The sequence below is a fragment of the Rodentibacter trehalosifermentans genome (assembly GCF_002000545.1).
In the GTDB taxonomy this organism is placed as follows: domain Bacteria; phylum Pseudomonadota; class Gammaproteobacteria; order Enterobacterales; family Pasteurellaceae; genus Rodentibacter; species Rodentibacter trehalosifermentans.
In genome coordinates this window covers 57,672-115,342 of record NZ_MLHL01000015.1, presented here as the reverse complement: position 1 = coordinate 115,342, position 57,671 = coordinate 57,672, and the positions used below count along the sequence as shown (strand labels likewise).

Below are 57,671 nucleotides of genomic sequence, written 5' to 3'. Positions count from 1 at the left end.
GATACCATCCAACAATACTGTGCCTTCATTGGCATATTCAAAAAAACCGATGGTTTCACTTTCCCCCACTTTTCGCCCAAACATTTCACTTTCGGCATCTTCATCAGGCAAACCTGCACAGTTGACCGCAATAAATTTTTTATCTCGGCGTAAACTTTGAAAATGGCAGGCTTTTGCCAATAAATCTTTTCCCGTTCCTGTTTCACCTTGGATCAATAAAGGCACATCAAACATGGCAAAACGTTTGGCATTTTCTACCGCACTTTTCATGGTTTCACTGCGGGTAATAAAACAACAGAAGGGGTGTTGGGGATCAAATGTAAAAGTCATTTTGAAGATTCAAAGAGAATTGAAATGTTCCCTATCATAAAAGGTTTACAAAATGCTGTAAAGATTATTTTACAGGTGAATAAACGCCCCAAGAAAAGGGGCGAGAGGAAAGGGGCGTAGAAACAATTAGAGGAAAGGGGGAAAATTTATTTCCGCACGGCATTATTCAATTCTTGCGAAATGATTTCCATAGATTCTAAACCGCCAAAGGCAAGATACCAATTCGCTGCATCCAAATAGACAATATTCCCGTCTTTATAGGCTTTGGTTTGTTTGATGATGTCGTTATCCAACACCTTTTGTGCATTATTGGCTTTTTCTGTGATTGCTGCAGTGCGATCCACCACCAGTAAGAAATCCGGATTCTTCTCTAAAATATACTCAAATCCGACACTTTGACCATGAGTGGAAGATTTAATATTGGGATCAATCGGTTGAAACCCATATTTTTGATATACCATACCATAACGCGAACCGTCACCAAAGGCACTCATTTTACTTTCATTTACCAGCACCAATAACGCCGTTTTATGCTGAGCCTCTTTTGCCACTTGGCTCACCACATTGTCTAGGGCAGCGAGTTTTTCTTTCGCCAACTCTTCTTTATCAAAAATCTTGCCTAGTGCGGTTACATTTTGCTGAAAACTGCCATAGTAGTTTTTATAGTCATTATCAATGAAAAAAACCGGAGCGATTTCTTTGAATTTATCCAACATTTTTTCCTGACGTTTTGAGGCAATAATCAAATCCGGTGCAATCTCATTAATTTGCTCAAGGGATTGCTCTTTCAAATCCCCCACATTTCTAAATTTTTTATCGGCAAATTCGGAAAGATAGTGCGGAATTTTACCACTTTGTGGAAACCCTATAATTTTATCCGTTGCCCCTAAAGCACGAATGGTATCTGCCGCACCAAAATCAAGTACAACAACCTTTTGTGGATTTTGCGGCACTGTTTGCTTGCCGGCAAAATTTTCCACCTGAATATCGGCGGCCTTGGCTGCACCGCCCAGCAAGGTTAAAAAAGAGAAAGTTAAAGCAAAAAATGTTTTTTTCATAGAGAACTCCTAGTTATGTCTAAAATAAACGGCAATTTTACGTTGATTAATTTCTTGAATCGGAATCGTCATATTATAAATTTCCTGTAAAACGGAAGATTGCATAATATGGTTTACATCGCCTTGTTGAACCAAACGTCCGTTTTTCATCGCGATAATATAGTCCGAATAGCAGGAGGCAAAATTAATATCGTGAATCACGATCACGATAGTTTTATTCAATTCATCCGCTAATTTACGCAGCACCTGCATAATTTGCACGGAATGTTTCATATCCAGATTATTCAGCGGTTCATCAAGCAAAATACAATCCGTATCCTGTGCCAACACCATCGCGATATACGCACGCTGGCGTTGTCCACCGCTTAAGCTGTCGATATATTGGTGGCGAATCGCCTCTAAATCCATATAGGCAATGGCATTGTCAATAAAAGTGCGGTCATTTTCCGTTAAGTTTCCTTTGGAATAGGGAAAGCGCCCGAATGCCACCAATTCCTCAATGGTCAAACGCAAATTGATATTATTGGTTTGCTTTAAAATAGCGAGTTCTTTGGCGATATCGCTACTTTTTTTACCATTCAATAATTCATTGTTTAAATACACCTCGCCGCTATCGGCAGAAAGTAAACGGCTGATAATGGATAATACCGTGCTTTTCCCTGCACCATTTGGCCCGATAAAAGAGGTGATTTTGCCTTTCGGAATTCTGAGTGAAACATCATCCACCACTTTTTTACCATGGTAACTTTTACTGATATGTTTAATTTCGATTGCCATCTCGTGCTATGTCCTATTGACGATTCGTTTTTAATAAAAGGTAAATAAAATAGATCCCGCCCACAAAATTAATGATGATGCTCAATGTGGTACGGAAAGTGAAAATTTGCGTCACTAAAAATTGACCTAACACCAGCGTTATCACGGAAATTAACATTGCGGCAGGAATTAATATTTTATGGCGGTAGTCACGTATAAATTCAAAGGTCAAATTCATGACTAAAAGCCCGAGAAAAGTGAGCGGACCCACAAGTGCGGTGGAGACCGAAATTAAAACTGCTACGATAATCAACAATTTTTTTATCATCTTATGATGCTCGACACCGAGGTTAATGGCGTGTTCACGCCCCAATGCCAACACATCAAAATAACGCCAATAACGTAGGCTGAATAAAACCGTTCCGCTTAAAACAATCAGGGCAATCCACAAAATATGAGTATTAATTCGATTAAAACTGGCAAAACCGATATCCTGTGCAATTTGAAATTCATTAGGGTCAATAAGCACTTCCATAAAAGTAGTTAAACTGCTAAAAAACGTGCCGAATATAATCCCCACGAGAAGCAAAAAGAAAATACCCTGCGATTCTTTTTTAAATAAAAAATGATAAAGCAAAAGGGAAAATAACATCATTGCCACCGTACAGATTACAAATAAGGCGATGGAATCCATTGATAATAAGGTGCTTGAAGCAAACAGGAAAATAATGCCCGTTTGAATTAGCAAGTACAGCGAATCCAGTCCTAAAAGGCTCGGGGTAAGAATGCGATTATTTACAATAACTTGGAAAATCATTGTGGCAAGAGCAATCGCTACACCGGTTATCACCATCGCCAACAGCGATAAACTACGATGTTCCAGTGCATATTGCCAACGGCTTGGTAGGGCATATCCCAAATAAAGTGCGGTCGAAATAAAGACTAAAATCGTAAGTAAAAGAAATTGAGACAAAGATTTTTTAGCCATTGCGATACCGTTTCAATAATAAAAATAAGAAAATACCACTGCCAAACACACCGACAACCGCATTAATCGAAATTTCATAAGGGTAAATCACACTTCTCCCCAAAATATCACAGAACAAAACAAAAACCGCACCCAATAACGCCGTATGGGAAAGGGCTTTTTTGAGATTATCCCCCAAATAAAGCCGCACAATATTCGGAATTATCAGACCGAGAAAAGGAATGACACCCACAGAAACGATAACAACGGAAGATACCACCGCCACAAGCAATAAACCAAGGTATAAAACTTGATGGTAATTTAGGCCTAAATTGACCGAAAAATCCTTCCCCATCCCCACAATAGCAAAACGATTGGCAAACAGATAAATAATGGCGATCATCAGAATACTGAAATAAAGCAACTCATACCTTCCTGCCATCACCAATGAAAAATCCCCTTGTAACCATCCTGAGAGGTTTTGCAATAAATCCTGTTGATAGGCGATAAAAGCGGTGATGGCACTAATAATATTGCCAAACATAATCCCCACCAGAGGAACAAAAATCATATCTTTGAATTTTACATGGGCAAGAATCGTCATAAAAAGCAGCGTACCCAAAAAAGACACGACTACTGCAATACTAATTTTCAATAACATAGAGGCGGAGGGAAAAAACAGCATCGCGATTAAAATACCAAGGCGTGCACTATCCATCGTGCCGGCGGTGGTAGGTGAAACAAAGTGATTCCGACTTAATTGTTGCATCACCAGACCACAAACACTCAAAGAAGCCCCGGCAATCAAAACACTCACTAAACGCGGCAGGCGGCTTATCAAAAAAATTTGCCATTGATTTCCCTCAAAATTAAACAGCCCTTGCAAATTAACCGTGCTTACTCCAAGAAAAAGCGAAATACACGAAAATACGAAAATAAGAAAAATCAGATAACGTTGCTTAACCATAAATCAATGATAATAATTCTTAACTGCAAAAGGATACCATATCAAAAAGGCTGGATAAAGATGGGCTTTAAAACATAAAACTTTTCTGATTTGAAGATCGCCTAAACGAAGATTTTTGGGAAAGTAAAAACGCAAAAAGCGCGGTCAAAATCGCCGCACTTTTTGTGTATTACAGTTTTAACATCCGTATCGCTTCTTTTGCACGGACTAGGAATTGTTTACGCTCTGCTGTTGCCATACCGCTGCTACCTCCCGGCAGTTTTACGGTTAGCGGGTTGACCGGGCGGCCATTGATATGGAATTCATAATGCAAATGAGGGCCTGTTGAAATGCCGGTGTTGCCAGAAAGGGCGATACGCTCCCCTTTTTTCACCGTTTGCCCTGCCCGCACCAACGGACGGCTTAAATGCATATAAACCGTTTGATATTCACGACCATGGCGTAACACCACATAACGCCCTGCCCCCCCGGCTTGGTAGGCCACTTTTTCCACCAATCCATCTGCCGGTGCGATGACAGGTGTACCTGTTGGGACAGAGAAATCCACACCTTTATGGGGACGAACCCGACCTGTCACCGGGTGACGGCGGCTTGGATTAAATGGCGAAGAAATTCGAGCCTGACGCTGCAACGGATAACGTGCAAAACCTTTTCCTAGGGTTTCGCCTTGTTGGTTATAATAACGACCATTTGAGGCTTGAATGGCATAATAACTCTTGCCGTTAGCGATAATATGAATCCCCTCAACATTACCTTGACCGGTGAGTTTATCCCCTAAATATTCCCGTGAAACCAGCACCGCAAACTGCGTATCTTTTTTGAGTTTTTGTAAACTCACTTGCCATTGTAATGCGGAGCTTAATTGCGAGATCTGACGAGAATCTAGCCCCAATGCACGCAAACTTGCCGAAAATGAACCCTTTACTTGACCTTTCAAGACTTCTTTTTTCCAAACACTTTGTTTTTCGAGAATTTGACGTTTAAATTTGCCTTCTGCCACACGCTCATAAATGCGTTCTTCTTTTTCGGAAACCAGCCAATTTAAGTATTCCAGTTGGTCGTTTTTATCTAAAATCCAGTAGAATTGCTGCCCCGCACGCAGATTTTTTAACTCAGGATAAGCCGCAATAAGTGCGTTTGCCGTTTCATCATCCAACCCTGAAAGACCTAATACATCACTTAATTTGTCACCCCGTACTACAGTATGGCTAAATTGGTCGGTGATCCGCAATGCCTCATCGGCCGCATCAAGCAAACTGGTTAAGGCATCTTGCGCATCTTGAGGGAGCGCATCAATCTCATCAAACTCCGGTTTCACTTCTTCCACTTCATCATCTTGGGCTTGCAATTCGTCATCATAAGAGGTGGCGTCTTCCTCGGTGTGTTGAGGTGAAGTGGTGTGATTGACCGTTTCTTCCGGTATAAGGGATTGATATTGCACATCATCAACCATTTCAGGTTCCAGATCACTTTGGACTGAGGGAGCTAATTCCGCGTTATCTTTTAAGCCCAGCATAATGCCGCTAAAAATTAGCGCCAATGAAATAAAAAAAATCACCGCTTTGATACGGGATTTCTTTTTTCTTCTGTCTCTGGCTAATTTAACGTGTTGCAAAACAGGCTACCTAAATGAAAATAATGTCGCTTTTCAGACTACAAATTATAAAAGAGGTTCATTCTACCTTAAAAGCGATAAAAAGGATGTCTAAATATTCGTCATAAAACAGAATATCTTGAGAAATACCCTAAAATACGCTAAGGTTAGCCACCAAATTTGACACTGACGGCATTATGCAAATCCATTCCATTCAACGCGATCCAAACTCACCATTAATTGAACTTAAAAATATTAATGTGGTGTTTGAACAAAAAACCGCGTTAAACAATATCAATTTAACCCTTTACCCCAACTCGATTATCACCATTGTCGGGCCTAACGGTGGCGGAAAATCAACCCTGTTAAAAACCTTACTTAAATTACAAGCGCCCACTTCCGGTGAAGTGATTTACGGCAACGATGTACGCATTGGCTATGTGCCGCAAAAAATTCATTTAGATCACAGTTTACCGCTTACCGTAGCGCGTTTTCTCGCTTTAAAAAAAGGGGTAAAAAAACAAGAAATTTCAACCGCACTTGAGCAGCTGTCTATTACACATTTACGCCACAATACTATGCAAAAACTCTCCGGTGGTGAAATGCAACGGGTGCTCTTAGCCCGAGCGATTTTAAACCGACCTAATTTATTGGTGTTAGACGAGCCAACCCAAGGTGTGGATATTTCCGGGCAAGCGGAACTGTATCAGCTTATCCGCCAAACACAACAACAACTCAATTGTGCCGTGTTGATGGTTTCTCATGATTTGCATATTGTGATGGCAGACAGCCACGAAGTACTTTGCATTAACCAACACATTTGTTGTGCCGGCACACCGGAAACCCTCTCAAACGATCCCACTTTTATTCGTCTTTGGGGGAATCAGCTTTCTCAAAATGTGGGCTTTTACACCCATCATCACAATCATCACCATAACTTGCATGGCGATGTGTGCGACTGTAATGGTTCATCAACCCATTGCCAAAATTAAGGATAATGCATGTTTGAAATTCTTTTTCCCGCCTTGTTAAGCGGGATATTGTTATCGTTGATTACCGCCCCTCTTGGGGTTTTTGTGGTATGGCGTAAAATGGCCTATTTTGGCGATACCCTTTCCCACTCTGCCTTACTTGGTGTGGCGTTAGGTCTTTTTCTTCAAGTCAATCCTTACTTGGCCATTGTCGTGCTGACTTTAATTATTGCGCTTTTAATGGTTTGGTTAGAAAACAACACCTCTTTTTCCATTGATACGCTATTAGGTATTATCGCACACAGTTGTTTGTCTCTTGGCGTTGTAACCGTGGGCTTGCTCAAAAATGTGCGGGTGGATTTAATGAACTATCTCTTTGGCGATTTACTGGCCATCAATTACATGGATTTACTGTATATCGGCATTGGCGTTATCGTAGTTCTCTCAACCTTATTGTATTTTTGGCAAGATCTGCTTTCCACCACCGTCTCACCGGAACTTGCCCAAGTAGAGGGCATTAACATTAAAAAAATGCGCTTTATTGTGATGATTTTAACGGCCTTAACCATTGCATTGAGCATGAAATTTGTCGGGGCATTAATCATCACCTCTTTGCTTATTATTCCCGCAGCCGCTGCCCGTCGTTTTGCGAAAACACCGGAGGCAATGGTGGGCTTTGCCGTGGTTATCAGTATCCTCTCGGTGGTGGGAGGGCTTACGCTTTCTGCGTTTTATGATACAGCGGTAGGCCCTTCAGTCGTCATTTGCTCAGCATTTTTATTTATGTTGTCCCTATTAAAAAGAACGGCATTGTAAGCTCCCCCAACCAGTGAAAACTATTTGCGCCGCCTGTTAATTCTTGATAAAGTGCGGTGGATTTTTACGGTGTTTTTAGGATAAGAAAATGACCCAAGAATATTTAGATTTTGAATTACCGATTGCAGAGCTGGAAGCAAAAATCGAAGCATTACGCACCGCTTCTGACGATAAAGTGGATTTAACCGATGAAATTACCCGCTTACAAAAGAAAAGTGATGAATTAACCAAAAAAACCTTCGCCAATCTCGATGCCTGGCAAGTTTCACGAATGGCACGTCACCCAAATCGTCCCTATACCCTTGATTATATTGAACACATTTTTACCGAATTTGAAGAGCTTGCCGGCGATCGTGCCTTTGCCGATGACAAAGCTATTGTGGGCGGATTAGCCCGTTTGGATGGGCGCCCTGTCATGGTGATTGGTCACCAAAAAGGTCGCAGTGTGAAAGACAAAGTGAAACGTAACTTTGGTATGCCCGCACCGGAAGGCTATCGTAAAGCTTTACGTTTAATGGAAATGGCAGAGCGTTTTAAGCTGCCAATTATCACCTTTATCGATACCCCGGGTGCCTATCCGGGCATTGGTGCAGAAGAACGGGGACAAGCAGAAGCCATTGCCCGTAATTTGCGCGAAATGTCACAATTATCTGTTCCGGTTATTTGTACGGTTATCGGGGAAGGCGGCTCAGGCGGTGCATTAGCCATCGGGGTGGGCGATAAAGTGAATATGTTGCAATATTCCACCTATTCTGTGATTTCCCCTGAAGGTTGTGCTTCTATCTTGTGGAAAAGTGCAGACAAAGCCTCCACGGCTGCTGAAGTGATGGGGTTAACCGCAGCACGTTTAAAAGAGCTCAATTTAATTGATAATATCGTGCCGGAGCCACTCGGTGGCGCACACCGTGATTATGCACTAATGGCAGAGAATTTGAAAAAACGCCTCACTGAAGATTTAGCCGAACTTGACGAATTAAACCAAGAAGCATTATTAAACCGCCGCTATGAACGTTTAATGTCTTATGGTTATTGTTGAGCGGTCATTTTTACCGCTCTTTTTCAGTGGAATATACACAACGGACACTTCAACGATACATAGGGACACATTGCCCGTGCCCGTCATAAAAAACAAATAATTTCAATATATTAAAAAGGAGACAAAAATGAAAAACGTACTTTCCATCCAATCCCACGTTGTCTATGGCTTTGCCGGAAATAAATCCGCCACCTTTCCAATGCAATTATTAGGAGTGGATGTATGGGCGCTCAATACCGTGCAATTTTCCAACCACACACAATACGGCAAATGGACGGGTATGGTGATTCCGCAAGAGCAAATCCGAGAAATCGTTACCGGATTAGAAAACATTGAAAAATTACAAGAATGTGATGCCTTGCTTTCCGGTTATTTAGGCTCGGCAGAACAAGTGGATCAAATCCTTTACGCCCTAGAACAAATCAAAAAGCATAATCCAAATGCCCTTTATTTATGCGACCCCGTGATGCCAAATCCGGAAAAAATTTGTGTGGTGGCAAATGGCGTTCGCGAAGCCCTGATTGAGAAAGCTATTCCTGTAGCGGATATTATGACGCCAAATATGAACGAACTGCGTCAACTCAGCGAGTTCCATATCAATTCTTTTGAGGATGTATTAAAAGCCGCGCGTGCTTTGCTGGACAAAGGGGTAAAAAAAGTCCTCGTGAAACATTTAGGTAAGGTAGGGAAAATCAATGATCCGGACACCTTTGAAATCATTATGGCAACACCGGAAGGCATTTGGCATTTAAGCCGTCCGCTTTATCAATTCAACTTTGAACCGGTAGGCGTGGGTGATTTAATTGCCGGTACATTCTTAGCGAATTTACTCAATGGAAAATCCGATGTGGAAGCCTTTGAAGCAATGAATAATGAAGTGGCGGGCGTAATGAAAACCACCTTTGAACTCAATTCTTACGAGTTACAAACCATTGCGGCACGCTTTGAAATTCTCAATCCGACCGCTCAATACAAAGCAGAAAAAATTGCCTAATGGATTTATTTTCGGCTTTTGAACAACAACTTAAACAAACCACCGCTCAACACTATCTGATCGCCTTGAGCGGCGGTTTGGATTCCACAGTCCTTCTCACTTTATTTGCAAAACACCGTCAAAATCAACCGCACTTTCATCTTCGCGCCATTCATATTCACCATGGCTTAAGTCCCAATGCCGATAGTTGGGGCGAACATTGCCAATCTTTATGCGCTCAATTTAATATTCCGTTCATCATTGAAAAGGTAAAAGTTGAAATCGGCAACGGTGTTGAAGCAGGAGCACGTGAGGCACGTTATCACGCTATTCAACGACATATTCAAGCTAATGAAATCCTCGCCACCGCGCATCATTTAAACGATCAAACGGAAACCTTTTTTCTCACACTAAAACGGGGTAGCGGTCTACAAGGACTGGGGGCAATGCAAACCCAAAGTGAATTATTCGGTATGAAAGTTTTTCGTCCATTGCTTTCTTTTACACGAGAACAGCTGGAAAGCTACGCCCGCACTGAGAATTTAACTTGGATTTATGATGAAAGTAACGATGATAACCGTTATGAACGCAATTTTTTACGCAATGAAGTTCTGCCAAAACTCCGTGAGCGTTGGGCACATTTTGATCGCGCCGTTCAACGTTCTGCGCAACATTGTTTTGAACAGCAACAGCTGATTGACGAACTTTTGCAAGACACTTTCCTTGAACATTGCCAAACGCCAACGGAATTTCAGTTGCATCATTTCAGGCAATATTCTCCGGCAAAACAGACCGCACTTTTGCGAATGTGGCTCTCTCAACATCAATGGGAAATGCCAACTAAACGCCGGCTCGAACAATTGATAAATGATGTCATTTTGGCAAAAAAAGAGGCAAAGGCTCAGTTTCATTTAGGAGAACAGATCGTCCGTCGCTATCAATCAACGTTGTATCTCACGCCTGATTTTGCAGACTTGACCAATGTTTGTCTTGAAATGCGGGATAACCATATTCTTCTTCCCGACAATCTGGGCGAACTTTATTTAAAACGAACCCCACAGTGCTTTGTTTTTTCTTGGCAATCATATTCTGTTGAATTACCGCCCACCAATTTACCGATTCAAATCCGCTTCGGCTATTCGGGCAAAATTAAACACCACCCCAAACGCCCAAGAGAGGAAATCAAAAAAATTTGGCAAGTATTGGGCGTTCCCCCTTGGCAGCGGAACCGAATTCCGCTTATTTTTTACGGTAAAGAATTACAAAGTGCGGTCGGTTTTTTCAAGGTTTGGGAACATTCTGAAAAATAGCCAAAACTTACCGCACTTTATGATTTTTATCTGATAGAATAGCTCGGGCTTATATTTTTATGACATAAAGGAAAATAAATGTTTGATTCTTTGATTGTTCAGTTTGTTGTACTTTGGGCTGTCATTGACCCCATTGGCTCGATTCCCGTTTATCTTTCTAAAACCATCGGTTTTTCCCTTGAAGAACGCCGAAAAATTGCACGCAATGCCGTCATTATTTCTGCCGGTATTCTCCTTTTCTTTTTGGTGGGCGGACAAATTCTTTTTGAAGCCATGCAAGTTCCCCTCCCTGCTTTCCAAATCGCAGGAGGGTTGGTGCTTTTCCTCTTTGCATTAACCATGATTTTTGGTGAAAGTAAACCGGAACAAGAAATTAAAATGAGAGCCAATATGACGGAAATTGCCGTTTACCCTCTTGCAGTTCCATCCATTGCTTCACCGGGTGCGATGATGGCAATTGTGCTTTTAACAGACAATCACCGTTTTAATTTTACCGAGCAATTTATCACCGCAGGAATTATGTTCGCAGTATTATTCATTACTTACATTTTATTGCTTGCGGCTAACCGAATTCAGCATTTTATCGGAAACTCCGGTGCCGCAATTATCAGCCGTGTGATGGGATTAATTTTGGCAACGGTGGCGGTGAATAACGTGTTAATCGGGCTGAAAGACTTTTTTACTCAGGTGGCATAAGAAACTGAAATAAAATTGATATTGAAAAAAAGGTTTCTGTGGTGGAAACCTTTTTCTTTTTGGAATATTCATATCGGGTTTCACCGATGGGTGCCAACTTTTTTTGCTCATGCAAAGAGAAAGGAACCTATTTTTTCTACGAATGAAGTGCGGTTAAAAATTTAATATTTTTAAAACTTTTCTAAAACCAACCGCATTTTAAATAATGCGACAATAAATTCGGGACCCCATATAAATCGCCTTTGCGACTTGGCATTTTTAGCTAAATTTGTACTGTTTGAGCGTAGCGAGTTTACAAATTTAGCATTAAAAAAATAAGACAAAATCCAACGGATTTTGAATGTAGGCTTTGTCGACAGCCCCGAAGGGGTGAGCAAGTCAGCTATGCTGAATTGCGAATAACAGCGATTTAACTGGGGTGTGTTTTCTTTACCGACTTTCTTTTACACGAGTAAAAGAAAGCCGGTCGCTAGGTCAACCCTAATAACCTAAAAAATCCCTTAAAATCCCTGCTGTAAACTCCTTCCTCAAATAAAACCCTAACGGTAAGGTATCCACCACTTCGCCATTTTTTCCGATACCTTTTGTGACGGCTTGACTATTTGCACCTTTAGGCCGTAACTGCATCACTTCACCGATTCTGGCGGTGATTTCATTCAATTTGCCAAGGGTGATATATTCCATCAACTCTTCCCAATCTTGTTTTAATTGGCGTTCTTGTTCCGGACTTGGTTGCCATAAAATCGGCGCACCAATATGGCGTTCACGCAATGCAATATGTCGGCTACCTTCAACGGGGATCCAAAGCACACAAGATAATTTATGACGAACGTGAGAATTCTCCCATTGCACACCGGAATTTTGTATCAAGGGCGCAAGGCTGACAAAAGTGGTTTCCAAGGGCAAGCCTTGTTCATTGATGGGCAAGGTTTTCAGCTCCACGCCAAGATGGGCAAAATCCTGTTCGGCCTTGCTGCCTGCCGTTGCACCAAGTGCAGTTTCTAAAAGCATCCCTACCCAGCCTTTATCCCGTTTTAAATTAGGGGGAACGGGAATGCCAATCTCATCGGCAAGCTCATCAAAGGTTAAACCGGCGATGGATTGCGCACGCTCAAGAAGTTGCGTTAATGTTTGTGGGATCATTGGTGATATTTCTTAAAAAAACGGGGTTTTGTGTCTTCGGTTCCTTTATCAATATAAGAAATGTTTTCTAATTGGAGTAAAAAACGTTTTGCCGCCAAGCCGCCACCAAAACCGGTGAGGGTGTTATCTTTGCCTAAAATACGGTGGCATGGAATGATAATACTAATCGGATTGCTTCCCACCGCACCGCCCACGGCGCGCACCGCTTTCGGATTGTTAATCATTTTCGCCAATTCGCCATAGCTTGAGGTTTCGCCATAACCGATTTGTTGCAAAGCTTGCCAAATGGCTTGCTGGAACGCCGTCCCTTCCGTTTTCAAGGGAATAGCCGAAAAGTTCTCCTTCTCACCGTTAAAATAACGATCAAAAGCCGACCGCACTTTTTGAAAAACGGGCAAATTATTGTCGGCAATCCATTTAGAATTCGGCGCAAATTGTTCCTTTTCAAAATCAATGTGTGTGATGTGTTCGCCATCGGAGAGAATCAATAATTTTCCCACCGGAGAGGGATAATAGGTGTAGTAAAGTGCGGTCATTTTTTGCCTCGTTTTAATATAAAAAAAGCGTACCGAAGTACGCTTTATTATGCGGAATTTTTCACTGATTAGAAACGATAATTTACATTTAAACCGTAAAGGTTAGCTGTTGCTTTAGTGTTAAATGTTACACCGCTTTCTGTGAAGGTCTTTTTAGAACCTTTCAAATAGGAATAACCTGCATCAATAGACCAATTTTCAGATGGGCGATAAGTCGCACCAACGCTGTACCAAGTACGATCCGTATCTGGAATCGAAATAGAATGGACACTATCTGCGGCACTTTCATCGTAAGCAATACCGGTACGAACCGTCCATTGATCATTAATGTCATAAGTCGCACCTAAAGCAATACGGCTCGAATCACGAAAGTTTTCATCTTTTTGGAATAGTGTTCTTCCTTCCCCAATCGCACGTAATTCTTTTACTTTGCTCCACTGAGTGTATTTATAGCTATAGTGCATAGCAAACTTATCCGTCATTTTGTGATAACCGGAAACTTCTAAAAAACCCGGTAAGGTTAATTCAACAGTACCGTCAATAGAGCGACCGCCGGTAGGAACAATATTCGCTTGTCCTAATGCCATTGCAATCGTTTGGTTTGCCAATAGTGTGGTTGGTAAATCATTACTAAAATCGCCTTTAAATTTAATTTTAACTTGAGAACGATAAGCTACGCCCAATCGATTATTTTCATTGATATTAAAGGCTAAACCGGCATTCCAACCATATCCCCAGTCATCACCTTTTAAATAGGTTAAACGATCTGTTGCTTTTAGATTCGGTGCGGCTGTATTTAATCCTTGTCTAATTCGCTGATTTACCGCATCAATCATTGCCTGTGTTGGTTCTGATAAACCTGCTAACTTAGCAAGTCGTTGCGCTTCTCTAGTTGCAATTCTAGATACTAACAAATCGGGAAGAACACCTACATGGCGTTCAATTTTTGCTTTAGCATATACCGCATTTAACCCCAATCCAAAGCTAATATAATCATTAATTTTATAGGCACCGCTTGCATTAAAGTTAATTGCCGATAACTCAGTTTTCCCTCCAACAAATCCAAATGCATATTGTTCATTGTAACCTGTTGATAAGCCATAGTTTACGTTAACACCACCACCAACGCTAAAGCGATCATTAATTGGGTACACTGCATAAACACTTGGAATATTTTCGTTCGGTGCAATATTTTTTTGATAGCTTGAAACAGCCCCAATTTCGCCATTGACATCAATTTTAGGATCAATATGAATTGCACCGATAGAAATTTCAGGGCGTTTAAATAAAGTCATCAACGCCGGGTTCGTTGCGACCACAGAGGCATTATCCGCTATTGCGGCTTCACCGGCATAAGCACGACCTAAACCGGATGTTGAAACTTCCGCTAACTGGAATGCGGCGGCGTTTGCACCACCGGCTGTGAGTAAAACAATACCTGCAAGTAAGGAATGGTTAAATTTTTTCATTAGGAACCTTTTGTTATTTATATAAAAATATCCGCAAGATTCTAAAACGCCATTTACCACCGTGCAAATGTATTTTGTTGATTTTCCTAGAGTTCCGACCAGTGAGGGGTTTCTCTTTTTCCCCTTTAAAGTGCGGTGAGTTTTCATCTGATTTTTAAAAGTGCTAAAATAACGCCAATTTCATTTCAAAATAAGGACAAAATATGACCGTAAAATGCAAAGCAGAAGAATCATTGACTTGTAGCTGTGTGGATGTGGGCGCTATTATTGACGGTTCTGACCGTACTGTTAATATTGAGCAAATTTATACCAGCCAAGCAGAGGCGGAACAAGCCCTCGACCGTCTCACTGAAAAAGCACGTAAGACAGAAAGTGATCCTTGTGAAATTGTGAGTGAAATATCGCCGGTTGAAGATGGCGTGCAATTAAAGGCAAGTTTTACGTTCAGCTGCCAAGCCGAAGCGATGATTTTTGAATTAGCAAACCGATAAAACGCCCTTCATTACAACCGCACTTTTTTAAAAGTGCGGTCTTTTTTGTCTTAAAATTTTGTCGCAAACGTTTGCCTAAGCTGATACAATCCGCGCTGATTTTTTCATTTAATCAATACGGGAAAAACATTGTGAGCAAAGCATCATTAAGTTACAAAGATGCCGGCGTTGATATTAATGCCGGTAACGAACTTGTCGAACAAATCAAACCACACGTTAAACGCACTACACGCCCTGAAGTGATTGGGGGCTTGGGCGGCTTTGGTGCATTATGTGCCATTCCAAGCAAATATAAAGAGCCTATTTTGGTTTCGGGTACTGACGGTGTCGGAACAAAATTACGCTTAGCCATTGATTTGAAAAAACACGACACCATTGGCATCGATTTAGTGGCAATGTGCGTCAATGACTTAGTCGTACAAGGTGCCGAACCCTTGTTTTTCTTAGATTATTATGCCACCGGAAAATTAGAGGTCGATGTAGCAGCCGGTGTGGTGAAAGGCATTGCAGAGGGTTGTGTGCAATCAGGCTGTGCCTTAGTTGGCGGTGAAACAGCTGAAATGCCGGGAATGTATCACGAAGGCGATTATGATTTAGCCGGTTTTTGTGTCGGCGTAGTCGAGAAAGCCGACATCATTGACGGCAGTCAGGTTCGTAGCGGCGATGCCTTAATTGCGCTAGGCTCAAGTGGCCCTCATTCAAACGGTTACTCTTTAATCCGTAAAGTGATTGAGGTTTCCGGTGTTAATCCGGCAACAGAGCAATTAGCCGGCAAACCACTAAGCGAACAAGTGCTTGCACCAACTAAAATTTATGTGAAATCTGTTTTATCTTTGATTAAACAAACGGATGTTCACGCCATCGCACACCTGACCGGTGGCGGCTTTTGGGAGAATATTCCACGAGTATTGCCGAAAAATACTAAAGCGGTGATTGATGAAAAAAGTTGGCAGTGGCAGCCTATTTTCAAATGGTTACAGGAACAAGGTAATATTTCCACTTACGAAATGTACCGCACTTTCAACTGCGGCGTGGGGATGGTGATTGCCCTTCCGCAAAATCAAGTGGAAACCGCTTTGGCATTGTTAAAACAGGCGGGCGAAAACGCTTGGCTTATCGGGCATATTGAACAAGCGGCAGAGGGCGAAGCACAAGTCGTCATTCAATAGCCCCACCCTTTTCTTTGAGGCGAATGAAAATTCGCCTTTCTTTTCTTTATTTTTAGGATCTTTATGAAAAAAATTGCCGTCCTGATTTCAGGACAAGGAAATAATCTCCAAGCGATCATCGATGCCTGCGAAAAAGGGTTTATCACCGCCCAAATAGCCTGTGTCGTCAGTAATAAAGTAGAGGCTTTTGGGCTTGAACGGGCGAAAAGTGCGGTCATTCCTACGGGTGTTTTTTTACGTCAAAATTTCACGAGTAATCAAGAAATGGATCGCCACATTGGGGATTATTTGGAAAGTGCGGGGGTTGATCTGATCGTGCTTGCCGGCTATATGAAAATTTTAACCCCAGATTTTATCCAACGTTTTAATGGGAAAATTATTAATATTCATCCGTCATTATTACCTAAATACCCGGGGCTAAACACTTATCAGCGTGCATTCGATGCAGGTGATTGCGAACATGGTACGACAGTCCATTTTGTCAATGAAGAAGTGGATGGCGGTGCGATTATTTTACAAGCCAAAGTTCCGATTTTCCCTGATGACAATGTAGAAGAAATTGAATTACGCACGAGAGAGCAAGAATATCGTATTTACCCGATGGTCATTAAATGGTTTGTAGAAGATCGTTTAACCCTCAAAGAAGGTATTGCCTATTTAGATGGGAAACCACTATCAAAACAAGGTTATGCTTGTGAGTAAAAGAAAAGCGATGAAATCATTCATCGCTTTTTTGCTAAATAGAGGACGATTTATAATTAGAAACGATATGCCAAACCTGTGAAGAACACAAATGGATCAAGTTTGAGTTTGACTTCGTGTTCATAGTTTCCACTTACTTGTGGAACTTTAAATTTAGCAGTCGTTTTAATACGGGTGTACCACATTGCGGTATTCAAATATAAGTTGTCGGTTAATTTAATATCGATACCCGCATTCACAACCGGGGCAAAAGAATGTTTTTTCACATTAACATCGGTAATTAACGGGTCAATTGATTTAGCATTAAAGAAACGTGTGTAGTTTAAACCCACACCAAGATATGGACGAGAACCCGCATCTTTATCTAAGAAATAATATTGTAAATAGAGACTTGGCGGTAATTGTTTGACTTTCACTACATTACCAAGATCAGCTCCTAACGCTGGCACATTCGCTTTCACTTTGTGTGAAAATGGAGTTGCCGCTAACAACTCTAAACCGACATTGTCAGTGAACATATAAGTACCGGTTAAGCCTAATTGAGCATTATCACCCACTTCTAAATTAATCTGCGTATTAGTTTTAGTGGTAGATTCAGAATTTGCTGATACAAACACACCACCGGCACGTAAAATCACATCGCCTGCTTGGTGAGCATTTGCCATACCTGTGAATAACGCAGCAGTTAAACCTAACGCAAGTGCTGTTTTTTTCATATTGAACTCCTTAAGTCTGATATTTGAATGATAACCATAAAAAGACTATGGCTATTTGCGGTTCGTAATATACTCCATATTAAGTAGTAATTCTGTGATCTAGTTCAAGTTTTTATAAATTAATAAAATTATTTATACAAAATGACCGCACTTTTTCCCAAAAGCCCGAAACAGCAAAATTTGCCCCATATCAAAAAGCGGAATTTTTAGATAAGATAAATGGCACAACCGCATAAACAAGGTATAATTACCGCCATTTTTCGATAAGAGAAAATCAAATGAAGATTAACTTTACACAAGTTTTACAAGACAGTTGGAATTTTTTCCGCAATCAACAAAAAACAATGTTTCAATTTGTTTTCATTCTGTTTATGGTGCAAGTACTCAGCGTATTATTAAGCCCCTCAATGGTTTCAAATTCGGCAATAAGTACAGATACCTTACCTCAACTCGTTGAAGAAAACGCACCAAGCATTGCCCTTTCATTTTTGATGACCCAATTGGTGACAACCTTTATAGCATCTTGGGGATTGATGACAATCCATCAAATCAGCGGACAAAATGACCGCACTTTGGGGCAAACTTTTCAAGCCACACTCCCACGATTTTTCGGTGTGATTATGCTGGATTTAATTATCATCGCCCCAATGTTGCTTGGCATAGTTGAAATGATCGCAGCAGTTTTAACCAAAACTTCTCCGTCCATTATTTCATTGGTGGCGGTGATCTTCGGTATGGGATTTTTTATTCGTTTAAATTTATCCACCACCCACTACTTAACCACGCAAGATAACATTGGGCAAAGCCTACGAAAAATTTGGTTACAGGGAAAAAATCAAAAAACGGCTTTATTGATTTATGCCTTACTGGTCTATTTCGTTACACCGCTTTTGATCTTTCAACTCTCAATGATTTTCGATCACCTTATTTTCAGTGTTTTGCTGAGTATTTTCGCTGCCGCACTTAATATTTTTATTCTGGTGGTGACGTATCGTTTTTACACATTGTTTATGAAGGAATAATAAATGAAACAACTCCTTGAATTTATTCCCCTTATTTTATTTTTTATCACTTATAAACTGGGTGGCGTGCGTGAGGCAGCCATCGTTTTAGTGGTTGCAACCATCATACAAATGGCGATCCTAAAATGGAAATACGGCGCGGTTGAAAAACAACAAAAAGTGATGGCGGGCGCAGTGGTTTTTTTTGGGCTTTTAACCGCTTATTTTAATGAATTGCGTTATTTGCAGTGGAAAGTCACGATTGTAAACGCCTTGTTTGCCATTATCTTGCTCGTAGCGCAATTCCAGTTCAAAACCCCTTTAATCAAAAAATTACTGGGTAAAGAAATTAAGCTGCCGGAAAAAGCGTGGAACACACTCAACCTTGGTTGGGCGGTTTTCTTTATTATTTGTATGTTGGTGAATATTTATATTAGCCGCAATATGTCGGAAGCGGCATGGGTTGATTTTAAATCTTTCGGTTTAATCGCAATGACGCTTATTGCCACCCTAATTTCCGGCGTTTATATTTACCGATATTTGCCAAAAGATGAACAAAATAACCCTAAAGACGGAGGGAACTAATGTCCTCAAATTTTATTGATAAACACGGTCGCCAATCAAAAGGTGTACTCTTGCTCCGCACCCTTGCTATGCCGTCCGACACCAATGCGAACGGCGATATTTTCGGGGGCTGGATTATGTCGCAAATGGATATGGGCGGGGCGATCTTAGCCAAAGAAATTGCGCATGGACGGGTCGTTACCGTTGCGGTGGAAAGTATGAATTTTATCAAACCGATTTCCGTGGGCGATGTGGTGTGCTGTTATGGTCAATGCCTAAAAATCGGGCGTTCTTCCATTCAAATTAAAGTGGAAGTCTGGGTGAAAAAAGTCGCCAGTGAACCTATTGGAGAACGCTATTGTGTCACTGATGCGGTGTTCACTTTTGTGGCGGTGGATAACAATGGCAAATCCCGTGCAATCCCACGGGAAGGCAACGAAGAATTGGAAAAAGCCCTCGCTTCTATTCAAGAATATGAAAACTCACAAACTAAAAACATTTAAAGGAGAAAACCATGTATTACGTTATTTTTGCCCAAGATATCCCCGGCACCCTTGAAAAACGCCTTGCCGTTCGTGAACAACATTTGGCGCGTTTAAAACAATTACAAGCGGAAGACCGCTTACTGACGGCAGGACCCAATCCGGCAATTGACGATGAAAACCCCGGTGAGGCTGGGTTCACCGGTTCCACTGTGATCGCCCAATTTACCAGCCTAGAAGAAGCCAAAAACTGGGCGGCGCAAGATCCCTATGTGGAAGCCGGCGTTTATGGTGAAGTGATTGTCAAACCCTTTAAAAAAGTATTCTAAGCACTAAAGGGAACTATTCAAGAAAAAAGCGGATCTAAGGATTCGCTTTTTTGTCACTATTTTGAAAACGTGGATAAACCCAAAATATGAAAAAATTTTCTCTCATTTCTCTTGTCATTTTGACCGCACTTTCTCAACCGAGCTATGCAACATCCAATGCGGATAAAACAGCAAGCACGCCAACCGTAAACCTCGCTGAAGAACAGATGAAATGGCAGAAAAGCCGGCACGCCGAGGAATTAAAAACCCTTGAACAGCGGGCAACGTTTTTACAGCTCGAAAATCTACTGAAAAGTGCGGTGAGAAATCAGCGAGTTTTTGAAAATCGCTCACTTTTTCTCTCATTAATTCATTCTTTGGACGGTTATCCGCTACAAACCGATGCTTGGACGGCGTACTTTGACGCCCAAATCAAATCGGTTACACAAAACACACCTTCAGCGGAAGTGATGGCGTTAAAACAAGAAATCGAGGATTATCTCAGAACCCAACCGAATCATTTTCTTCACGCCCGTTTAGCACAAAATATCCTGACCTTGCTTCACAATAATAATGCCGATGCCCTGCCTGATTACGCTCAAAAAATCAAACCACAGGCATTGGCGATACAAATTGCGGTGCTGAACAAAGCATATCAGCTCATTCAGAAAAAACCGAAATCGGAGCAAAACACACAGGCGGGGATCACGCAAATTTTGGCTGATTTTGAAACGCTTTGGCTAAACAATGGCGATCTCACCGGTGATAATCTGCTTTGGCAGGAATGGTATAAAAATGGCGGCAGAACCGCTGATAAGGTTTATCAAAAAGCAGAAAACTTACTTGCGAAAAATGATGTGAAAGGCTTGGAACGCCTCGCCAACGAGTTGAATCAGTTTAGTAACGCCAAAGAAGATCCGACAATTTTGACGGTGTTATCGGGCTATGTGAATTTGTTAAAAAATCCCGCAAATTTCACCGCACTTGTGGAAAGCTCACCGCCCATGCCAACAATGGAAACGGAAGAAAACGGAAAAATCCGCCACCAATTCGCCATAATACAGGGTTTTCCTCGTTATTTACGCACGCTCCCCGAAAATATGGAAAAGCCGGATTTCTCCCCTTATTTACAATGGGCGAAAAATTGGCAACTCGATGAGGCACAAATTCGTGATTGGAAAATCGCATTTATCAGCCGTTTTTTTGATAACGAAACCCCGACCTTTCAACAATGGCGTGATGCGGAAATCTTGACGTTAAATGCCGATAATCTGATTGAACGCCGTTTGCGAATGGCAATTTGGCAAAAAACCGATCTTGTGCCTTGGCTTAATGCCCTTTCAAAAGAAGGAAAAGAAAAACAGGAATGGCGTTATTGGCTGGCAAAAAGCGATCGGCAAAAAACACAAGAAATATTAACCGCACTTTCCAAGGAACGGGGATTTTATCCAATGCTCGCCAAAGCTATGCTCAATCCTCAAAACCGTGGTGCGGATTATCGCATTCAAATTCCTCAATCAGCGGCAGATGAAAATCTCATTCAATTACACAGTGTTGCGTTAGCTGAAATTGCCGAACTTCGCCAATTAAACCGCTTGGGTGCGGCGAAACAACGTTGGCGTTTTTTGCTCGAAAACCTTGCTGCCGAAACCAAGCAAACCCAACAAATTACCTTGAGCGATTATGCCAATCAACAGGGTTGGTTTGATCTAGGCGTGGACGGCTCCATTATTGCAAAAGCCTGGGATCACATCGCCGTTCGCTTACCCAATGCTTATCAGGCTTATTTTGATCTGGCTTTAGCCTCCTCCCCAAACACGGCTACCGTCAGCAAAACCTTTGCCATGTCGATAGCCCGTCAAGAAAGCGCATGGAATCCTATGGCACAATCTTCTGCCAATGCTCGGGGCTTAATGCAGCTTCTCCCAAGCACCGCCAAAGCCACCGCTGATAACCATCAATTACCTTATCAAACAGAAAACGATTTATTCAAACCGCTCAATAATATTTTGCTTGGTACGGCGCATTTGAATGAGCTGAATGTGAAATACCCGAATAACCGCATTCTCATTGCCGCCGCCTACAATGCCGGTGCAAGTCGGGTGGAAAAATGGTTGGCACGGGCGAATGGAAAATTAGCCATGGATGAATTTATCGCCTCGATCCCCTTTTTTGAAACCCGTGGTTATGTGCAAAATCTGTTGGCGTATGATTTTTACTACCAACTTTTACAACATAAAGAAAATCCACAAATTTTTAGCCAGGAAGAATTTGATCGGCTATACTAAGCGCACTAGTTTAATAGTATAGGATAACTCTATGTATATCAGCCGCAATTTAGATCAATGGAACGCTTTTCTTGCTATGTTGCAAACCGCCTTTGAACAAGGCAAAGCGCAAGATCTTTTAACCTTGCTGCTCACCGCTGACGAACGTGATGCGGTGGGTTTACGCTTACAAATTGTCTCACAGCTATTAGACAAAAATTTATCTCAACGTGAGATCCAGCAAAATCTGAATACCAGTGCCGCCACTATTACACGGGGGTCTAATATGATCAAAACCATGGATCCGGATTTTATGGAATGGGTGAAACAACATCTTGATGGCGTTGAAAAAAACTAAGCAGATTTTAACCGCATTTTTACGGTTACTCAGCCTTAAATGGTGGAAAGAAAATTGGCAACGCATAGCTATCCGATTTTTCCTCGCCATTTTTGCTTTTATTCTTCTTTTTCGCTTCGTGCCCGTACCTTTTTCTTCTTATATGATTCAGCAACAAGTCGGGCATTGGCTCCAAGGCAATTTCCATTACAAAGCAAAATCAACTTGGGTCAGTCTTGAAAATATTTCTCCCAATATGCAACTTGCCGTGATAGCGGCGGAAGATCAAAAATTTCCCGCTCACTTAGGTTTTGATTTCGCCGCAATTAAAAATGCCTTTCTGCATAACGGAAAATCAACACGACAAATTCGAGGCGGTTCGACGATTTCTCAACAAACCGCTAAAAATTTAATGCTATGGCACGGACAAAGTTGGCTTCGTAAAGGCTTGGAAGTCCCTGCCACCCTGTTATTGGAGCTATGTTGGTCAAAAAAACGAATTTTGGAAGTCTATTTAAATATTGCAGAGTTCGGCGAAGGGATTTTTGGCGTTGAGGCGGCAAGCCGCTTTTATTTCAAGAAATCTGCAAAAAACTTGACACAATCCGAAGCTGCCTTATTAGCTGCTGTTTTGCCCAATCCCATCATTTATAAAGTCAAAAAACCCAGTGCATTGGTACGCAAAAAACAGCAATGGATTATCAGACAAATAGGAAATCTAGGAATGAGCTATTTAAAACAATTAGATTAGAAAATCAAAATATGGCTAACTAAGTCAATGTTCTCCGTCTATTAAAAGATAAAAAAACAACTGTATATCTTGACAGTTATTTTAAAACATCTAAAATACTGTACAAATAAACAGAAGGGAGTCCCTATGAAAAAACTCGACATTCGTTTTACAAAAGAACGTGACAGTAAAAAAATAGCCATACAGCAAAAAGTTATTGCCAGACTGGAAGAAATATTGCCAAAACGTATTGCTGAAAAATTTAATGATGTTGAAGTTAGAATTAGAACATCAAGCTCGCAAGGATTCGATATTTCCGGATTCGATAAAAATGATAAAGATAAATTTTTAGAATATCTTGAGGAGCTATGGAATGATGATTCCCTACTTGATGGAATAGATGAATATTCCTAAAAAATTTAATACTCAAATGCTACATATGGTCAAAAAGGGAAGTATTTTAAAGTATTCTTGTATTGAGTCATAATACAGGAAGAAACTATAATACAACCCGATTTTTAGGTCGCAATATTGGTTTTGTAATCCAAAAATAGCTGATGAATAAATTTGTCTTATGTTAAATCATATTCTTCTTTAACTTTTCCCCAACCTGTGTAGCTCCCACCCTAACAGACCTTACCCTGTTCATCAGCCAATTCCCTTGGAATGCCAATTTGGTCGTTAGATAATAATAACACGCTACCAAGTTCCCCTTGAGAGCGTGTTATTTATCCACTATTTTATATAGTTCTAGCCTTGAAAATTATTTTGCAATACTTTTAACGCTATTTACAGCAGATGACGCCTGATTTACAGCAGAAGTTGCTTGATTAACTTTGCCAGTAATACTATCTAATTGAGTACAAGCTGAAGCAGCTAATACTGCCATTGCTAAGATCACTTTTTTCATTGTTTTTTCCTTTAAGTTAAGATTATTAAAACGAAACACCAAATACCACTCACTCCATCTATTAGAATATTGAAATCAGCCTTTGTATTCAGTTTAAGATTATTGGCTACTTCATCCTAAATACGGATGATCGTTATCATAGCCAACGGCTTCATTATAGATCTTATTTCCATAAATTCAACTTTAAAAGTTGAATTTCATCGTATTAATCCCTGTTATTTCTCCGTCATTTTCTATTCACTAATACTCTTGAGATCAAGGGGTAAAAATGGCGATTGACACACAAAAATTTGCAAAACAATTAGGTATATGTATCGCAAAATATCGGCAAAGTAAGGGTTTAACACAGGAACAAGTTGCCGAATTATTAGGTATTGGTAATGAAGCGGTTTCTCGAATTGAACGTGGTGTGGCAATGCCTACTTTATTGCGAATATTAGAATTTGCCGATTTATTTGAATGCAACGTAGCAGATTTATTGGTTCAAAGTAGCCCACGACAGCAAGATAAAGCTGCGTATTTACTGAATCTTATGGAAAATTTAAACGAAAATGACCGCACTTTAGTGATCGAATTACTCGAACGGCTTTCCTTGCATTTACAAAAAAAAGATCATCTGTAATTTTTTATTCCACAAAAACCAAATAGAAAAAAAACCGCACTTTAGCTTCCCAAAGTGCGGTTAATTTTTACCCTATTTTAAATGCGGTTTAAAGGGCTTTTAAAATATCTTCAACACGCTCTTTCGCATCACCAAAGAGCATTTGGGTGTTTTCTTTGAAGAATAATGGGTTTTGCACACCGGCATAGCCCACCGCCATTGAGCGTTTAAACACGATAACATTTTGTGCTTTCCACACTTCCAATACCGGCATACCGGCAATTGGGCTGTTTGGATCTTCCATTGCGGCAGGGTTTACCGTATCGTTCGCGCCAATCACCAATACGACATCCGTATCAGCGAAATCATCGTTGATTTCATCCATTTCAAGCACCACGTCATAAGGCACTTTCGCTTCCGCTAACAGCACGTTCATATGACCAGGTAAGCGACCGGCAACCGGATGAATACCAAAACGGACATTCACACCACGTTCACGCAATTTTGCGGTGATATCCGCCACCGGATACTGCGCCTGTGCCACCGCCATACCGTATCCCGGCGTGATGATGACAGAACTTGCATTTTTCAGCATCTCCGCCACTTCCTCTGCGGTGGTTTCACGGTGTTCGCCCTGTTCTTCATCGGAAGATACTTGAACATCGTTACCAAAGCCACCTGCGATCACGCTGATAAATGAGCGGTTCATCGCTTTACACATAATGTAAGAAAGAATAGCCCCGGAAGACCCCACCAATGCGCCGGTAACAATTAACAGATCATTGCTTAGCATAAAACCTGCCGCTGCCGCTGCCCAACCGGAATAGGAGTTAAGCATAGAGACCACCACCGGCATATCCGCCCCACCGATAGATGCCACTAAATGCCAGCCGAATGCGAGCGCAATGACGGTCATTAACAAGACAGGGAAAATATTGCCCGGATTGTTTAAGAATGCCACCATCAATAATGCAGAAACAACAAGTGCCGCTAAATTTAATTTATGGCGATGAGGTAACATTAAGGCTTTTGAGTTGATTTTTCCACTGAGTTTACCGAACGCCACCACAGAACCGGTGAAGGTGACCGCACCGATAAAAATACCAAGGAAAACTTCCACATTATGGATGGTTGTCAACGTTGCCTGCTCAGCAAGGAACTGCGCCTGTTGCACTTCATCCAAACCGTTCGGCATCGTTGGAATATCGTGTAAACCGTAGCTGTTAAAGCCCACAAGCACCGCAGCCAAGCCCACAAAGCTATGAAGGATCGCCACCAGTTCCGGCATTTCCGTCATTTCCACTTTTAAGGCACGTTGAACACCGATCACCCCACCGATAATCATCGCAATGATGATCCAGAATGTTCCCTCTGAATGAGGCCCAAAAATCGTTGCCACTAAGGCGATTGTCATCCCCACAATGCCAAACCAACAACCCGCTTTAGCCGTTTCGTGTTTAGAAAGCCCGGCTAAGCTCATAATGAAAAGTAATGCTGCAACAATATACGCAGCCTGTACTAAACCTTCAGACATTGCGATCTCCTTAACCTTTTCTAAACATTGCTAACATACGTTGTGTGACACGGAAGCCACCAAAAATATTGATGCTTGCCACCAAAATGGCCACAAAGGCTAACGCATCAATAAAGAGGTTGCCTGACGGCTGACGAATTTGTAACAACGCCCCCACAATAATGATGCCCGAAATGGCATTGGTGACCGCCATTAATGGGGTGTGAAGGGCGTGGCTGACATTCCAAACCACATAATAGCCCACCACGCACGCCAAGACGAATACGGTAAAATGCGATAAAAATGCTGCCGGCGCAACAGAAGCAAGCCAGAGGAATAATACGCCTACACCTGCCATCACACCGTATTTCACACGAGGATCCATTGGTTTCGCTTCTTTTTTCTCTGCAACCGGTGCGGCTTTTGCCTCTTGTTTTGGTTGTGCAGACACTTGAATTTGTGCCGGTGGGATTTCTTCTCCATCACGCACCACGGTGACACCACGCAATACTACATCGTCAAAATCAATATTGATATTGCCGTCTTTCTCTTTACATAAGAGTTTCAATAGGTTAACGAGGTTTGTACCGTAAAGTTGGGAAGATTGGGTTGGTAAACGGCTTGGGAAATCCGTATAACCAATCACTTTGACTTGATTTTCCGTGGTCACCACTTTACCCGCTTCGGTATATTCGCAGTTACCGCCGGTTGCCGCTGCCAAATCTACAATCACCGAACCCGGTTTCATTGAATCCACCATTTCTTTGGTGATTAAACGGGGTGCCGGTTTACCCGGAATGGCTGCGGTGGTAATGATGATATCCACTTCTTTGGCTTGTTCAGCGTAAAGCGCCATCGCACGGCGGTTAAATTCCTCCGACATCACTTTCGCATAACCATCGCCACTACCCCCCTCTTCTTTGAAGTCGATTTCTAAGAAGCTGGCGCCCATACTTTGCACTTGCTCTTTTACTTCAGGACGGGAGTCAAAAGCTCGAACAATCGCACCAAGGCTGTTAGCCGCACCAATCGCCGCTAACCCTGCTACCCCCGCACCAATCACCAATACTTTCGCCGGTGGTACTTTACCTGCCGCAGTAATTTGTCCGGTGAAGAAACTACCAAATTCGTGTGCGGCTTCAATCACTGCACGATAACCGGAAATATTCGCCATTGAACTTAACGCATCCAATGCCTGTGCACGTGAAATACGCGGCACCGCATCCATCGCAAGCACATTGATTTTCTTCGCCGTTAATTTTTGCATTAACTCTGGATTTTGCGCACGCCAAATGAAACTCACCAAGGTAGCTCCTTCTTTCATTTGTGCGATTTCGTCATCTGTCGGCGGATTCACTTTAAAAATAATATCCGATTGCCAAATTTCGGCTGCTGTGCCAATTTTTGCGCCGGCTTCGACAAACGCCTGATCCTCAAAACTGGCTTTAAAACCCGCATTGTGTTCTACGATCACCTCAAAGCCCAATTTCAGGATTTGTTGAACCGTTTTGGGCGTTGCCGCCACACGGCTTTCATTATCAAGCAGTTCTCTTGGTACACCAATTAACATACTGTTTCCCTCTGTTTGATGATTGGATTAAATGTATGGAATGAATTTGCATCCATCCTTCCTGTAAATGACAAAAGTCAAACGCCGTTAAATGTACCATTGTTCGCTAAAAATGCGGTAGGTTTTTTTCAGTGGTTTTACAAGATATTGTGATAGGAGTTATAAAAAATCAAAAAGTGCGGTAAATTTTTAGAGGATTTTTACCACCATACTTTTCAGACTTATTCAAATGCCAACTCAACCCAAATTGGCGAATGATCGGAGGACATCACAGTTTTTGTTTTTGCTGACAATATTTTCATTCCCCGTACAAACACAAAATCAAGAGGATAATTGAAAAAATACCGCCGCTCATCGGGAACAAAAGACACCTCATTCAATCCCGCTTGGGTAACAAATTCATCTAAAATCTTTTTTCGTTCCTCATTCCACGCATTAAAATCTCCCGCCAAAATGACCGCACTTTTATGAGCCTGAATAAAGGAAAAAATCTGCGCTAATTGTTCACGATAAGTCTGGGATTCCCATTCAAAATTAATCAGATGCGCATTAATTAGTAATAATTCATCACCGTCCTGAAAAGGGAAAAGCATTACATTAGCCACTTTAGGAATACGAATCCAAGGCTCCGCCTGTGAAATGCCACAATAACGTTGCGGTATCCGGTGCGAAAAGGTTTTTACGCCGGATGACAGACCTTTATAGGCGAAGGCGGAGACAAAAAGTGCGGTAGAAAATGAAGATAAATTTTGTTCGGGCGTGGCTTCCTGCAATAGGACAAAATCCTGATTCTGCGAAAAACGGGCTAAATCCTGCTTCCAGTCTTGATCCACTCCTTTGTGAATATTCCAACTGAGTAAGCGAATGGGGCTTTTTTCTAACGTCGTCCCCCCCTTTTGATTCACAAAACACTGCCCGTTGATTGGCTTGAATTTCCCTTGAATATTGCTTTCAAGAGTTATTTGAATGGGGTCAAAAATTTGAAGAGGAGTAATACTCCCCACACCCGCTATCAACCCCAGCATAAGCAAAAAGGCAAAAATATTTTTTTTCTTCATCATCTTTATTTTCTTAACACCAATGTTGCTAATCATAGCAGTTTAGCAACACAAAACCATCACTTGATTTTGCGATATAAAAATAGGAAAAAAACCAACCGCACTTTCTGTCACCAAATACAAAGCAAACGTTTTCCTTTACAGTGCTTTAGCGTATAATTCGCGCTTTCTTTTGCATAAGGACCCCAAAAATATGAATAATCAACTCCTCTACTCCGTTGAAGATAAACCGCCTTTTGGATTGAGTTTATTGCTTGCCGCACAACATTTATTAGCGGCACTCGGAGGCATTATCGCTGTACCTTTGGTGATCGGCAATGTGTTAAAACTCCCCACTGAGGACACCATTACTTTAGTGAATGCTGCATTGTTAATTTCCGGCGTGGTAACCGTGATTCAATGCCGTGGATTAGGCCCAATCGGTATTCGTTTACCCAGCGTGATGGGAACCAGTTTTACTTTTGTCGCTGCGGCCCTCGCTATTGGTTTTAGTGATTACGGTGTCGCCGGGATTTTAGGCGCGTCTTTAGTCGGATCTTTAGTGATGATTATTGGTAGCTTTTTTATGCCCTATATTCGTAAACTTTTTCCACCTGTTGTCACCGGTACAGTGGTGATGATGATCGGCTTAAGCCTAATTCCCGTTGCAGTGGATTGGTTTGCCGGCGGTCAACGTGGTGATGCCAACTATGCCACACCGGAAAATTTGATGATGGCAAGTTTTGTATTAGTTATTGTTGTCGCCTTGGTTCAATGGGGAAAAGGCATTTTCTCCGCTGCGGCGATTGTGATTGGAATGATGACAGGTTACGTCCTCTGCCTTATTTTAGGTTGGGTTAATTTTGATGGTGTGGCAAACGCTCAAACCTTCGCTGTTCCACAACCGCTACATTTTGGGCTTGCATTTCCTATTTCAGGGATTATTGGGATGTCTATTGCTTATTTGGTGACGATTGTTGAATCCAGCGGTAATTTCCTAGCACTGGGTAATGCCACCAATACCGAAATTACCGGTAAACATTTACGGGGCGGTGTACTGGCTGACGGATTAGGTTCAGCGTTGGCGGCAATTATGTCCACCACGCCTTTTTCTTCTTTTTCACAAAATATTGGCGTGATCTCTTTAACAGGCGTAGCCAGCCGTCATGTGGTCGCATTAACCGGTGTGTTACTAGCATTAGCCGGATTATTCCCTGTGTTTGGCGCATTAATCGTTTCAATTCCATTACCGGTACTCGGCGGTGCAGGTTTAATGATGTTTGCCATGATTATTGCCGCAGGGATTCAGATGTTGGATAAAGTGGAACGCAGTAAACGCAATGGCTTAATTATTGCTATCTCAATCGGTTGTGGATTAGCGGTCACCACTCGTCCGGAACTGCTTGATAAACTCCCGCACTTTTTCAAAGAGGTATTAGGTTCTGGTATTACTGTGGGTTCATTATTGGCGTTGATATTGAATTTGATCCTGCCGGAAGATAAAGAAATCACAAAAGAATAATAAAAGAAAAAACACGCAATAATGCGTGTTTTTTTATAGTCTTTGGCTACTTTATACCACAGGTTTCTGACGATAAAAAATCAAGCCCGGCAAAGCAAGCCCAAAAACCAACGCACCTAAAATAAAGGCGGTGTTAATAAATGAGCTGATCATTTGCTCCAAGAGTTCATGGGAATAACCATAGTGATGAATTTGTACGATGGAAATCATCGCTTTATATGCTTGTACACCGGGAATCATAGGAATAATCGCTGCCACCGTAAATGCTTTTGGATGCGCCAAATAACGATGTGATAAATGTACACCGACAAAACCGATAACACAGGTGGCAAAAAAGGTGGCAAAGACAATAGGCACATTCATGTGCAGAAGTAATGTGCGTGTTACATGCCCTAACGCCCCTAGAATAGCACAATATTTTAATGCCTTAGGCGGTACATTAAAGGCTAAGGCAAAGCCTACCGCAGGAATAGCGGCAAAAACCATATCATCAAGCAAACTCAATAGAAACATCATCTTAATGCCCCCATGTCGTGATATGCAACACACTCAGCGCCAACACAATACCAAGGCAAGCACCAAAAGTCAGCACTGTTGCGATTGTCCAACGTCCCAGTCCCATATTGACGTAGCCTTTTAAAATATCAGCCAAGGAATTAATTAAGGGGAATCCCGGCACAAGCAACAATACGCTGGAAGCTAAGGCAATTTGAGGATCGTTTCCCCATTGATATTTCAAACTGATACCGGAAATGAGTGAGGCAACAAATGCTGTAATCGCGAAAACAATGATCGGATTATAATGATGTTTTGATAATTCCTGTCGTACAAACATCGCTACGGCGGAGGCCAAAAAAGTTATCAGACAAATCAGCCAATCGCCCCCGGACAAATGTGCAAAAGAAGCACAGGATAAGCCAATCATAAACACGACTAAAGCACGAGGATATTTTAAGGGCTTTAATTTATCCAGTTTATTTTGTGCCAGCGTTAGATTGTATAACTTACGTTCCACCAAAATCACAATGTGCTGAACATCCGTCACTATTTGCATATTAATACCTTTATCAGTATTTTTGCGTGCAGTGGTAATACAATGCCCGTTTGAGATGGTTGTAATCACCACAGCATTTGCCGTGAGGGCACATTCCACACTTTCCATCCCAAGTGCAATTCCCAAACGTTGTGCCATCTGTACCACTACCGTACTTTCCGCTCCATGCTGCAATAACAACAATGCGGTTTGTACACAAGCACGCGTCACGCCCCGCTGATACTCTTGTTCCATCTTCATCCTCATACCTAAAATTAATGAGATAAATTATAGACAGCTCAATAAAAAATGGAGAAAAAACAAACCGCACTTATGATCCAAATCAAAAGTGCGGTCAGGTTTTTTATCGTTTTTTATTTTAGAGTTTAACCACTTTAGCTTGCTTAATCATATTATCCGCCACCTCAAGAATGGTGATTTGCAAACCTTCGATTTCACATACCGTGCCTTCATCGGGGATTTCTTCTAAATGTTCGAGAATCAAGCCGTTAAAGGTGCGGGCATCTTCCGTATCCAGTTCCCAGCCGAACATTTTATTCAAATCGCGAAGATTAGCAGAACCTTCAATAAGCATAGATCCGTCCGATTGTCGGATCACTTCTTCATCAATCGTTGGGGCTGTCGAGGTGGTAAAATCACCGACAATTTCTTCTAAAATATCTTCTAAGGTGACTAAGCCTTTTATATCGCCATATTCATCCACCACCAAACCGATACGTTCTTTATTGGCTCGGAAGTTCATCAATTGGGTTTTCAACGGCGTGCCTTCCGGAATGAAATACACTTCATCCGCCGCACGAATTAAAGTTTCTTTGGTAAATTCATTTTTCTCAAGTAATAAACGGAAAGCCTCACGCACACGTAAAATACCAAGTACATTTTCGTCCAAACTGCCTTTGTAGAGCACCACCCGGTTATGTGCGGCGTGATTAAGTTGACGCATAATCGCTTTCCAATCATCATCAATATCAATACCGCCGATTTCATTGCGGGGAACCATAATGTCATCCACGGTAACCGTGCCCATATCAAGGATGGAAAGCAACATTTGCGGATGCTGCTCATCAGGTGTTGCCTCTCCGGCTTCAGTGACAATACTTCTTAATTCTTCGTGACTGATGACTTGTTTTTGTAAATCCGGTTTTAGTCCTACTAACCGCATTAATGATTTGGTAAAAATATTCATCAACCAAACCAAGGGATAAAAGATTTTCAATAGAAAAGATAAAATATGGCTTGAAAATAACCCCACTTTCTCAGGATACATCGCCGCAACGGTTTTCGGGAAAATTTCAGAAAAAACCAACATCACAAAGGTAAGTAACCCCGTTGCTATCGCCACACCGGCATCACCATACAAGCGCATTCCAATCATCGTTGCAATCGCCGAAGCACTGATATTAACAAGATTATTGAAGATAAGAATAAAACTTAGCAAAGTATCGGGCTTCTCAAGCAGTTTTTCAGCTTTTTTCGCCCCTTTATTATTTTGTTCGGCAAGAAAACGTAAGCGGTATTTGTTTAACGAGAGTAAGCCGGTTTCCGAACCGGAAAAATACGCAGACAAAATTAAGCAGATAATAAGTGTCAGAAATAACGTACTAAGGGGAATACTGTCCAAGGGAAAATCCTTTTGTTGGTTAATCACAACGCAGGTGGTGTTAAATGTGAACGAGATTGAATTTCACCGCACCTACAGTTCAATAATAAAGGCGAATTTTTATTCGCCTTTATTGTTTAAATCAATCGACTGCCAAAATAGGCAATCGTGAGGGAAATAATACCCGAAATAGCATAAATAATCATCCTTTTTCCTCGCCATCCCAATCGCCAATGCCCAAAAAGAGCAACACCCAGTATCAGCCAAGCCAAAAAGGAAAACCCGGCTTTATGGATATTTTCTGCGGTAAAAGCATTAATTGAATGATAAACACCGGAAATTAATGTCAATGTGAGAAGAAACTCCCCAACGGCAAATAACTTGAAGAAATGACGTTCAACCGTGATAAGCGAAGGCATCACCGGTGAAAAACGTGTTTTTTTCGCTTTTAAATGGCGATCAATCCAACCGATTTGAATGGCATAAAGCATCGCAATAAAGCAAACCGCATAGGTGAAAATCGACAAGCCGATATGAAATAACATTACCGAATCTTGATTCAACAACTGAATCATATGACTTGGCATAAAAGTGGCTAAAACCAAGTTTAAAATGGAGAAAGCAAAGACGATAGGTAATAAAAACCAAATGGAATTGACCGTCAATATCGCCAAAGTGGCAAGCATCGCAATGCTCACACTCATCAATGAACCGATTTGCATCAATGTAAACGTATGATCTTCCGCTAAGTTTTGTAAAGAGGGATATAAACTCACAAAATGAAAAATAATCGCCAAAAGTGCGGTCAAAAACAGCAATGTTTTTTTAGGGCGGGATTGAATATTATCGGTTGAATCCGTTGATGTCAGCAATGGCGCAATCATCAACACACTTATCAGATAAAACAAAATCGAAAAGACGGCAAACCACATAACTTGAGCTTATTTATTGAGAATGTTTCACATTTTAACGATCTCATTCGCAATTCGCCATAAATTTATTTGAAATGATGAAAATCCCTTAAATTTCGGTATAATCACGGCAATTTTTGATGAAAAAACAGGATTAAGAATGTTTGAGAATTTATCTGATCGCCTTTCAAAAACCCTACGTAATATCACGGGGAAAGGTCGTTTAACGGAAGATAATATTAAAGACACCCTACGCGAAGTGCGTATGGCATTGCTGGAAGCGGACGTGGCATTACCTGTAGTGCGTGAATTTATCGCCAAAGTGAAAGAAAGCGCGTTAGGCGAAGAAGTCAATAAAAGTTTAACGCCGGGGCAGGAATTTTTAAAAATCGTTCAACGTGAGCTTGAAAAAGCCATGGGGGAAGCAAACGAAAGCTTAAATCTTGCCACCCAACCCCCTGCTGCGATTTTAATGGCGGGCTTGCAAGGTGCGGGAAAAACCACCAGTGTGGGGAAATTGGCAAAATTCTTGCGTGAACGCCACAAAAAGAAAGTATTGGTTGTCTCTGCCGACGTGTACCGCCCGGCTGCCATTAAACAATTAGAAACCTTGGCGCAATCTGTGGGCGTGGATTTTTTCCCTTCTGATGTGAAGCAAAATCCGGTAGAGATTGCCAAAGCTGCTTTAGCAGAAGCCAAACTCAAATTCTATGACGTGCTTATCGTGGATACCGCCGGTCGCCTACATGTAGATGGCGAAATGATGGAGGAAATCAAACAAATCCACAGTTCGTTAAATCCTATCGAAACCCTTTTTACCGTTGATGCGATGACAGGGCAAGATGCCGCCAACACGGCAAAAGCCTTTAATGAAGCACTGCCACTTACCGGGGTCATTCTTACCAAAGTCGATGGTGATGCCCGTGGCGGTGCAGCCCTGTCTATTCGTCAAATCACAGGTAAACCCATTAAATTCCTTGGGGTTGGTGAAAAAACCGATGCCCTCGAACCTTTCCATCCGGATCGTGTTGCCTCCCGCATTTTAGGCATGGGTGATGTGCTTTCCCTTATTGAAGATCTTGAACGCTCGGTAGATCGTGAAAAAGCGGAAAAAATGGCACAAAAATTCAAAAAAGGCGATGCCTTTACCTTAGATGATTTCCGTGAACAATTAATTGAAATGAAAAAAATGGGCGGAATGATGTCTATGCTAGAAAAGCTTCCCGGTACAAAGAATTTGCCTGATCACATCAAAAACCAAGTGGATGATAAAATGTTCGTCAAAATGGAAGCCATTATTAATTCCATGACCTTAAAAGAGCGGGCTAATCCCGATATTATCAAAGGATCCCGTCGCCGCCGTATTGCATTGGGTTCTGGCACTCAGGTGCAGGATGTGAACAAATTGCTCAAACAATTTGACGAAATGCAGCGAATGATGAAAAAAATGCGTAAAGGCGGAATGTCAAAAATGATGCGAGGTATGCAAGGATTAATGGGCGGAGGCTTAGGCGGCCTCGGTGGTTTAGGGGGAATGTTTAGACGTTAAGAATATAGTTTAAGAAATACTAACTTTAGAGGGAATAATCAACTAGACTTATTCCCTCATCTTCATAAGGTCATTCTGTTCTATATAATTCCTTTCTTTTAGTAAGTTTTTTCTATAAAATTTCGTCCGTTTATCGACCATATATCTAAGGAATACAAGTGTCATTCTTTTCAAAAATTTGGAAGTTTTTTTCTAATCTTTTTACTTTGTCTCCAATAGAAAAATCAGAATCTATTGAAGCAATTTCCAAACTGCCACAATTTGATGAAATTGAGATGAAAAAAATGGAACAAGAACTTGATTTGACATCTCAGGCAAGAAAATTAGGAGAGAAAAATATTCCATCTTCATCAGATCATATATTATCGGGTATTGAATCTTCTATTCGCAGTGAAATTGAGCGATACCGCGCAAAATGTGCATCTTGGCGGGATAGCCGTATTAACATTCAAGATAAAAATCTTACTGATTTAGTTCTACAAGTGAAAGGATTGACAGATAATGCCCTGCTTATCAAAGAATCCTTTACACAAAAAGTGAATGATCTACTTTCACAACGAAAAATTGAGCTGGATGAGGTTGAACAAAGTTTTTCCAGAGCCAAAAAGGAATTATGCGAGTTTCGTCAAAAGCATCGTATTGATAGAGATCCTATCAAACCTTCCGGGGGAAAATATTTCTTTATGATAATGCTCTTGCTTGCCTTAATTATTGTCGAAGGTGTCGCTAATGCCTACTTTTTTGCTCAAGGTAGTGATGGTGGTTTGATTGGTGGCTTTATTCAAGCTGGTATGTTTGCTTTTGTCAATGTGACCCTTGCTTGTGTTCAAGGACGCTATAGCCTTCCCTTCTTTAACCATCGAAATATGGGGCTTAAATTACTAGGTATTTTAGCGTGGATTATCTGTTTATCTCTTATTATTACCGTTGCACTTGGCGTATCACATTATCGGGATGCGATGGCATTGGACGTAGAAAATACTGCCAAAATTGCACTTAATCATTTCATCAGCTCACCTTTTACATTTAACGATATTAATTCTTGGGTATTGTGTGCGGTAACCTGTATTTTTGGGATAGCTGCCGCTTTTGATGGACTGTATTTGAATGATCCTTATCCGTTTTATGGGAAAACTGATGCTCGTTATAAAGATAAACGAGATGAATACGACAGTCTAATTAATGAATTAAAAGAAGAGATTGAAGAATTTAAAGAAGAGGCATTGATGAATTTAGATAATTATGAAAAATTACTGCGTAATAATTTAGTCCAACAAGATAAAATTATCAATGATAAAATTCATACCCATTCCGTTTTTGAACATAGAATGGAACATGCCCAAACAACGTTGCAAGGTTTAGTACAAAAATTTCGGAATGAAAATGCCGCTTATCGAACTACCCCTGCCCCTCTCTACTTTCAAAAAGAGATTGAATTGAAAAAAATTGATTTACAAGCTGAATTTGATCCAAATCACGACAGGGATAACCTAGATAAAAGTGAGCAAAAAGCGAACGAATTTTTCACAAGAATAGCGGATTTTAAAGCGGAGATTAATCGCACATTTAATCAGCAATTTGATCATTTAAATGCAATTTATGATATGAAATTTAATGGAGGATTGAATGAGTAAGCGTAGAAAAAAACAAGAAAATAATTATATAGTATGGGGTGTAATATTATTGATATTTGTCATCGTATTTGTCGGGGGGGGCGTTTATTATTGGCATTCATCTAATAAAGAACAAATCAATAAGCAAACCCTTTGCCCTGTGAGTGGACCCGTGGCGCATACGGTATTATTAATTGATAAAACTGATCCTTTAAATTTTACGCAAAAGCAGGCTCTTCAAGTTCTGATCAACAACTTAATGGATAGTCAAATTGATAAGGGTGAGTTAGTTTCTGTTTTTGCTTTGGGTGAAGACTTCAAGGAAAATAATGAGACAATTTTAGAAATTTGTAACCCTGGAGATGGTAAAGATAAATCTGAATGGACAGCGAATTTAAAACGTTTAAAAACGCAGTATGAAGATAAATTTATGGCGCCTATTTTAAAAATAACCAATGAATTAATTGATTTAGAACCAGCCAAAAAATCGCCTATTATGGAACAAATTCAAATGGTATCTATAAATGGATTTAGAAAACATAATATTCAAGGCAAAAAAAGCCTAATTATTGTTTCAGATATGTTACAAAACACCGATGATTTTTCTATGTATAAAATGCCTAAATTAAACTATGAGGCGTTTGAGAAACAAAATTATGCTACAAAAGTACAATCGCATTTAGATAGTGTGAGAGTTAAAATTATTTATTTAATGAATAACCCTAAATTACAAACGCGTAGTAATTTATTATTTTGGGAAAACTTTTTTAATAAAGCGAATGCAAGAATTATCGAAGTTCGACCGTTAGAAGGATAAAAAATGCAAAAACTTAATGTTCAATATTTATTTATTGCTGCCTGCGTTCTAAAACTTGGTGCATTGATCGCTGCGTTCTTTTTGAAGGATATTTATATTTTTGGTTTTATCCTTCCTCTAATTTTTATGGCAATTTATATTATTCTCGGTTGGAAATTAAGAGAAAATGAGGTATCAGACGAAAAATTTGCGGATTCTTGCTATTATCTAGGCTTTATTTTTACTATTGCCACTATTTTATTAATTTTAATTGATTTAGATAGCATAGGGCATGATATAAATACCATTGCAGCACGTTTCGCAATTGCAATGGTGACAACTTTATTTGGCGTTATTGCGCGTGTTTATATCATTGGTTTTAAAAAAGACGCAATGGATAAAATGGACGATGCAGAAGCTAAATTATTATTAGCCACAGAACGCATGACAGAACAAATGGAAATTGCATCGGATAGATTTTCCCGTTTAGCAAATGAAATTTCACTTAACTCTGAAAACTGCCGTAATCAATTAGAAGGCGCAATGGAAGGAATTGGGAATAGTTATGCCAAACAAGCCAAACAATTTTTTGATGAGATCGCAAAACAATATAGTGTAGATACGAATAACGTGGTCGAAGCCAATAAAAAATTAGCGCTTTCAATTAAAGGATTATTAAAAAATACCGATGGATTACAACAAAACTTAGATTTATTTGCAGAAATGCTAAATAAACAAACAGAATTATTATCACAAAGTGATTTAAGACCAGCCTTGAGAGCCATTGAAGACGGCTACCGTCAATTTGCTCAAAACGTATCTCACCAAACAGAAAATCAATATATTCTTAATGACTCCATCAAACAGTTACAAGGCACGATGGGGAATCAGCAACAGCATTTCTTACAGCTCAACAAAGAGATGCAAGCCGTGCAAGATAGATTAGCGTCATTAACTCAAGCGATCCCAACGCTAAGCTCATCAGTACAACAACTTTCGCACACGGCGGAAAAACAGCGTGACTACAAAGCGGAACTAACCCAAATAGCGCAGCTTTTAAATACGTTGGTATCACAAAAACCAGCAGAAAACATCAATTATCAATCTGAGATAGATGAAATTCGCATAAGTCTAATGCAAATTTTAGAACTGATTAAGCTAAAACAAACCTCACAAAAACCAGCAGAAAATATCAATTACCAATCTGCATTAGATGAAATTCAGCGGAGTCTCATGACAATGTCAGATGAGATTAAGAAAGCCAGTACAAAACGAGGTATTTGGGGTGGACTTTTCCGTTCAGGCGAAGAGAGAGTAAAAGGTGAGTAGAATGTTTAACCGCAAAAATGAGGGGATATTTCAACTCTCTTTAACTGAAATCGCCTTTATGCTTATTTTTATTTTACTTTTCTTGCTCGGCTCAATGTATTTTAATTTAGTGAAAGAAAATCAAGAATTGCTACAAATAAATGACCAACAAAAAGAGCTTTTGATTGATTATGAAGGCTCTAAACAGGTCATTGCGGAAAGCATCAAAGTATTGCAATTACAAACTTCGGATCCAAATGAAATTATTTCCCAACTTAAAGCGATGCTTGAAACAAACCAAGAAATTCAAAAGTTGAGAGAGAATTTGCAAGGCCAAGAGGCTCTCCTTTCTAGCTTATCTGAAATCTTAGGTAAAGATCTGAGCCGTGAAGAGCTGGCTGATAAAATCGCTGAAATTTCAGCTTTTAATGAAAGTATATTATTAGCAGCTAAAGATGCGGGCGTTGATCATACGGATTTAAATGCAGTTCAGAACTACTTAACTCAATCAGTTAAATTAAATCATACTATTGAGAATATGCTGGCTTCAATTCCTGATATATCTGAGCAAGAACGAGAAAAGCTAATTCATAACTTAGTTTCCAAGCTAAACGACACAAATACAAAAGAAAATATTAATTTACAAGGACAAGTTGCCTATTTACGTAAACGACTTGAAGCACAAGGTGGAAGAGATTTACCACCTTGTTGGGCAAATGCTGAAGGTGCAGTTGAGTATTTATTTAAGATGGATATTTTTTCCAGCGGAATTAAAATTACCCCTATTTGGGAATCACATCGAGCCGAAGATGCGAAGCAAATACCTAATATAGAAAAACTTTCAAATAAAATTTTGACTAGAGCATATTTCCAGCAGCTCACTTCACCGATTAGAACCCTCACTGATGAAATGCAATGTAGACATTATGTAAAAATTAAAAACCATGTCTCTGATTTAAGGACATTCAATAATTACCGCTATGCAATTGAACATGTGTTTTATAAACTTGAATTAAGATAAATGTAATTTAGTGTACCTTATAAATACGTAGTCTTAACCTATTTTCCTACACTGATAAAGTGCGGTGAAAAATCCCCCTCTTTTGTAAAGAGGGTTAGGGGAGATTTAAATCACCGCACTTTATCATTTCTATAATGAAAAATTGCTCACACATCATGGATATTGCATTTTTACTCGGTAACAAAATTATTGAACTCACCCTTGTGGTGCTGATGGGGTATGGGTTGGTGAAAGCCAAACTGTTAAAGTCGGAAGACAGTAAACCGCTGTCGATTATCGGGCTTTACATTATCAGCCCGGCGGTGATGATTGAGGCATTTCAAATCGACTACACGCCCGAAATTCTGCGGGGGTTAATGCTTTCCCTCGCTATGGCGATCTTTTTGCAGCTTATCCTCATCGCCACGGGTAGCCTGTTAAAACGTCTGTTCAAACTTGATCCCATTGAGCACGCCGCTTCCATTTATTCCAATTCCGGCAATTTGATTATTCCGATTGTGATGTCCCTATTCGGTAAAGAATGGGTTATTTATGCCAGCTGTTTTATTGTGGTGCAAACCTTTTTATTTTGGACGCACTGCCGCCTGATTATCGTAGGAAAAGGCAATTTAAGCCTGAAAGTCATTTTGAAAAACATCAATATGTGGTCGATTTTTATCGGCATCATTCTCTTTGCTTTTCAAATCAAATTACCGCCGTTTATTAACGGTACACTTTCTTCTGTCGGGGTTTTCATCGGTCCAAACGCCATGCTTATTGCCGGAATGTTGATCGCCTCAATCCCACTACGAAATATTTTTTCCTCAAAACGTATTTATTTAATTACCGCACTTCGTTTAGTGATTATCCCGCTTTTTCTGTTGGTTATCGTGAAACTTTGCGGCTTTGCCGGTTGGGTGGAAAATGGCGAAACCATTGCGATGATTAGCTTCCTCGCCACCACCAGCCCGTCCGCCGCTACCGTCACGCAAATGGCATTGATTTTTGGCAACAATGCACAAAAAGCCAGTGCAATTTATGGCGTCACCACCTTCCTTTGCGTGTTCACTATGCCGCTGGTGATCGCCCTTTATCAAATGTGGTAAGACTGAAAAGACAAAGAGCGGTCATTTTTACGGAAATTTTTTTCGATATTATGCAACACAGTCGCTATATATTACTGAAATCCTTAGGTTTTAGCCCAATAATATTCCTATAATGCAAAAAAAGTGCGGTGAATTTCACCGCACTTTTTTGTTAATGATGGTTAGGTTTGGAACCAAATTACCATTGGTAACCCACACCTACGGACCCCCCCACTTTACCGCGGCTGTTGGTATCACCTTGGAGTTTCAAGATGAGTTTACCGTTGTCTGAGGCACGGGAGTAACCCACTGCCACCGCAGATTCGCCTTGGTAAGCACCGGCTGCGACAGCAACCATAGATTTACCCGGTAGGTAAACCTGTGGTAAACCTGCTGCTGCACGGGCACCGGCAAGACCTGCACGCAAGTCTTTATTATCACGGTTAATTTTGTTGTAAATATCGCCTTTGGCTTTTTCCAACTGGCTAACATTCACCGCATCGGTTGGTGCTGTACCCGGTGCAACATTGGTAATTTTCGTACCGCCTGCATCAATACCGGTATTGCTATTGATACTTACCGGACCGACTTTCACGCTGTTAAATTCAACATCGTTTTTGGTTGCCACGGAAATCACACCATTATTTTGAGTGATTTGGATATTTTTACCTGCATCAATGGTGACCGTTTTACCCGGGTTCACTTTATGGTTACTTGTGCCTGAAACCACGCCTTGAGAAGCACTGGTTGTCAAGGTAAAGCCCGAATTATTGATGGCATTCGCCACATCGCCTGCGGTGGCAAGTGCGGTCGGTTCTGCCGGTGTATTTACCGAACCATCTACATTATTTGTTAATGGAGAGGTTTTTGCCGATACTTGGCTACCGGTTACATCACCCGCATCAACTTTTGTACCTGAACCATCACGTTGCGTGTTATAAGTACCGTCAGCTTGTTTGTAAAGTGTATCACCTGCAGTATTGGTATAAGTGATTTCCGTTGTCTTATCATCAACATTAACATGATAAGTCACGTCACTCATCGTACCATTAGTTACGGTGACATTCGCTGTCGTTCCATTACCATTGACAAAGTTCACAGTATCATAAGGTTTGACAAAGTCTTTTTTGGTACCGTTTTCTTTCAGGTTCCAACCGGCATTTAATACATCACCTAAAGTTGCCGCATTGCTACCGGATTTATTCGCTAAATCAGCCGCTTGCTCTGCGGTAATTGGTGCTTCTGTTGTCGGTTGACTTCCTGTACTTGTCGCATTTGGTAAATTTGATGCCATACCGGTGAAAGTTCCACCGTTTACATCAATCGCCGGAGCGATGTTACCATCAGCAACAGTCGTTGTGGTTGGTTTCATCACCACGGAACGCTCTACAACTTTATCGTCAGGGGTTGGTACTGCACCGTCTTTAGGCTTACCTGTATTCGGATCAATGTCATCAGGCTTGTAGTACTTGCCATCGACTTGAACAACCGGGTTACCCTGTGAATCCATTTTCCCGGCTTCACCGATTCTGACACTACCCACCTCAATATCTTTTGATAAGCCATAAGTAATGTTATGACCCTCTTGTTTGATTTCGAGGTTTTTCGCTGCCGCAAAATTCAACGTATCACCGGCTTTCACCTTAACGCCCTTGCTATCCGGTGCAGAAGTGATTTGCTCGTTTGTTTTGGTGGTATTGACCGTATGGGAGACATTATTAATGGTATCCACAATATCCCCAACCGTTGCGACTTTATTAGTGTTATCCACAGTCGTTACATCAGCTACATCAATAGGTGAGCCATCCTGTTTGGTGTAAGTTCCATCCTCATTTTTAGTTACTGGCTTACCGTCAGTATCTTCATAAGTGATAGTGGAAGCCTTACCATCATTCTGAACTGTTGATGCTCCTGTATCCACATCCACTTTCACCACGGTTTTGGTTGTCACTTCACCCTTAGGATCAGTTTGTTTCACTGTAGCGGTGCTGACAATCGTACCTTTACCATCTGCAAAACGAAGTTCATCGTTTGGATTGATTTTTTCATCCGCATTAGCAAATAGATCATCGGCTATTACAGTAGTTTCTTTACCCACAGTGAAACCGGATTCTTGGATAGCTTGAGCAACCTTATTACCGGTTACAAAGTTTTTACCATTATTTACAACTTGATCCGGTCTTAAATCTTTAGTTGGATCAGTCGGGTCTTTAATCGGGTCTTTACCTGCAAACGGTTTACCGGTTGTCGGATCGATGTCGGCTTTGTTATAAACTTTACCATCAACAATCACAACAGGCTTATTATCATCACCGTAAGTGCCTTCGTTAGGTTTAATCACCTCGCCTTGTTCCATTGCTATGGTAATTTCACGTACACCTGTTGTTGCATTGGTTGCACCTTTAACCGAAATACCGTTATCACCAATAAATTTCACCTCATTGGAATTTTTCACGGTATCGGTGTACTTATTACCTTCGGCGGAAACAATCCAACCCATATTGGCAATATCACCCACAGTAACCGCACTGGATTCCCATTTGGCTCTCTCTGCCGAATCGCTTGGTGGGGTTAAATCCACTAAGACATCTTTGTCTATCGGTGTGTCATTAGCAGGGTTTGTGTTAACGACTTTTTTATCCAATGCCGAAGCAATACCATTGATTTGGCTGTTATTACCCTCCGCATCTTTCACGCTTAGGGCTGTTGGATCTTTAACTTCAACTTTTTCAACAAGTTTGCTGTTAGGATCATTCTCATCTTCAGGAACTAATGTAATCTCCTTAGTAGAAATCCCCTTATCTGCGGTTAATTCCACAGGTGTAAAGCGATCTTTCACGTCACTTGGATTAATTGGATTTACAGAGGAATCAACAGGGTTGCCTGTTGCTGGATCCATTTCTGTACCGGCTGGGTAGTAGTTACCGTTTTTAGCTTGCACAACCGGATCTCCGTTAGAATCAACTTTATTCGGCATACCAATTTTCGCACTGTTAAACTCGACATCATCTTTTGTTGAGTAAGTGTAGCTCACCGTTTCTTTTCCGGTTACCTCATCTTTTTCAATACTTTGTGTAACCTGCATATTTTTGCCGGCTTCAAAGTTCACGGCTTCACCCGGATTAATCAAGGTTTCAGAGGCATCGCCGGTTGCGGTTGTTGAGTTGGTTCTCCAACCGGAATTATTGATCGCATTTGCTACATCACCTGCCGTAGCAAGTTTGTTGCCGGCTTTCACTTCTTCCGCTTTCGCATCTTCTAATGCTTGTTGTAAATCCGGATCAGTTGGATTTGCAGCTAAAGCCTCTTCCGCTTGTTTCACCGCATTTTTTGCATCTGCCAATGGATCTTTGATAGAACCATCGGTATCTGCTTCCACTTTAGCGGTATCCACATCCACTTTCACAACAGTTTTAGTTTCCACTTCACCGTTCGGATCGATGCGTTTCACTGTACCTGTGCTGACAATCGTGCCTTTACCGTCTGCGAAACGAAGTTCATCGTTTGGATTGACTTTTTCATCCGCATTATTAAATGTAATGTCAGATGTATCTTTTTCTTTACCCACCCAGAAACCGGATTCTTGGATAGCTTGAGCAACTTTATTACCGGTTACAAAGTTTTTACCATTATTTACAACTTGATCCGGTGTTAAATCTTTAGTTGGATCAGTCGGGTCTTTAATCGGGTCTTTACCTGCAAACGGTTTACCGGTTGTCGGATCAATATCGCCTTTGTTATAGACTTTACCATCACCGGCAACGATAACATCTTTTCCATTGTAAGTGCCTTCGTTAGGTTTAACGACTTCACCCTCTTCAATGGCAACAGTAATTTCACGTACACCGTCTTTGGTTTCACCTGTAACAGATATACCGTTTTTACCTTTGAATTTCACTTCATTAGCGTTTTTCACGGTATCGGTGTAATTGTTACCTTCAGCAGAAACAATCCAACCCATTTTGGCAATATCACCCACAGTGACCGCACTGGATTCCCATTTGGCTTTATCTGCCGGGTCAGTTGGCGGAGTTAAATCCACTAAAGTATCTTTGCCGGTTGGGGTAGTTGCATTTTCAGGATTTTTCGTTGCAACCTCTTTTGTTCCCAATGCCGAAGCAATACCATTGATTTGGCTGTTTTCGCCATTGGCATCTTTCACGCTTAATGCTGTTGGCGGATTATTCACGGTTACATTGCTGTTAGGATCATTAGGATCACGAGGTTCTAATGTTGTGTCCTTAGTGGAAACACCTTTATCCGCTGTTAATTCCACAGCCGTAGCATTTTTCACCTTAGTCGGGTCAATCGGTTGAACGCTCGGATCGACCGGATCTCCGTTTTCGTCCAACTGCGTACCCTCTGGGTAGTAGTTACCGTTTGAGGACTGCACAACTGGATTACCGTTTTCATCCACTTTGCCCGCTTTACCAACGGTTGCACTATTCACCTCAATATCATTTGATAAACCATAAGTAATAGTGTGATTATCTTGCTTGATTTCGAGATTTTTCGCTGCCACAAAGTTAAGCGTATCGCCCGCTTTCACCGCTACGCCAGTGTTATCTTCCGCAGAAGTGATTTGTTCGTTTGTTTTGGTGGTATTTACCGTATGGAATACATTGTTAATGGTATTGGCAATATCGCCAATCGTGGCTATTTTGTTATCGTGATTTTCTACATTTGTTGTCACATCACCTTCAGCGATAGGGTTCCCATCTACATCGGTATAAGTACCGTCTGTATTTTTCGTCACCGGATTACCGTTCGCATCAGTATAGGTCGTTGTGTTGCCGGCAATCGCTTTACCTTTATCGTCACCTTCAGTTGGAACAGTTGTAAATGTTCCCAAATCTACATCAAATGTCACATTGGTGGTGACGTTATCGGCAGTTTCTGCTTTCGCAATGGTGCCTTGACCGTTCACAAAGTTTACCGTGTCATAAGGTTTAACAAAATCAACCGTACTATTATTATTTTTTAAATTCCAACCGGCATTCAGCACATCGCCTAATGTCGCCGCATTTGTAGTGGTGATGTTTGTCGGTTTGGTCAATGCATTGCTGGTATTATTGTCCGGTAAAGTGGTATTTAAACCGCCAATCACATTTTTACCATCAGGCGTTGTACCAATCGTGATTGGATTTTCAATAGTCGTTGTGCCATTTACTGTTTTTGGTGTGCCACCAATTTTCGCACTGGTAAACTCAGGGTTTTCCGCCATTTGGATTTGAACACCGTTATCATCAACGATAGTTTGAATATTTTTCGCAGAATACTTGCCAGTAACAGCGGTATCGGCATTGCGGGTGATACCGTCAACCTTTCTTGCCGCACCAATAATATTCAGTGTTTGACCTAATTGACGATCCAAACCAACATTACTCACTGTCTCGGTTGCATTCGTTGTGGCATTAAATACTTCGCGTGATGCCTTGTTGGTATTTGCGGTAAATGTTAATGGATTTGCCGCTTGTGTCATCACTGCGTAAAGTTGCGAACCGTTGATCCCATCTGTGGAATTAGCATCAATATGACCTGCCGCCACATTTTTTAATTGACGTTCAGCCTTAACACGACCGATAGAGACATATTTCCCTGCATCTTTCGGCTGACCTGCAAAACCGCTATAAGTAAAGGTACCACCCTCAGAGGTTCTCACGGTTGCACTTTCTACTGCGCCAACTTCGTGTGAAGCACCTGTTGAACCCACAACTTCTGTTGAAGAATCCCCTAACACCACAGAACCCTCAGTGCTTAAAGAGGTGATATTTGAACCCAATGCGACGGATTTTTCACCGGATACAGTTGTACCTGTACCGAAAGCAATGGAAGAATTACCCGTTGAAGTAACCTCTGCATTGCTACCCATGGCAACCGCATCTACTGCTTGAGATTTTGCATTAGCACCAAACGCTAAAGCATTTGTTTGGTTAGCAAAGGCTTTATAACCCACAGCGGTTGCATTCATTTCTAAGGCTTGTGCACCCGTACCCACAGCGGTGGTAAAATCACCTTCCGCCACCGCACCGGCAGCAATCGCCACCCCACCTTTGGTTGATTTTAATGAAGTTGAGCTGAATGTAGCACTGTTAATATCAGTAGGGCTTTGCTTGCCCACTCTGGCACCCGTACCGATAGCGGTTCCGAGTTCTGCACCATCTTCAACGAATGAGGATGTACCTAATGCTGTCCCAAATAAAGAATTGGAATGGGCTTTTTGACCGATTACCACAGAACCGCTTTTGGCATAGGTGGTTTCATAGAAGTCCTTTTTCGATTTTCCGTCGTAATCAATCTCATTGGTTTTTAATGTATTTGGTGCTAAATCGTCACCAACAATACTTTTATAAATTTCTCTATTATTTTGTGTATTAACGGTCGTCATATCGTTACCACCAATGGCAACGGAACTATGACCCGCAATAACCTGCGCACCAATAGCAATGGCTTGGTCGCCGATTGCTCTGGAGTCAAAACCAATAGCGGTGGCTTCGTTTGATTGGTAGTAATTGATAACGTTTCCTTTCTCATCCAGCTGATTCTGGAATGTGTTTCCAGCGGCATCAAACATACCTGCACGATACATCAAACGATCTACGGTTAAATCGCCCGTTGCCGTCGCATAGTCAGCATCTCTGAGGTTATTTGCTGTAGAAATAGTGGAAGTACCATTAGAACTTGTTAACAAACCGGCTAAAGAATTACCACCGATAATAGTTGCTCCACGAGATTGCTGGCTATCTGTGTTTCGCACAATCGCGTCAGTACCAATTACTACAATATGACGATTTTGTACATTTTTCTCAGTTGCACGAATCCCCTGTGCATTTGCACCAATAACGACCGCATTTCGGACAGTAGCAACTGTATTATTACCTATTGCAATTGAATCTTGATCTGCAGTTGCTTTAGCATTCAAACCAAGAGCAATATTTCCACCGTAATCAGTATCAATGAGGACATTTGCATCTTGATTATTTACATTTTTTACCGGAGTATTGGCACCTTTGACGACCAACCGATCTGCCGTTGCTGCAAAGGCGGATTCCGCCGTTAATAACGCACCCGCCATTCCCATTGCCACGAGAAGTTTGCTTGGTGCGAGACGTTTATCCGTAGAAGAGGATTGTTTACCTCTACGTTTTGTTAATTCTGACACAACCACAAAACTTTGTGTCGCTTGATTCCAAATAATTTTGAAAACTTTGTTCATGTCATTTGCTCCCCAATAGTATAATCAAAAAAACACTCCAAAAAACTGCACGGAAAATAGTGTTTGTTATCCTTAACCTTTGCAAACATTCCTATTACAACACTACATTATAAACCCGTGCCTAATTTTATCGGCACGGATTCTATCGACAAATTTGATGTAAATCAAAAAATTTACACATACTTTACATTAGGCTTTTAGGGCAGGCAGGCAGGCAGGCAGGCAATTTTGCCCCTTTAAACCATAAAAACAACAAAAAAATTAACCGCACTTTTGTTTGTAAAAGGTAGGGACACACTGCGTGTGTCCGCTTTAAAATCCAAAATAATTTCAATGACTTACAATTCGGACACAGGCACTGTGTCCCTACTTTTTATTGAATTGACAAAAGGGTTGTAAGGTGTGTGAACCGCAAGGTTCACACACGAACCTTTCATATTTCGTGCGTGGATTTTCAATCCATCCCCCTACTTTTATCGGTTCGAATACACAAAACCGCACAAAAGTGCGGTGGGTTTATGGGTTATTTTTAATATTGAGTATCAAAAATATAAAGCGATTACTTCAATGTTTTTGACTCGGGCTGTTCTTTGTTTAGACGGTAAAGCTGATAAAGGTTTACGCAAACCAGAAAGCCATTTAGCACCGCGACGGGATAGGCTCCGATAATCACACCGTAAATCACAAACAACGCTGCGCCGATACTATTCACTATGCGTAACTGAACGATTGATTTAAACAAAAATGAAGCGGCGACAAAAAACGTGGCGATATAGCCTAATAATTCAATGAAATTCAATTCCATACTATGCTCCTGTTTTGAGTAAAAATAAATGCGTGCCGCATAATAAAAGATTTAGGGAGAGAGGAAAAGAGGCGAAAGACAGGCAACCGATTGCCCTGTAAAATTTTTATTCCGCCCTTAAAGCCTTTAAACAAAAACCGTTTGAACCAACGCCATATAAAAAATCGTGCCTGCGGCAATAGAGAGAAACATATTCTTTTTCCCAAAATGCAACAACAAAACCAATGCACCGGCAAGGAAATCCGGTATACCGCGATAACCGCTCAAAATATCAATATTTTTATAACAGTAGATCACCAGCATACCAAACATCGCCGCCGGTAGAACTTTTCCAAGATAGCGAATATATTCGGGAATCGGGCGGTTTGCCGGAAAAACCCAAAAAGGCAAAAGGCGGGTAAATTGTACCGCAAGCACGCAAATGCCGACTGTGATGATATGTTCCGTCACTGTCATTTTAATGCCTCCAATTTGGTTTCGAGTTTGGGGCGGCGTAAAGTCAGCACGAGCCAAATACTAATAAGCGTTGGAATAAGAAAATGTTGCTTTCCTACAATTAACAAAAAAATCAATGTGAGCCCCAAGCCCAGCAATGAGCTTTCGTGAGATTTTTCTTTCATCCAGTTTTCCGCAAAAATCACGAGGAAAAGTGCGGTCATAGCAAATTCCACGCCTTTTAAATTCACCGGTAAAATTTCGCCAAATAGATTTCCCAAGGTTGCCCCCACAACCCAATAAATGTGCAGATACAGGCTCACGAAAAACATATACCAGCCTTTGTCCAAGTGCGGTGGGATTTTCGCCATATAATTCAGGGAAAAAGACTCATCCACCAAACTGCTGATTAGATACCAACGTTTTTTCCCTAGATGTGCACCGTATTTTTCTAACATTGAAATGCCATAGAAAATTTGGCGACCGCTCACCATCAGCGTAATCAATAAAACACTAAGCGGAGAAAAAGGAGCGACAAGGGCTGCGGCGGCAATAAACTCTACCGATCCGGCATAAATTAATAATGCCATCAACATGGGGTATAACACGCCAAAACCAAGGGCTTTCATATAAATGCCGTATGCCACACCGAGAAATAAAAATCCGGCGATCATGGGCGCGCTATAAGGTAATGCTGCTTTCGCTGCCGCACGAATAGGATGTTGAGATAATTCCATTAACGACTTCTCTTACGGTAAAACAGATAACCCCGGTAAGGTGGAAAAACTTTGAGATTTGACGGTTTGATAAAAATCCTCCACGTAGGCGAGTTTTTTATCTTCTTTACGAATGGCTGCGTATAAATTGCTGTATAGCCCCGCTTGGGTAATTTTGCGTGCCACTACATAGCCTTTTTCAAGGTAAGGCAATGCCGCCCAATAAGGCACAGTGGCAATGCCACGACGGCTTGCCACCAATTGAATCATTGCGATAGTGAGTTCCGTAGTGCGGCGGGTTGGATTAATCCCTTTTGGTTTCAACACTTTACGCAGTAAATCCAGCATATCGTCCGGTACCGGATAAGTGACCCAAGTTTCTTCGGCAAAATCTTCCGCCTGCCACACCGCTTTTGCCGCCAACGAATGATCTTTCGAGCAAATTCCCATCATTTCATAGGAAAAGAGCGGTTTAAAAATCACCTCATCGTTGTCTTCAATTTCCGACACAATGACGCAATCGGCACGGTGAGAAAGCAACAAACCGACAGGATCGGTATGAAAACCGGAAACAATATCCAATTCTACCAAGCCCCAATTCTGACGAAACGCATCCATTGCCGGCATCAACCAATCAAAACAGGTGTGGCATTCCACCGCAATTCTCAACTGCCCTGCCTCACCGTGTTTAACACGAAGCAAATCTCGCTCTGCATCAATCACTTTAGGCATCACCTCATTGGCAAGGCGAATCAAACGTTCCCCTGCAGCGGTTAAACGTAACGGTTGGCTTTTGCGTTCAAACAACGGCAAACCGAAGTGATCTTCAATCAGTTTTATTTGATGGGAAAGTGCGGACTGGGTGAGATAAACCCGTTTCGCTGCCGATGAAACACTACCCGTTTCTTTGAGGGCGAGCAACGTTTTCAGATGTCGAAGTTCAAGAAAAGTGGCTTTCATTAAAACAATTCATAAAACCTAGGAAATGAATGAGCGATATGATACCCCAAAACCATGAAAATGAAAGGCAAAAGTGCGGTCAATTTTGACCGCACTTTTATTTTTCACGCCACGAATTTATTAATGAAGACGCAATAAGCGTTGTTCTGCCGTTTTTCTCACCTCATCGGGAATATCCTTTGAGATCAATACTTCACGATACATCATTGAGGCGAGGAATTTATTGGCTTTGGTGCCGATACCTTCTTCATAGAAAATGCCTAAACGCAATTTGGCGATAGGATTATTCAAATCTACCGCTTTCTTCACCCATTCAAAGGCTTTGGCTTCATTTTTTTGTTTTAAGTAAATTTCAGAAAGCATTATCATGGCGTCCAAATCTTTTAATTTTGCGGTGGTTTCAAATAATTTAATCGCCTGCGGAATATCTTTTTTTACATACCCCCCTTGATAATACATCATCGCCAGATTATTAATGGCACGAATACTGCCCCGCTCTGCCGCTTCACTAAACCACCAATAGGCTTTTTCTTGATCTTTTTGCACGCCACGCCCTAAGTTATAGAGCATGCCCAAATTGCTTTGTGCCAACACATTTCCCTCAAGAGCCAAAGGCTGCATAATATTAAAAACCGATTTCCAATCCTGCTTATTGGCAAAATCCTGTGCCATATCCAAACGTTGTTGGTCGGTCAATTTTGCTGTGGGGTTCATTTCTTCCCCCTGAGAAAAGGTTGAAAGCGATAAAAGTGCGGTCAAAATGAAGCATAATTTTTTCATGATATTTATCCTACTAAACGTAAACTATAAGGTGCCGAGCAAAAGAAAAATAAAGAAAATAGCGGTGATAACGAACTCCGTTAGACCTACTTGTTTGACAGAAAGTTTCTTTCTTGGCAAATAAATCGCTCTAACCCAACCCACACCAAATGCCGACATCAGATAAAATTGTCCGGTGAAGGCAAAATAGGCAATCAGGAAGGAATGATACAAAATAGAAACACGCAGATAAAGGGGATTTTTTCGCTCCCGCATCATGGATTTGATATAAAGTGTGGTGCCAATGAAAAACAAAGCGGGATAAAGGGCAACCCAGCAAATTTTGGTATCAAACGTGCGGTCAGGAAAATAATAAGCGCCCATACCGGCAAGGGCAAAGATGATAATACCTGCAATATCATTGAATAAATGGCGTTCATTTTTTTGTTTGATGTAATAAATATTCACCCAAACGAAAGGCAACATCGCCAACATAAAATATAAAATTTGTCCGTTATAAAATACGGCAGGGAGGGCAAAAATGAATGCGGCAGAGGCATAAATTATCGTCCAATTTCGGTATAGGGGGTTATTTTTGTTTTTAAACAAATTCAAAAAAGGATAAGACATCAAATAAAGGGCACACCAAGCGAGAAATAAAAAACTATGCGCCCACACAGGATGGGCTAATAACATCCCGTAAATAAAGGGTAACAATGCCATAACAATGGCACCGTGCTGGTTGGAAATTAATAATTTCATTGCGATTTTAGTTGAGAATAATTGTCGGGTATTTTACTCCGCTAAAGTCAGATTTACAAAAAACCGACCGCACTTTAGAATAGCTCAACATCATTATTGAGGAGAAAGCGATGAAAATTCAACGTATTCAACCAAGCGACCGTTTTTGTGAGGTTTCCATTCACAACGGCGTGGCCTATTTTGCCGGACAAGTGCCTGAAACCACAGTGGAAAAAAATGCCTACGAGCAAACCAAAGAGGTGCTTTCCCTGATTGATACATTACTGGCGAAAATCGGCTCTCATAAAAACAAAATCCTCAATGCACAGGTGTTTCTTGCAAATATGCAAGACTATGCACAATTCAATCAAGCATGGGATGAATGGGTCGATGTTGAAAATCCGCCAAGTCGTGCTACCGTTGAAGCCGCATTAGCCCTGCCGCAATGGAAGGTGGAAATCGTTATCACGGCGGCGGTTTAATCGTCAATTTGTGATTTATCGCAAAGCTATTTTTTCCCATTTATTTTACAATTTAAACTTTCTCACACAGTAAAAAAAGGAGTAGATTATGCAAACTTGGACAACAGAAATGTGGCAAGCGGCCGGTATTGGTCTTATTGTTGGTGTGGTACTCGGCTATTTGATTTTACGTTTAACCAAAGCTTCCGTTAAACAACAATTGAAAACGGAAACAGAGCTTAAAAGTGTTAAAGCTCAACTTGACAGCCAAAATGAACAGTTGGAAAAACACTTTGCCGAAAGTGCAGAGTTATTTAAAACCCTCATTGGTGACTATCAAAAACTCTATCGTCACTATGCCCAATCTTCCGATACCTTATTAGGAAAAAGCCCAAGAGGTTTATTCACTCAGCAATTAATCACCGCCACCGATAAACCTCAAGAACAACCGCCACGGGATTATTCTGAAGGCTCATCGGGATTATTTAAACCTCATGAGGAAAAAGCCCAATAACCCCAAAAGTGCGGTCAAATTTGACCGCACTTTGATCTGTGTGCCAATCCGACAACGCATTTTATAGGTATTTTTATGAAAGAAAACGTGGTTTCCTTAGCTCAGGCGTTGATTCGCCGTCCTTCCGTTAGCCCAAATGATGAGGGTTGCCAACAACTCATTGCCAGCCGATTGGAAAAACTGGGCTTTAAAATTGAATGGCTCCCTTTTAACGACACCCTAAACCTATGGGCCAAACACGGTAGTGGTGAGCCTGTGATTGCTTTTGCCGGTCATACGGATGTTGTGCCGACAGGTGATGAAAGCCAATGGAAATTTCCTCCTTTCGATGCCACGATCATTGATAATATGCTCTATGGACGAGGGGCGGCGGATATGAAAGGCTCGCTGGCTGCGATGGTTGTCGCGGCAGAAGACTATGTGAAAGCCCACCCAAATCATCCCGGCACTATCGCTCTTTTGATTACCTCGGATGAAGAAGCCGCAGCAAAGGACGGGACAGTGCGGGTGGTTGAAACCTTAATGGCGCGTAATGAAAAGATCACTTACTGTATGGTGGGTGAACCTTCAAGCACGGAAATGTTAGGCGATGTGGTAAAAAATGGTCGCCGGGGTTCCATCACAGGAAACCTTTATATTCAAGGAATTCAAGGTCATGTTGCCTATCCGCATTTGGCAGAAAATCCCATTCATCAAGCCGCGCCCTTTTTACAGGAATTAACCACTTATCAATGGGATAAGGGTAATGCATTTTTCCCCCCAACCAGTTTACAAATCGCAAATATTCATGCGGGAACAGGGAGTAACAATGTCATTCCGGGTGAACTTTATGTGCAATTTAATTTACGTTATTGCACTGAAGTGAGCGATGAAATCATCAAACAAAAAGTGGCGGAAATGTTAGAAAAACACGCCTTGAAATATCGTATCGACTGGCAACTTTCCGGCAAACCTTTTTTAACCCAACCCGGAAAATTAGTGAATGCTTTAGTAGATAGCCTTCAAAAAGTAACGGGCATCACGCCACGCCTTGAAACCGGCGGCGGCACATCAGACGGACGTTTTATTGCGCTGATGGGGGCGGAAGTGGTGGAATTTGGGCCGCTTAATACCACCATTCACAAAGTCAACGAATGTGTAAACGTCAATGATCTTGCCAAATGCGGACAAGTTTATTATCAAATGTTAATTAACCTATTGGAGGGCTGAAATGCGTTTAACATCACAAATGCTCACCGGAAAATCCCGTGAACATTTGGTTAATCTCCCCACGCCCCACTCTGCCCATCACTTTTTGCAACCTCAGGCAAAGAAAGCCTTTCAAAGCCTGCAACAAAGTGCGGTCAAAAATGGCTTTAATTTACAACCGGCAAGTAGTTTTCGGGATTTTGCCCGCCAACAACTTATTTGGAATGGTAAATTTAACGGCGAACGAAAAGTCCACGATGATACAGGTGATGGGTTAGATTTAACCCGATTAGACGATTGGCAAAAATGCCAAGCAATTTTGCGCTGGTCAGCCCTACCGGGCGCTAGCCGCCATCACTGGGGAACAGAGATTGATATTTTCGACCCAAATCGCCTTCCCACAGGTCAAACATTGCAATTAGAGCCTTGGGAATATGAAAAAGGGGGCTATTTCTTTGAGCTGAGTGAATTTCTCAGTGAAAATCTCCCCCATTTTGATTTTGAACGCCCCTTTATGGCGATGCCGCCTGAGAAAAAAATCGGGCGGGAGCCTTGGCATATCAGTTATATCCCTTTGGCTAAGAAAGCGGCTGAACAATTCTCACCCGAGATATTATTAGAGGCTTGGCAAGGAGAAGAAATTGGTGGGAAAGAAACCCTCATCGCACATTTTGAAGCGATTTTTAAGGGCTTTATCGTTTAGCAAGGTAGGCTAGCATATCGCCATTGCATATTGTTTTTTATTCGGTTGTAGGACACACAACCTGTGTCCTTTATAAAAATTAAATTATTTCAATAAAATTAAAATTTGGACACCGGCAATGTGCCCCTACATTCTGTTAAAACGTCCGTTTTTATCACCGCACTTTTTCTATTTTTTATGCTTTTCCAAAGATTTATGCTGAATTTTGACCTTTTTGCCTTTTGCTTTAAAATACTCACCAAGCTGTTGGGCAATATAGACGGAGCGATGTTTCCCCCCGGTACAACCAATGGCGATGGTTAAATAACTGCGATTATTTTGCTCTAACATCGGTAGCCAAGTTTCAATGTAATTGCGTGTGCGATAGATAAAATGGTTAACATCATCGTGACTATTTAAAAAACGGGCAACCGGTTCATCGAGCCCTGTCATTGGTCGAAGCTGTGGATCCCAATGAGGATTTGGCAAAAAACGCACATCAAACACATAATCGGCATCTAAGGGAATGCCATATTTAAAACCAAAAGATTCCACCACGATTTTCAGTTCTTTGTCTGCATTTCCTTTTAAGAATTCGCGTAATTTTTCCGCAAGGCTGTGGGTGGAAATATGGGTGGTATCAATAATGAAATTAGCATGTTGAAGCAAAGGCTCAAGTTGTTGATATTCCTGATCAATGGCAGCTTCAAGGGCAAGATCTTTCACCGAAAGCGGGTGCAATCGACGAGAATCGCTATAACGTCGAATAAGGGTGCTGCGATCGGATTCTAAAAAAATAATTTTTGTGGTATAGCGTTGTTGAATGGCTGTCAGAATTTGATCGAGGGAATGGCTTGATTCGGGTAAATTACGAATATCAAGACTAATGGCCACCGCACTGTGGTTTTTCGCCAAGATCTCCGTCAGTTGAGAGAGTAAATCCAAAGGAAGATTATCAACACAATAGTAGCCCATATCTTCTAATGCACGCAATGCAACGGATTTCCCCGCGCCTGAACGACCACTGATAATGATAATTTCCATAAAAACCTCGTAATACTATGCGTTATCCTCAGGCAAAGCCTCTGTGCTTTCCGGCATTTGATCCACAATCTCAAAAATTTGCCAAATTTCCTCCGCACTTTTTGCCGAACGTAATTGTTTGAGAAAATTTTTGTCAGCCAGTTTTTCCGTTAACGCAGAAAGCACCGGAATATAGGTTTGGCACTGTTTTTCCGGCACCAGCACCGCAAAGACCAAATCCACCGGCTTGCCATCTTGGGCATCATAATCAATAGGGGTTTCCAATTGCATAAAAACCGCTAAAGCTTTATCCGTTGCATCAGCCGGTAATTTTGCTTTTGGCATCGCCACGCCATTGCCTAATCCCGAATTACCCAATTTTTCACGATTAAACAGACATTCAAAACAGGCTTGCTCGCCTTTGTCGCAATGTAATTGTTCAACAACAAAGTGGGCAATGGATTCAAATAAACGCTTTTTACTTGAAAAGCAGACACCCTGACGGATATTTTCAGGGCGAAAAAGCTCGGTTAATTTCATCGCTATAACTTAAATTGTTCGCCTAAATAAACACGTTTTACATGTTCATCATTCATCACTTCTTGCGGTGTTCCAGTGGCAATAATTTTGCCTTCGCCAACGATATAAGCACGTTCACACACATCTAAGGTTTCACGCACATTGTGATCGGTAATCAACACGCCTAATCCACG

57 protein-coding genes (2 of these 57 cut by a window edge) are annotated in these 57,671 nt (G+C 41.2%); 29 read left to right on the top strand and 28 right to left on the bottom strand.

The window, feature by feature from the left end:
• The 6 genes from BKK52_RS03480 to mepM form a co-directional block, all read right to left on the bottom strand.
• Window positions 1-330, bottom strand: the start of a protein-coding gene (locus tag BKK52_RS03480; protein WP_077477908.1) for a sigma 54-interacting transcriptional regulator. Its footprint begins 624 nt before the window's first position; only the first 330 of its 954 coding nucleotides appear in the window; its start codon is at window positions 328-330; the stop codon falls past the left edge of the window.
• Window positions 331-476: 146 nt separating this feature from the next.
• Window positions 477-1,388: a siderophore ABC transporter substrate-binding protein gene (locus tag BKK52_RS03475; protein ID WP_077477906.1), complete on the bottom strand. Its 912-nt coding sequence runs from the start codon at window positions 1,386-1,388 to the stop codon at window positions 477-479.
• Window positions 1,389-1,397: 9 nt separating this feature from the next.
• Window positions 1,398-2,165, bottom strand: coding sequence for an iron ABC transporter ATP-binding protein (locus BKK52_RS03470; protein ID WP_077419790.1), 768 nt, complete (start codon window positions 2,163-2,165; stop codon window positions 1,398-1,400).
• A 13-nt stretch (window positions 2,166-2,178) separates the two neighbouring features.
• Window positions 2,179-3,132 carry an iron chelate uptake ABC transporter family permease subunit gene (locus tag BKK52_RS03465; protein WP_077477904.1) on the bottom strand — a complete coding sequence of 318 codons (954 nt, stop codon included), beginning with the start codon at window positions 3,130-3,132 and terminating at the stop codon, window positions 2,179-2,181.
• Window positions 3,125-4,078: an ABC transporter permease gene (locus BKK52_RS03460; RefSeq protein WP_077477902.1), complete on the bottom strand. Its 954-nt coding sequence runs from the start codon at window positions 4,076-4,078 to the stop codon at window positions 3,125-3,127. Before BKK52_RS03460 ends, BKK52_RS03465 begins: the two co-directional genes overlap by 8 nt.
• A 169-nt stretch (window positions 4,079-4,247) precedes the next feature.
• Window positions 4,248-5,693, bottom strand: coding sequence for a murein DD-endopeptidase MepM (gene mepM / locus BKK52_RS03455; RefSeq protein WP_077477901.1), 1,446 nt, complete (start codon window positions 5,691-5,693; stop codon window positions 4,248-4,250).
• Between the two features lie 176 nt (window positions 5,694-5,869).
• Between mepM and znuC the strand changes: the two genes are divergently transcribed.
• The 6 genes from znuC to BKK52_RS03425 all read left to right on the top strand — a co-directional run bounded on the left by znuC (window position 5,870) and on the right by BKK52_RS03425 (window position 11,474).
• Window positions 5,870-6,664, top strand: coding sequence for a zinc ABC transporter ATP-binding protein ZnuC (znuC, locus tag BKK52_RS03450; protein ID WP_077419794.1), 795 nt, complete (start codon window positions 5,870-5,872; stop codon window positions 6,662-6,664).
• A gap of 9 nt (window positions 6,665-6,673) precedes the next feature.
• Window positions 6,674-7,459, top strand: coding sequence for a zinc ABC transporter permease subunit ZnuB (gene znuB / locus BKK52_RS03445; protein ID WP_077419795.1), 786 nt, complete (start codon window positions 6,674-6,676; stop codon window positions 7,457-7,459).
• 88 nt (window positions 7,460-7,547) lie between these two features.
• Entirely contained in the window at window positions 7,548-8,495 is a 948-nt protein-coding gene (accA, locus tag BKK52_RS03440; RefSeq protein WP_077419796.1) for an acetyl-CoA carboxylase carboxyl transferase subunit alpha, read from the top strand.
• A 127-nt stretch (window positions 8,496-8,622) separates the two neighbouring features.
• Complete coding sequence (gene pdxY, locus BKK52_RS03435; RefSeq protein ID WP_077419797.1) at window positions 8,623-9,489, top strand: pyridoxal kinase; 867 nt, start codon at window positions 8,623-8,625, stop codon at window positions 9,487-9,489.
• Window positions 9,489-10,778: a tRNA lysidine(34) synthetase TilS gene (tilS, locus tag BKK52_RS03430; protein WP_077477899.1), complete on the top strand. Its 1,290-nt coding sequence runs from the start codon at window positions 9,489-9,491 to the stop codon at window positions 10,776-10,778. The genes pdxY and tilS overlap by 1 nt, the downstream gene beginning before the upstream one ends.
• Window positions 10,779-10,856: 78 nt before the next feature.
• The gene (locus tag BKK52_RS03425) at window positions 10,857-11,474 is read left to right on the top strand and encodes a MarC family protein (RefSeq protein ID WP_077419799.1); all 618 of its coding nucleotides are present in this window, start codon (window positions 10,857-10,859) and stop codon (window positions 11,472-11,474) included.
• A 480-nt stretch (window positions 11,475-11,954) separates the two neighbouring features.
• On the opposite strand, the gene mutH is transcribed toward BKK52_RS03425, so the two are convergent.
• The 3 genes from mutH to BKK52_RS03410 form a co-directional block, all read right to left on the bottom strand.
• A complete protein-coding gene (mutH, locus tag BKK52_RS03420; protein ID WP_077477897.1) occupies window positions 11,955-12,617 on the bottom strand; it encodes a DNA mismatch repair endonuclease MutH in 663 nt (220 codons plus the stop codon).
• On the bottom strand, window positions 12,614-13,153 hold the full coding sequence (locus BKK52_RS03415; RefSeq protein ID WP_077477895.1) for a methylated-DNA--[protein]-cysteine S-methyltransferase: 540 nt from the start codon (window positions 13,151-13,153) through the stop codon (window positions 12,614-12,616). Before BKK52_RS03415 ends, mutH begins: the two co-directional genes overlap by 4 nt.
• A gap of 68 nt (window positions 13,154-13,221) precedes the next feature.
• Window positions 13,222-14,622 carry an outer membrane protein transport protein gene (locus BKK52_RS03410; protein ID WP_077419802.1) on the bottom strand — a complete coding sequence of 467 codons (1,401 nt, stop codon included), beginning with the start codon at window positions 14,620-14,622 and terminating at the stop codon, window positions 13,222-13,224.
• 203 nt (window positions 14,623-14,825) lie between these two features.
• On the opposite strand from BKK52_RS03410, the gene BKK52_RS03405 reads away from it, so the two are divergent.
• The 3 genes from BKK52_RS03405 (at window position 14,826) to purN (ending at window position 16,984) form a co-directional block, all read left to right on the top strand.
• Window positions 14,826-15,113, top strand: coding sequence for a YfcZ/YiiS family protein (locus BKK52_RS03405; RefSeq protein ID WP_077419803.1), 288 nt, complete (start codon window positions 14,826-14,828; stop codon window positions 15,111-15,113).
• 131 nt (window positions 15,114-15,244) lie between these two features.
• Window positions 15,245-16,282, top strand: coding sequence for a phosphoribosylformylglycinamidine cyclo-ligase (gene purM, locus BKK52_RS03400; protein ID WP_077419804.1), 1,038 nt, complete (start codon window positions 15,245-15,247; stop codon window positions 16,280-16,282).
• A gap of 63 nt (window positions 16,283-16,345) precedes the next feature.
• Window positions 16,346-16,984: a phosphoribosylglycinamide formyltransferase gene (gene purN / locus BKK52_RS03395; RefSeq protein WP_077414124.1), complete on the top strand. Its 639-nt coding sequence runs from the start codon at window positions 16,346-16,348 to the stop codon at window positions 16,982-16,984.
• 56 nt (window positions 16,985-17,040) lie between these two features.
• Here purN and BKK52_RS03390 read toward each other — a convergent pair whose 3' ends face one another.
• On the bottom strand, window positions 17,041-17,700 hold the full coding sequence (locus tag BKK52_RS03390) for an OmpW/AlkL family protein (RefSeq protein ID WP_077414122.1): 660 nt from the start codon (window positions 17,698-17,700) through the stop codon (window positions 17,041-17,043).
• A 278-nt stretch (window positions 17,701-17,978) separates the two neighbouring features.
• Here BKK52_RS03390 and BKK52_RS03385 point away from each other — a divergent pair, with 278 nt between their 5' ends.
• The 8 genes from BKK52_RS03385 to BKK52_RS03350 all read left to right on the top strand — a co-directional run bounded on the left by BKK52_RS03385 (window position 17,979) and on the right by BKK52_RS03350 (window position 23,803).
• Window positions 17,979-18,722: a hypothetical protein gene (locus BKK52_RS03385; RefSeq protein WP_077419805.1), complete on the top strand. Its 744-nt coding sequence runs from the start codon at window positions 17,979-17,981 to the stop codon at window positions 18,720-18,722.
• A gap of 3 nt (window positions 18,723-18,725) precedes the next feature.
• The gene (locus BKK52_RS03380) at window positions 18,726-19,286 is read left to right on the top strand and encodes a septation protein A (protein WP_077419806.1); all 561 of its coding nucleotides are present in this window, start codon (window positions 18,726-18,728) and stop codon (window positions 19,284-19,286) included.
• On the top strand, window positions 19,286-19,768 hold the full coding sequence (gene yciA, locus BKK52_RS03375) for an acyl-CoA thioester hydrolase YciA (protein WP_077419807.1): 483 nt from the start codon (window positions 19,286-19,288) through the stop codon (window positions 19,766-19,768). Before BKK52_RS03380 ends, yciA begins: the two co-directional genes overlap by 1 nt.
• A gap of 11 nt (window positions 19,769-19,779) precedes the next feature.
• Window positions 19,780-20,076 (top strand): YciI family protein, encoded by a 297-nt coding sequence (locus tag BKK52_RS03370; RefSeq protein ID WP_077419808.1) that lies wholly within the window; start codon window positions 19,780-19,782, stop codon window positions 20,074-20,076.
• A gap of 86 nt (window positions 20,077-20,162) precedes the next feature.
• Window positions 20,163-22,343 carry a transglycosylase SLT domain-containing protein gene (locus BKK52_RS03365; RefSeq protein ID WP_077419809.1) on the top strand — a complete coding sequence of 727 codons (2,181 nt, stop codon included), beginning with the start codon at window positions 20,163-20,165 and terminating at the stop codon, window positions 22,341-22,343.
• 31 nt (window positions 22,344-22,374) lie between these two features.
• Complete coding sequence (gene trpR, locus BKK52_RS03360; protein ID WP_077419810.1) at window positions 22,375-22,680, top strand: trp operon repressor; 306 nt, start codon at window positions 22,375-22,377, stop codon at window positions 22,678-22,680.
• A complete protein-coding gene (mtgA, locus tag BKK52_RS03355; protein WP_077477956.1) occupies window positions 22,667-23,410 on the top strand; it encodes a monofunctional biosynthetic peptidoglycan transglycosylase in 744 nt (247 codons plus the stop codon). Before trpR ends, mtgA begins: the two co-directional genes overlap by 14 nt.
• 126 nt (window positions 23,411-23,536) lie before the next feature.
• Window positions 23,537-23,803: a DinI-like family protein gene (locus BKK52_RS03350; protein WP_077419811.1), complete on the top strand. Its 267-nt coding sequence runs from the start codon at window positions 23,537-23,539 to the stop codon at window positions 23,801-23,803.
• 349 nt (window positions 23,804-24,152) lie between these two features.
• Here BKK52_RS03350 and BKK52_RS13495 read toward each other — a convergent pair whose 3' ends face one another.
• Window positions 24,153-24,299: a hypothetical protein gene (locus tag BKK52_RS13495; protein WP_158076035.1), complete on the bottom strand. Its 147-nt coding sequence runs from the start codon at window positions 24,297-24,299 to the stop codon at window positions 24,153-24,155.
• A gap of 268 nt (window positions 24,300-24,567) precedes the next feature.
• On the opposite strand from BKK52_RS13495, the gene BKK52_RS03345 reads away from it, so the two are divergent.
• Window positions 24,568-24,921, top strand: a complete 354-nt coding sequence (locus BKK52_RS03345) for a helix-turn-helix domain-containing protein (RefSeq protein WP_077419812.1) — start codon at window positions 24,568-24,570, stop codon at window positions 24,919-24,921.
• Between the two features lie 88 nt (window positions 24,922-25,009).
• On the opposite strand, the gene pntB is transcribed toward BKK52_RS03345, so the two are convergent.
• From pntB to BKK52_RS03330, 3 genes are all read right to left on the bottom strand, one after another.
• Window positions 25,010-26,434 carry a Re/Si-specific NAD(P)(+) transhydrogenase subunit beta gene (gene pntB, locus BKK52_RS03340; RefSeq protein ID WP_077419813.1) on the bottom strand — a complete coding sequence of 475 codons (1,425 nt, stop codon included), beginning with the start codon at window positions 26,432-26,434 and terminating at the stop codon, window positions 25,010-25,012.
• A gap of 10 nt (window positions 26,435-26,444) precedes the next feature.
• The gene (gene pntA, locus BKK52_RS03335) at window positions 26,445-27,983 is read right to left on the bottom strand and encodes a Re/Si-specific NAD(P)(+) transhydrogenase subunit alpha (RefSeq protein ID WP_077416546.1); all 1,539 of its coding nucleotides are present in this window, start codon (window positions 27,981-27,983) and stop codon (window positions 26,445-26,447) included.
• Window positions 27,984-28,204: 221 nt separating this feature from the next.
• On the bottom strand, window positions 28,205-29,044 hold the full coding sequence (locus BKK52_RS03330; protein ID WP_158076034.1) for an endonuclease/exonuclease/phosphatase family protein: 840 nt from the start codon (window positions 29,042-29,044) through the stop codon (window positions 28,205-28,207).
• A gap of 190 nt (window positions 29,045-29,234) precedes the next feature.
• On the opposite strand from BKK52_RS03330, the gene BKK52_RS03325 reads away from it, so the two are divergent.
• Window positions 29,235-30,542 carry a nucleobase:cation symporter-2 family protein gene (locus BKK52_RS03325; RefSeq protein WP_077477893.1) on the top strand — a complete coding sequence of 436 codons (1,308 nt, stop codon included), beginning with the start codon at window positions 29,235-29,237 and terminating at the stop codon, window positions 30,540-30,542.
• 51 nt (window positions 30,543-30,593) lie between these two features.
• Here the strand turns inward: BKK52_RS03325 and BKK52_RS03320 are convergent, their stop codons facing one another.
• From BKK52_RS03320 to BKK52_RS03305, 4 genes are all read right to left on the bottom strand, one after another.
• A complete protein-coding gene (locus tag BKK52_RS03320) occupies window positions 30,594-31,058 on the bottom strand; it encodes a threonine/serine exporter family protein (protein ID WP_077477891.1) in 465 nt (154 codons plus the stop codon).
• Window position 31,059: 1 nt separating this feature from the next.
• Window positions 31,060-31,830 carry a threonine/serine exporter family protein gene (locus BKK52_RS03315; RefSeq protein WP_143531381.1) on the bottom strand — a complete coding sequence of 257 codons (771 nt, stop codon included), beginning with the start codon at window positions 31,828-31,830 and terminating at the stop codon, window positions 31,060-31,062.
• Window positions 31,831-31,954: 124 nt separating this feature from the next.
• Window positions 31,955-33,217, bottom strand: coding sequence for an HlyC/CorC family transporter (locus BKK52_RS03310; RefSeq protein WP_077474308.1), 1,263 nt, complete (start codon window positions 33,215-33,217; stop codon window positions 31,955-31,957).
• A 116-nt stretch (window positions 33,218-33,333) separates the two neighbouring features.
• Complete coding sequence (locus BKK52_RS03305) at window positions 33,334-34,128, bottom strand: cytochrome C assembly family protein (RefSeq protein WP_077419818.1); 795 nt, start codon at window positions 34,126-34,128, stop codon at window positions 33,334-33,336.
• A gap of 139 nt (window positions 34,129-34,267) precedes the next feature.
• On the opposite strand from BKK52_RS03305, the gene ffh reads away from it, so the two are divergent.
• The 6 genes from ffh to BKK52_RS03275 all read left to right on the top strand — a co-directional run bounded on the left by ffh (window position 34,268) and on the right by BKK52_RS03275 (window position 41,479).
• On the top strand, window positions 34,268-35,656 hold the full coding sequence (gene ffh / locus BKK52_RS03300; RefSeq protein ID WP_077419819.1) for a signal recognition particle protein: 1,389 nt from the start codon (window positions 34,268-34,270) through the stop codon (window positions 35,654-35,656).
• Window positions 35,657-35,814: 158 nt separating this feature from the next.
• Complete coding sequence (locus tag BKK52_RS03295; protein WP_077477887.1) at window positions 35,815-37,290, top strand: hypothetical protein; 1,476 nt, start codon at window positions 35,815-35,817, stop codon at window positions 37,288-37,290.
• Window positions 37,283-38,086 (top strand): hypothetical protein, encoded by an 804-nt coding sequence (locus tag BKK52_RS03290; RefSeq protein WP_077477885.1) that lies wholly within the window; start codon window positions 37,283-37,285, stop codon window positions 38,084-38,086. The genes BKK52_RS03295 and BKK52_RS03290 overlap by 8 nt, the downstream gene beginning before the upstream one ends.
• 3 nt (window positions 38,087-38,089) lie before the next feature.
• Window positions 38,090-39,394 carry a hypothetical protein gene (locus tag BKK52_RS03285; RefSeq protein WP_077477884.1) on the top strand — a complete coding sequence of 435 codons (1,305 nt, stop codon included), beginning with the start codon at window positions 38,090-38,092 and terminating at the stop codon, window positions 39,392-39,394.
• A gap of 1 nt (window position 39,395) precedes the next feature.
• Window positions 39,396-40,394, top strand: a complete 999-nt coding sequence (locus BKK52_RS03280) for a hypothetical protein (RefSeq protein WP_077477882.1) — start codon at window positions 39,396-39,398, stop codon at window positions 40,392-40,394.
• A 155-nt stretch (window positions 40,395-40,549) separates the two neighbouring features.
• Window positions 40,550-41,479, top strand: a complete 930-nt coding sequence (locus BKK52_RS03275; protein WP_077477954.1) for an AEC family transporter — start codon at window positions 40,550-40,552, stop codon at window positions 41,477-41,479.
• A gap of 178 nt (window positions 41,480-41,657) precedes the next feature.
• Here the strand turns inward: BKK52_RS03275 and BKK52_RS03270 are convergent, their stop codons facing one another.
• The 7 genes from BKK52_RS03270 to BKK52_RS03240 form a co-directional block, all read right to left on the bottom strand.
• On the bottom strand, window positions 41,658-48,674 hold the full coding sequence (locus BKK52_RS03270; protein WP_077477880.1) for a YadA-like family protein: 7,017 nt from the start codon (window positions 48,672-48,674) through the stop codon (window positions 41,658-41,660).
• A 559-nt stretch (window positions 48,675-49,233) separates the two neighbouring features.
• Window positions 49,234-49,479: a YgjV family protein gene (locus BKK52_RS03265; RefSeq protein ID WP_077477878.1), complete on the bottom strand. Its 246-nt coding sequence runs from the start codon at window positions 49,477-49,479 to the stop codon at window positions 49,234-49,236.
• Window positions 49,480-49,605: 126 nt separating this feature from the next.
• The gene (locus BKK52_RS03260; RefSeq protein WP_077477877.1) at window positions 49,606-49,935 is read right to left on the bottom strand and encodes a branched-chain amino acid transporter permease; all 330 of its coding nucleotides are present in this window, start codon (window positions 49,933-49,935) and stop codon (window positions 49,606-49,608) included.
• A complete protein-coding gene (gene azlC, locus BKK52_RS03255; RefSeq protein WP_077477875.1) occupies window positions 49,932-50,651 on the bottom strand; it encodes an azaleucine resistance protein AzlC in 720 nt (239 codons plus the stop codon). Before azlC ends, BKK52_RS03260 begins: the two co-directional genes overlap by 4 nt.
• 12 nt (window positions 50,652-50,663) lie before the next feature.
• Window positions 50,664-51,590, bottom strand: a complete 927-nt coding sequence (locus BKK52_RS03250) for a LysR family transcriptional regulator (RefSeq protein ID WP_077477873.1) — start codon at window positions 51,588-51,590, stop codon at window positions 50,664-50,666.
• Between the two features lie 120 nt (window positions 51,591-51,710).
• Complete coding sequence (locus tag BKK52_RS03245; protein WP_077419826.1) at window positions 51,711-52,370, bottom strand: tetratricopeptide repeat protein; 660 nt, start codon at window positions 52,368-52,370, stop codon at window positions 51,711-51,713.
• Between the two features lie 24 nt (window positions 52,371-52,394).
• A complete protein-coding gene (locus BKK52_RS03240; protein ID WP_077419827.1) occupies window positions 52,395-53,111 on the bottom strand; it encodes a YwiC-like family protein in 717 nt (238 codons plus the stop codon).
• 110 nt (window positions 53,112-53,221) lie between these two features.
• Here BKK52_RS03240 and BKK52_RS03235 point away from each other — a divergent pair, with 110 nt between their 5' ends.
• The 4 genes from BKK52_RS03235 (at window position 53,222) to BKK52_RS03220 (ending at window position 55,956) form a co-directional block, all read left to right on the top strand.
• Complete coding sequence (locus BKK52_RS03235) at window positions 53,222-53,572, top strand: RidA family protein (RefSeq protein WP_077419828.1); 351 nt, start codon at window positions 53,222-53,224, stop codon at window positions 53,570-53,572.
• 88 nt (window positions 53,573-53,660) lie between these two features.
• Entirely contained in the window at window positions 53,661-54,065 is a 405-nt protein-coding gene (locus BKK52_RS03230; RefSeq protein WP_077419829.1) for a Z-ring associated ZapG family protein, read from the top strand.
• A gap of 75 nt (window positions 54,066-54,140) precedes the next feature.
• The gene (gene dapE / locus BKK52_RS03225) at window positions 54,141-55,274 is read left to right on the top strand and encodes a succinyl-diaminopimelate desuccinylase (RefSeq protein WP_077419830.1); all 1,134 of its coding nucleotides are present in this window, start codon (window positions 54,141-54,143) and stop codon (window positions 55,272-55,274) included.
• A 1-nt stretch (window position 55,275) separates the two neighbouring features.
• Entirely contained in the window at window positions 55,276-55,956 is a 681-nt protein-coding gene (locus tag BKK52_RS03220; RefSeq protein ID WP_077474302.1) for a M15 family metallopeptidase, read from the top strand.
• Window positions 55,957-56,124: 168 nt separating this feature from the next.
• Here the strand turns inward: BKK52_RS03220 and rapZ are convergent, their stop codons facing one another.
• The 3 genes in view from rapZ to lptB are tightly spaced (at most 15 nt apart) and all read right to left on the bottom strand, a layout consistent with a single transcriptional unit that may run on beyond the window.
• Window positions 56,125-56,979 carry an RNase adapter RapZ gene (gene rapZ, locus BKK52_RS03215; RefSeq protein ID WP_077477871.1) on the bottom strand — a complete coding sequence of 285 codons (855 nt, stop codon included), beginning with the start codon at window positions 56,977-56,979 and terminating at the stop codon, window positions 56,125-56,127.
• Between the two features lie 15 nt (window positions 56,980-56,994).
• Window positions 56,995-57,498: a PTS IIA-like nitrogen regulatory protein PtsN gene (gene ptsN, locus BKK52_RS03210; protein WP_077427352.1), complete on the bottom strand. Its 504-nt coding sequence runs from the start codon at window positions 57,496-57,498 to the stop codon at window positions 56,995-56,997.
• A 2-nt stretch (window positions 57,499-57,500) separates the two neighbouring features.
• Window positions 57,501-57,671: the 3' end of an LPS export ABC transporter ATP-binding protein gene (gene lptB, locus BKK52_RS03205; protein ID WP_077416648.1), read on the bottom strand. Its footprint extends 555 nt past the window's final position; the window shows 171 of its 726 coding nt (coding positions 556-726); its start codon lies off the right edge, out of view — the gene reads right to left on this strand; it ends in the stop codon at window positions 57,501-57,503.

Excerpts from the sequence above, each read along its gene's own strand:
- BKK52_RS03475 (WP_077477906.1), bottom strand. The coding sequence starts at position 1,388 with ATGAAAAAAACATTTTTTGCTTTAACTTTCTCTTTTTTAACCTTGCTG.
- BKK52_RS03470 (WP_077419790.1), bottom strand. The coding sequence starts at position 2,165 with ATGGCAATCGAAATTAAACATATCAGTAAAAGTTACCATGGTAAAAAA.
- BKK52_RS03465 (WP_077477904.1), bottom strand. The coding sequence starts at position 3,132 with ATGGCTAAAAAATCTTTGTCTCAATTTCTTTTACTTACGATTTTAGTC.
- BKK52_RS03460 (WP_077477902.1), bottom strand. The coding sequence starts at position 4,078 with ATGGTTAAGCAACGTTATCTGATTTTTCTTATTTTCGTATTTTCGTGT.
- znuC (WP_077419794.1), top strand. The coding sequence starts at position 5,870 with ATGCAAATCCATTCCATTCAACGCGATCCAAACTCACCATTAATTGAA.
- znuB (WP_077419795.1), top strand. The coding sequence starts at position 6,674 with ATGTTTGAAATTCTTTTTCCCGCCTTGTTAAGCGGGATATTGTTATCG.
- accA (WP_077419796.1), top strand. The coding sequence starts at position 7,548 with ATGACCCAAGAATATTTAGATTTTGAATTACCGATTGCAGAGCTGGAA.
- pdxY (WP_077419797.1), top strand. The coding sequence starts at position 8,623 with ATGAAAAACGTACTTTCCATCCAATCCCACGTTGTCTATGGCTTTGCC.
- tilS (WP_077477899.1), top strand. The coding sequence starts at position 9,489 with ATGGATTTATTTTCGGCTTTTGAACAACAACTTAAACAAACCACCGCT.
- BKK52_RS03425 (WP_077419799.1), top strand. The coding sequence starts at position 10,857 with ATGTTTGATTCTTTGATTGTTCAGTTTGTTGTACTTTGGGCTGTCATT.
- mutH (WP_077477897.1), bottom strand. The coding sequence starts at position 12,617 with ATGATCCCACAAACATTAACGCAACTTCTTGAGCGTGCGCAATCCATC.
- BKK52_RS03415 (WP_077477895.1), bottom strand. The coding sequence starts at position 13,153 with ATGACCGCACTTTACTACACCTATTATCCCTCTCCGGTGGGAAAATTA.
- BKK52_RS03410 (WP_077419802.1), bottom strand. The coding sequence starts at position 14,622 with ATGAAAAAATTTAACCATTCCTTACTTGCAGGTATTGTTTTACTCACA.
- BKK52_RS03405 (WP_077419803.1), top strand. The coding sequence starts at position 14,826 with ATGACCGTAAAATGCAAAGCAGAAGAATCATTGACTTGTAGCTGTGTG.
- purN (WP_077414124.1), top strand. The coding sequence starts at position 16,346 with ATGAAAAAAATTGCCGTCCTGATTTCAGGACAAGGAAATAATCTCCAA.
- BKK52_RS03390 (WP_077414122.1), bottom strand. The coding sequence starts at position 17,700 with ATGAAAAAAACAGCACTTGCGTTAGGTTTAACTGCTGCGTTATTCACA.
- BKK52_RS03385 (WP_077419805.1), top strand. The coding sequence starts at position 17,979 with ATGAAGATTAACTTTACACAAGTTTTACAAGACAGTTGGAATTTTTTC.
- BKK52_RS03380 (WP_077419806.1), top strand. The coding sequence starts at position 18,726 with ATGAAACAACTCCTTGAATTTATTCCCCTTATTTTATTTTTTATCACT.
- yciA (WP_077419807.1), top strand. The coding sequence starts at position 19,286 with ATGTCCTCAAATTTTATTGATAAACACGGTCGCCAATCAAAAGGTGTA.
- BKK52_RS03370 (WP_077419808.1), top strand. The coding sequence starts at position 19,780 with ATGTATTACGTTATTTTTGCCCAAGATATCCCCGGCACCCTTGAAAAA.
- BKK52_RS03365 (WP_077419809.1), top strand. The coding sequence starts at position 20,163 with ATGAAAAAATTTTCTCTCATTTCTCTTGTCATTTTGACCGCACTTTCT.
- trpR (WP_077419810.1), top strand. The coding sequence starts at position 22,375 with ATGTATATCAGCCGCAATTTAGATCAATGGAACGCTTTTCTTGCTATG.
- BKK52_RS03350 (WP_077419811.1), top strand. The coding sequence starts at position 23,537 with ATGAAAAAACTCGACATTCGTTTTACAAAAGAACGTGACAGTAAAAAA.
- BKK52_RS13495 (WP_158076035.1), bottom strand. The coding sequence starts at position 24,299 with ATGAAAAAAGTGATCTTAGCAATGGCAGTATTAGCTGCTTCAGCTTGT.
- BKK52_RS03345 (WP_077419812.1), top strand. The coding sequence starts at position 24,568 with ATGGCGATTGACACACAAAAATTTGCAAAACAATTAGGTATATGTATC.
- pntB (WP_077419813.1), bottom strand. The coding sequence starts at position 26,434 with ATGTCTGAAGGTTTAGTACAGGCTGCGTATATTGTTGCAGCATTACTT.
- pntA (WP_077416546.1), bottom strand. The coding sequence starts at position 27,983 with ATGTTAATTGGTGTACCAAGAGAACTGCTTGATAATGAAAGCCGTGTG.
- BKK52_RS03330 (WP_158076034.1), bottom strand. The coding sequence starts at position 29,044 with ATGATGAAGAAAAAAAATATTTTTGCCTTTTTGCTTATGCTGGGGTTG.
- BKK52_RS03325 (WP_077477893.1), top strand. The coding sequence starts at position 29,235 with ATGAATAATCAACTCCTCTACTCCGTTGAAGATAAACCGCCTTTTGGA.
- BKK52_RS03320 (WP_077477891.1), bottom strand. The coding sequence starts at position 31,058 with ATGATGTTTCTATTGAGTTTGCTTGATGATATGGTTTTTGCCGCTATT.
- BKK52_RS03315 (WP_143531381.1), bottom strand. The coding sequence starts at position 31,830 with ATGGAACAAGAGTATCAGCGGGGCGTGACGCGTGCTTGTGTACAAACC.
- BKK52_RS03305 (WP_077419818.1), bottom strand. The coding sequence starts at position 34,128 with ATGTGGTTTGCCGTCTTTTCGATTTTGTTTTATCTGATAAGTGTGTTG.
- ffh (WP_077419819.1), top strand. The coding sequence starts at position 34,268 with ATGTTTGAGAATTTATCTGATCGCCTTTCAAAAACCCTACGTAATATC.
- BKK52_RS03290 (WP_077477885.1), top strand. The coding sequence starts at position 37,283 with ATGAGTAAGCGTAGAAAAAAACAAGAAAATAATTATATAGTATGGGGT.
- BKK52_RS03285 (WP_077477884.1), top strand. The coding sequence starts at position 38,090 with ATGCAAAAACTTAATGTTCAATATTTATTTATTGCTGCCTGCGTTCTA.
- BKK52_RS03280 (WP_077477882.1), top strand. The coding sequence starts at position 39,396 with ATGTTTAACCGCAAAAATGAGGGGATATTTCAACTCTCTTTAACTGAA.
- BKK52_RS03275 (WP_077477954.1), top strand. The coding sequence starts at position 40,550 with ATGGATATTGCATTTTTACTCGGTAACAAAATTATTGAACTCACCCTT.
- BKK52_RS03270 (WP_077477880.1), bottom strand. The coding sequence starts at position 48,674 with ATGAACAAAGTTTTCAAAATTATTTGGAATCAAGCGACACAAAGTTTT.
- BKK52_RS03265 (WP_077477878.1), bottom strand. The coding sequence starts at position 49,479 with ATGGAATTGAATTTCATTGAATTATTAGGCTATATCGCCACGTTTTTT.
- BKK52_RS03260 (WP_077477877.1), bottom strand. The coding sequence starts at position 49,935 with ATGACAGTGACGGAACATATCATCACAGTCGGCATTTGCGTGCTTGCG.
- azlC (WP_077477875.1), bottom strand. The coding sequence starts at position 50,651 with ATGGAATTATCTCAACATCCTATTCGTGCGGCAGCGAAAGCAGCATTA.
- BKK52_RS03250 (WP_077477873.1), bottom strand. The coding sequence starts at position 51,590 with ATGAAAGCCACTTTTCTTGAACTTCGACATCTGAAAACGTTGCTCGCC.
- BKK52_RS03245 (WP_077419826.1), bottom strand. The coding sequence starts at position 52,370 with ATGAAAAAATTATGCTTCATTTTGACCGCACTTTTATCGCTTTCAACC.
- BKK52_RS03240 (WP_077419827.1), bottom strand. The coding sequence starts at position 53,111 with ATGAAATTATTAATTTCCAACCAGCACGGTGCCATTGTTATGGCATTG.
- BKK52_RS03235 (WP_077419828.1), top strand. The coding sequence starts at position 53,222 with ATGAAAATTCAACGTATTCAACCAAGCGACCGTTTTTGTGAGGTTTCC.
- BKK52_RS03230 (WP_077419829.1), top strand. The coding sequence starts at position 53,661 with ATGCAAACTTGGACAACAGAAATGTGGCAAGCGGCCGGTATTGGTCTT.
- dapE (WP_077419830.1), top strand. The coding sequence starts at position 54,141 with ATGAAAGAAAACGTGGTTTCCTTAGCTCAGGCGTTGATTCGCCGTCCT.
- BKK52_RS03220 (WP_077474302.1), top strand. The coding sequence starts at position 55,276 with ATGCGTTTAACATCACAAATGCTCACCGGAAAATCCCGTGAACATTTG.
- rapZ (WP_077477871.1), bottom strand. The coding sequence starts at position 56,979 with ATGGAAATTATCATTATCAGTGGTCGTTCAGGCGCGGGGAAATCCGTT.
- ptsN (WP_077427352.1), bottom strand. The coding sequence starts at position 57,498 with ATGAAATTAACCGAGCTTTTTCGCCCTGAAAATATCCGTCAGGGTGTC.